The organism is Micromonospora solifontis (assembly GCF_003725545.1).
Lineage (GTDB): Bacteria > Actinomycetota > Actinomycetes > Mycobacteriales > Micromonosporaceae > Micromonospora > Micromonospora solifontis.
The window spans coordinates 1-44,389 of record NZ_RJLN01000044.1 but is presented as its reverse complement, the minus strand read 5'-3'; the positions used below and the strand labels follow the sequence as shown (position 1 = coordinate 44,389).

The 44,389-nt window shown below is 70.3% G+C and carries 29 protein-coding genes and 1 pseudogene; 18 read left to right on the top strand and 12 right to left on the bottom strand.

From position 1 onward, the window contains the following. The 12 genes from EFE23_RS16625 to EFE23_RS16575 form a co-directional block, all read left to right on the top strand. Nucleotides 1–1,320: hydroxymethylglutaryl-CoA lyase-like TIM-barrel protein (locus EFE23_RS16625; protein ID WP_204335578.1), on the top strand; the 1,320-nt coding region annotated here is incomplete at its 5' end. After that, a complete protein-coding gene (locus EFE23_RS16620) occupies nucleotides 1,317–2,132 on the top strand; it encodes a fumarylacetoacetate hydrolase family protein (RefSeq protein ID WP_123241843.1) in 816 nt (271 codons plus the stop codon). The genes EFE23_RS16625 and EFE23_RS16620, both read left to right, overlap by 4 nt. A 16-nt stretch (nucleotides 2,133–2,148) precedes the next feature. Beyond that, entirely contained in the window at nucleotides 2,149–3,867 is a 1,719-nt protein-coding gene (locus EFE23_RS16615) for a non-ribosomal peptide synthetase (RefSeq protein WP_123241842.1), read from the top strand. Further along, nucleotides 3,860–5,641 (top strand): asparagine synthase (glutamine-hydrolyzing), encoded by a 1,782-nt coding sequence (gene asnB, locus EFE23_RS16610; RefSeq protein ID WP_309226206.1) that lies wholly within the window; start codon nucleotides 3,860–3,862, stop codon nucleotides 5,639–5,641. Before EFE23_RS16615 ends, asnB begins: the two co-directional genes overlap by 8 nt. A 20-nt stretch (nucleotides 5,642–5,661) precedes the next feature. Continuing rightward, entirely contained in the window at nucleotides 5,662–6,357 is a 696-nt protein-coding gene (locus EFE23_RS16605; RefSeq protein ID WP_123241840.1) for a thioesterase II family protein, read from the top strand. A gap of 76 nt (nucleotides 6,358–6,433) precedes the next feature. Beyond that, entirely contained in the window at nucleotides 6,434–7,909 is a 1,476-nt protein-coding gene (locus tag EFE23_RS16600) for a PqqD family protein (RefSeq protein WP_123241839.1), read from the top strand. Nucleotides 7,910–7,946: 37 nt separating this feature from the next. After that, nucleotides 7,947–8,720, top strand: a complete 774-nt coding sequence (locus EFE23_RS16595; protein ID WP_123241838.1) for an SDR family oxidoreductase — start codon at nucleotides 7,947–7,949, stop codon at nucleotides 8,718–8,720. Between the two features lie 260 nt (nucleotides 8,721–8,980). Continuing rightward, nucleotides 8,981–10,027: a HesA/MoeB/ThiF family protein gene (locus EFE23_RS16590; RefSeq protein ID WP_123241837.1), complete on the top strand. Its 1,047-nt coding sequence runs from the start codon at nucleotides 8,981–8,983 to the stop codon at nucleotides 10,025–10,027. Next, nucleotides 10,027–11,346: a hypothetical protein gene (locus tag EFE23_RS28200; RefSeq protein ID WP_158675875.1), complete on the top strand. Its 1,320-nt coding sequence runs from the start codon at nucleotides 10,027–10,029 to the stop codon at nucleotides 11,344–11,346. The genes EFE23_RS16590 and EFE23_RS28200 overlap by 1 nt, the downstream gene beginning before the upstream one ends. Continuing rightward, on the top strand, nucleotides 11,339–12,187 hold the full coding sequence (locus EFE23_RS16585) for a carbon-nitrogen hydrolase family protein (protein ID WP_158675874.1): 849 nt from the start codon (nucleotides 11,339–11,341) through the stop codon (nucleotides 12,185–12,187). Before EFE23_RS28200 ends, EFE23_RS16585 begins: the two co-directional genes overlap by 8 nt. A 441-nt stretch (nucleotides 12,188–12,628) precedes the next feature. After that, on the top strand, nucleotides 12,629–15,781 hold the full coding sequence (locus EFE23_RS16580) for an AfsR/SARP family transcriptional regulator (protein ID WP_123241835.1): 3,153 nt from the start codon (nucleotides 12,629–12,631) through the stop codon (nucleotides 15,779–15,781). 196 nt (nucleotides 15,782–15,977) lie between these two features. Further along, a complete protein-coding gene (locus tag EFE23_RS16575) occupies nucleotides 15,978–17,219 on the top strand; it encodes an MFS transporter (protein WP_123241834.1) in 1,242 nt (413 codons plus the stop codon). Here the strand turns inward: EFE23_RS16575 and EFE23_RS16570 are convergent. From EFE23_RS16570 to EFE23_RS29580, 6 genes and pseudogenes are all read right to left on the bottom strand, one after another. After that, nucleotides 17,201–18,442 carry an ATP-grasp domain-containing protein gene (locus tag EFE23_RS16570; protein ID WP_123241833.1) on the bottom strand — a complete coding sequence of 414 codons (1,242 nt, stop codon included), beginning with the start codon at nucleotides 18,440–18,442 and terminating at the stop codon, nucleotides 17,201–17,203. The two genes, EFE23_RS16575 and EFE23_RS16570, sit on opposite strands and share 19 nt — an antisense overlap. Then, nucleotides 18,442–19,455: an ornithine carbamoyltransferase gene (gene argF, locus EFE23_RS16565; protein ID WP_123241832.1), complete on the bottom strand. Its 1,014-nt coding sequence runs from the start codon at nucleotides 19,453–19,455 to the stop codon at nucleotides 18,442–18,444. Before argF ends, EFE23_RS16570 begins: the two co-directional genes overlap by 1 nt. After that, nucleotides 19,452–20,477 (bottom strand): class I SAM-dependent methyltransferase, encoded by a 1,026-nt coding sequence (locus EFE23_RS16560; protein ID WP_158675873.1) that lies wholly within the window; start codon nucleotides 20,475–20,477, stop codon nucleotides 19,452–19,454. The genes argF and EFE23_RS16560 overlap by 4 nt, the downstream gene beginning before the upstream one ends. 609 nt (nucleotides 20,478–21,086) lie before the next feature. After that, nucleotides 21,087–22,166, bottom strand: coding sequence for an aromatic ring-hydroxylating oxygenase subunit alpha (locus EFE23_RS16555; protein ID WP_123241830.1), 1,080 nt, complete (start codon nucleotides 22,164–22,166; stop codon nucleotides 21,087–21,089). Then, the gene (locus tag EFE23_RS16550) at nucleotides 22,163–23,818 is read right to left on the bottom strand and encodes a non-ribosomal peptide synthetase (protein ID WP_233601020.1); all 1,656 of its coding nucleotides are present in this window, start codon (nucleotides 23,816–23,818) and stop codon (nucleotides 22,163–22,165) included. Before EFE23_RS16550 ends, EFE23_RS16555 begins: the two co-directional genes overlap by 4 nt. Before the next feature lie 78 nt (nucleotides 23,819–23,896). Beyond that, nucleotides 23,897–24,052: pseudogene (locus tag EFE23_RS29580) on the bottom strand (MbtH family NRPS accessory protein); the annotation flags it as partial. A gap of 403 nt (nucleotides 24,053–24,455) precedes the next feature. Here EFE23_RS29580 and EFE23_RS16545 point away from each other — a divergent pair. The 4 genes from EFE23_RS16545 (at nucleotide 24,456) to EFE23_RS16510 (ending at nucleotide 39,092) form a co-directional block, all read left to right on the top strand. After that, entirely contained in the window at nucleotides 24,456–25,214 is a 759-nt protein-coding gene (locus EFE23_RS16545; RefSeq protein WP_123241828.1) for a HalD/BesD family halogenase, read from the top strand. Nucleotides 25,215–25,665: 451 nt separating this feature from the next. Then, a complete protein-coding gene (locus EFE23_RS29440; protein WP_305034565.1) occupies nucleotides 25,666–32,163 on the top strand; it encodes an NIDO-like domain-containing protein in 6,498 nt (2,165 codons plus the stop codon). Nucleotides 32,164–32,312: 149 nt separating this feature from the next. Continuing rightward, on the top strand, nucleotides 32,313–38,603 hold the full coding sequence (locus EFE23_RS16515) for an RHS repeat-associated core domain-containing protein (RefSeq protein ID WP_233601019.1): 6,291 nt from the start codon (nucleotides 32,313–32,315) through the stop codon (nucleotides 38,601–38,603). Between the two features lie 183 nt (nucleotides 38,604–38,786). After that, a complete protein-coding gene (locus EFE23_RS16510; protein WP_123241823.1) occupies nucleotides 38,787–39,092 on the top strand; it encodes a hypothetical protein in 306 nt (101 codons plus the stop codon). A gap of 34 nt (nucleotides 39,093–39,126) precedes the next feature. Here the strand turns inward: EFE23_RS16510 and EFE23_RS16505 are convergent, their stop codons facing one another. Then, complete coding sequence (locus tag EFE23_RS16505; RefSeq protein ID WP_148058461.1) at nucleotides 39,127–39,501, bottom strand: Imm10 family immunity protein; 375 nt, start codon at nucleotides 39,499–39,501, stop codon at nucleotides 39,127–39,129. Nucleotides 39,502–41,402: 1,901 nt separating this feature from the next. On the opposite strand from EFE23_RS16505, the gene EFE23_RS16495 reads away from it, so the two are divergent. After that, nucleotides 41,403–41,672 (top strand): hypothetical protein, encoded by a 270-nt coding sequence (locus EFE23_RS16495; RefSeq protein ID WP_233601023.1) that lies wholly within the window; start codon nucleotides 41,403–41,405, stop codon nucleotides 41,670–41,672. A gap of 108 nt (nucleotides 41,673–41,780) precedes the next feature. Then, a complete protein-coding gene (locus tag EFE23_RS16490) occupies nucleotides 41,781–42,512 on the top strand; it encodes a Clp protease N-terminal domain-containing protein (protein WP_123241821.1) in 732 nt (243 codons plus the stop codon). A 54-nt stretch (nucleotides 42,513–42,566) separates the two neighbouring features. Here the strand turns inward: EFE23_RS16490 and EFE23_RS16485 are convergent, their stop codons facing one another. The 5 genes from EFE23_RS16485 to EFE23_RS16465 form a co-directional block, all read right to left on the bottom strand. After that, nucleotides 42,567–43,085, bottom strand: a complete 519-nt coding sequence (locus EFE23_RS16485; RefSeq protein ID WP_123241820.1) for a hypothetical protein — start codon at nucleotides 43,083–43,085, stop codon at nucleotides 42,567–42,569. A 120-nt stretch (nucleotides 43,086–43,205) separates the two neighbouring features. After that, nucleotides 43,206–43,625 (bottom strand): PIN domain nuclease, encoded by a 420-nt coding sequence (locus tag EFE23_RS16480; protein WP_199737108.1) that lies wholly within the window; start codon nucleotides 43,623–43,625, stop codon nucleotides 43,206–43,208. After that, a complete protein-coding gene (locus EFE23_RS16475) occupies nucleotides 43,625–43,879 on the bottom strand; it encodes a type II toxin-antitoxin system VapB family antitoxin (RefSeq protein ID WP_123241818.1) in 255 nt (84 codons plus the stop codon). The genes EFE23_RS16480 and EFE23_RS16475 overlap by 1 nt, the downstream gene beginning before the upstream one ends. Nucleotides 43,880–43,942: 63 nt before the next feature. Then, entirely contained in the window at nucleotides 43,943–44,131 is a 189-nt protein-coding gene (locus tag EFE23_RS16470) for a DNA repair protein (protein ID WP_123241845.1), read from the bottom strand. A 64-nt stretch (nucleotides 44,132–44,195) separates the two neighbouring features. After that, nucleotides 44,196–44,389: ATP-binding protein (locus EFE23_RS16465; RefSeq protein WP_369410326.1), on the bottom strand; the 194-nt coding region annotated here is incomplete at its 5' end.

Here is a 44,389-nt window from a genome sequence, read left to right as displayed (position 1 = left end):
ACTCAAGTCCCGGCTCCGCCAAAAGCCGCCGGGGCTCTTTTCTTTCTCGCCGGCCGGTCGGCCTCGTCCTCGGTGGTAGCCGTTCTCTTCGCGTTCCAGGGGCGCCGAGCCCGCGGGCCCCGGGGAAAGGCCGAGGACCGTCCGAGGACGCGCCTCACTACGTTTGCGGCGCTGGCTGATCCAGGTTTCCGAAACCTTGAAATCAACCGCTCCACTGACAACCAGCACAAGCGAGCAGCTCGGGAGTTGACAATGTCGGCGCCACCCGTCCCGCCCTTCCAGACCCCGGTCATCGAGGTTCTCGACGCCACCCTCCGCGAAGGCTCCTACGCGGTGAACTTCCAGATGGACGAGAAGTTCGTCGCGTCCCTGCTGTGCCGCCTCGACGACACGCCCATCCAAAAGATCGAAATTGGGCACGGTATCGGATACGAAGCCGAGCGGGCTGGATTCACGCCCAGCAACATCAGCCTGGACCGGTGGTGCGAGATCGCCCGGTCCAATCTGACCTCGTCGTCGTGGGGCATGTTCGCCCAACCGGAGTTCAGCCGCCTCTCCACCCTGAGCGACCTGTGCGACCAGGGGATGTCCTTCGTTCGGATCGGCATGGAGGCCAGCCAGGTCCCGGACAACCTGGACTACATCGAGCAGGCGGTCGAGATCTGCGACCAAGTCTACCTCAACCTCATGAAGTCCAGCGCCACCCCCGCCGCGGAGATACCCAAGCTGCTGAGCAAGGTCACGCCGGAAATCGCCGGTCTGTACATCGTGGACTCGTACGGCTCGATGCTGCCCGGCGACGTCAAGGAATACATCAACGTCGTGAAGGATCTGTGCCCGGTGATCGGTTTCCACGGTCACGACAACCTCGGAATGGCGAACGCGAACAGCATGGCCGCGCTGGAGACGGGCGCCGCGATCGTCGACGGCACGCTGGACGGGATCGGCCGGGGCGCCGGCAACGCCGAGACCGAGTCGCTGGCCGGCATCATCAGCATGCTGGGCGAGGACAAATACTCCTACCAGGCCCTGGCGCGCATCGCGGGATTCTGCCGGGCCAACCTCGAACCGCTTCCGGAGAACCGGAACCTGCAGGTCCTCGGCGGCGTCATCGGGGTGCACTCCGGCTACTTCCCGTTCATCGAGAAGATCTGCGCGGAGTACGGCCTCGAGCCGGCGACCCTGATGGAGAAGGCGGCCGAACTCGCCCGGTGCAGCGTGCACCGGAACGACATCCGCGAGGCAGCCGACCGGATGGTCGCCGCCCTCGAGGCCGAGATGAAGTCTCTGGACGCCTCGGTCGCCGGGGGTGCCCGATGAGGCTGGCGCGGTTCGCCGCCGAGGGCGGTTACCAGATCTTCGCCGCCCGGGACGGCGGCTGGGTGCCGCTCTCCGGCGTCCAGGGGATGCTCATGACCGACCTGCTGGAGGAGACCCACCGAACGAAGATCGCGGACCAGATCGGCGCCGCGCGGGCCAGCGGCCGCACGCTCGAGGACGCCGCGACCGTCCTCGACAGCGGCGACATCTGGGGCGCCGGACTGAACTACCGGGGCCACTCCGCGGACCTCAACACCGAGCAGCCGGCGTCCGGGCCCGGCTCCTACCTGCGGCCGCGAGGTTGTCTCATCGGCAATGGTCAGCAGATCTCGCTCCCCTCGCAGAGCAAGCGCGTGACCGCGGAAGCCGAGTTGGGCCTCATCGTCGGCAGAGCCTGCAAGAACGTACGCCGGGACGAGTGGCGTTCGGTCATCGCCGGCGTCACCGCCGTCCTCGACATGACGGCTGAGGACGTGATCCGCGAGAACCCCCGCTACATCCCCTGGGCCAAGGGGTTCGACACCTTCTGCAGCGTGGGGCCGCAGCTGGTGACCCTGGACGAGTTCGATGACGCCGCTCTCCAGGCGATCCGCGTCTCGACGGTACGTAACGGTCAGGTCGTCGCCACCGCCGCCGTCTCCGAGATGAAGTACGACCTGGGCTACCTGGTCGAGTACTTCACCGCCGGCCGCACTCTCGCCGCCGGAACCGTGATCTGCACCGGCACGCCGGGAGCGGCGGTCATCGCCCCGGGCGATGTGATCAAGGCCGTCGTCGACGGCGTGGGCACTCTCTCACACACCGTGGCATGAGGGCGGGGAATCGACCATGACCCAGAGTTCCATCGTATCGGCGATCGAGAACGCCATTCTGAACTTTGCGCCGTACGACGCCCTCGCCACCGACGACGAGGTGATCACCTATCGGCAGTTCGGTGAGTACGTCGACGAGTTCTCCGCCAAACTCCAGACCTCGGCCAAGCCCGGGGAGTTCGTGGGAATCGAGGCCACGCGGACCGCGGCAGCCATCGTCGCCATGACCGGCGCGATGGTCGCCGGCTGCCCGTTCGTCTTCATCGACCCGCGCGACAGCAGGTCACAGAACGCGAGCAAGATCGCCTCGCTCGACATCAAGGTGGTGGCCCGCACGGCGGACCGGTCGCCGGTCCCCGTGATCGCCGCGGCCTCGACGCTGCCGTGGGGCGCCACGGAGGAGCAGCAGCCGCGGCTGGTCGGCGTGGAGCCGGGCGACGACGACCGGATCGCCTACGCGATCCACACGTCGGGCTCGACCGGTGAGCCCAAGTGCGTACTGGTCCGGGTCGACCCGCTGGGGCAGGTGATCCAGGACCACGTGCGGCGGCTGGCGGTGACGACGCGCTCCCGCACGCTCCAGTTCGCCCGGCTGACCTTCGACGGCTGCATCACGGAGATCCTCTGGACGCTGACCGCCGGCGCCTGCCTCGTGGTCCTCCCGGAGCAGCAGCTCCGACCGGGCGGCATGCTCGGCGCCACGCTCGAGGACTTCCGGATCACCCACCTCAAGACGACACCGTTCGCGCTGACGGCGACCGAGCCGACACCCGGGATGAGCCTGCAGCACGTGATCAACGGTGGTGGGGCGTGTCGCCCGGCGGTGGTGCGGAAATGGTCCGAGGTGGCGGCGTTCCACAACGCCTACGGGACCACCGAGACCACGATCTGCAATCTCCTCACCGATCCGCTGACGCCGGACGAGTGCGCCGACGGCGTACCGCTCGGGGATCTGGTGGGCGAGGGCGCCCTCCACCTGGAGCCGGTGCCGACGGGGCCGGAGGAGACCGCCGCCGGCCGCGTGACCCGGGGAGAGTTGGTGATCACCGGCGGGTGTGTGGCGCTCGGATACCTGACGTCAACGGGCGTGCGGCGTTTTCTCGACGGGAGCGGGGCCCGGATCTACCGGACCGGCGACGTGGTCGAGGAACGGGACGGGCGGCTCTACTTCCTGGAACGGGTCGACCGGCAGTTGAAGGTGCGCGGCTACCGCATCGACCCGGGCGAGATCGAGAGCGCCGCCTGCCGGTGCCCGGGAGTCGTCGAGGCCGTGGTCACCGCCGAGTCGCACGACGGCTCCGCTCAGGGCTCCGCCGATGCCCTGGTCTGCTACTACCTCGGTGCCGCCACGGCCCGAGAGGTTCGCGGGCATCTGGAGTCGGTCCTCGACGGCTACAAGGTTCCCTCGGTGATCCAGCAGATCGACGCGCTGCCGTACACCCGCAACGGCAAGGTGGACCGGGATGCCCTGCGGGCCAGCCGCCGCGCCGAGCCGGACAGCGACGCCGCGGTGCCCGCGGCGGAGCAGATCCTCCAGCTCGCGCGCCGCCTCACCGGCACGACCGACGCCGGCCTGGAGGACAACTTCTTCGACATCGGAGGCGACTCGGCGTCGACCGTGATCCTGGTGACCAAGCTCAAGGAACTGGGCTGGATGGACGTCGGCGTGCGGGACGTCCTGCGCGCCGAGAACCTCCGGTCTCTCGTCCTCGAGTTGTCCGAGAGGAGTGCGTGACGCCGTGTGCGGGGTTTGTGGGACCTACTCGCCGACAGCGCGCTTCGATCGGGGTGTCGTCGCTGCCATGCACTCCCGGATCGTCCATCGCGGGCCGGACGAGACCTACTCGCTGAACACCGAGACGGTGTCGGCCAAGCTCGCCCGCCTCGGCATGACCGGTCTGGTGGACGGGTGGCAGCCGGCGGAGGATCGCAGCGGCCGCTATCTCGCGATGACGAACGGCGAGGTGTTCAACCACCGGGCGCTCCGCGAGCGGTGCGGTACCGACCTGGGGCACAACGGCGTCGACGTCGCCGTGATCCCGGAACTCGTGGCCCGCTACGGCATCGACGGGCTCGCCCTGGTGGACGGCCAGTTCGCCACCGTCATCGTCGACCGGGCCGAGAACCGTCTGCTGCTCGCCCGGGACCGCTTCGGGATCTGCCCGCTGTACTACGTGACGGACGGCGCGCGGGTGCATTTCTGCTCGGAGATCAAGCCGCTGGTGCAGTGCCTCGACCGGGCCTGGAAGGTGGACGTCGGCGCGATCGACCAGTACTTCTCGCTGGGAAACATCGTCGCTCCGCGTACGCTCGTGGCCGGTCTGCTCGCCGTACCGCCGGGCTGCGCCGTCCGGTTCGACGCCGACGGGCACGAGACCGTCCGCTACTGGCGCTACGGCGATTTCGAGGAGAGCGGGCCGCCGGTGTCCGGCGAGGAGCTGCGGGACAGCGTGCGGCAGTCGACCTCCGACCGACTGCGCGCCGATGTGGAGATCGGAGCCTATCTGAGCGGTGGCTTCGACTCCACCGCCATCGTGCTGGAGTGCAGCGGCCTCCTCGACCGCCCGGTCCGGACGTTCTCCGTCGTCTTCGACGATCCGGCGCTGGACGAGGGCCGGTTCCAGCGCGAGGTCGCGGAGAAGGTCGGAAGCAAGCACGAGCAGATCCTGTGCGGCCCGCGGGACGTGCTGTCGAAGTTCGAGGAGATGGTCCGCCACTGCTGCTATCCGCAGCGCGAGACCTACAACGTGGCCGCGATGATGCTGGCCGAGGCCGTGCGCGCCAACGGCATCAAGGGCGTGGTGTCCGGCGAGGGCGCCGACGAACTGTTCTTCGGCTACGACTCGTACGCGTTCGACAGCGCGGCCCGGTTCAAGCGCTCCGGGCGGGGTGAGAACGAACAGGCCTGGGGCAACCCGGAGTTCAGCTGGGAGGTCGACTGGCGCCGGCTCGACCAGCGCCGGACGGCGTATCTCTCGCCGGGCGCCCTCGAGGCGATCATCGGGAACGAGTTCTGGCGGTCGAGGCTGATCCCGTTCTCCGACGAGGAGGCCCGCCGCCTGTCGCCGATGCAACTGCGCTCCGTCGCCGACGTCTACGTGCAGCTGTCCGGCCACCTGCTGGGCGACCATGGCGACTCCATGCTCATGAAGACCTCGATCGAGGGCCGGTACCCGTTCCTCGGCAACCCGGTCGTCGCCGCCGCGTCGCGGGTGGGTGACGACGCGAAGGTCGTGAATTTCGAGGGCAAGTCCTGTCTGCGGGCGGCCTACGCGGGCGTCGTTCCGGACTCGGTCATGCGCCGGGGGAAGCACGGCTTCACCGCGCCCGACCTGGCATCGGTCACCGGCCAGACCTGGTCGCGCTGGCGTGAGGTGGTCGCGGCCACCGGCCTGTTCGCGCCGAACTGTCTGGACACGAACCGTGCCGACCGGCCGGACAAGTGGGATTTCCGGCTCAGCGCCATCAGCATCGCGCTGGTGATGGACGAACTGGGCCTCGGTTTCTGACCCCGGAAAGGAGGGCTTTCATGGGCCCGGACGTCGCCGTCCTTCCCGGCGCCGGCTCCTTCGGCGGGGAGTTGCGCCCGCTCATGCGCGCCTTCGAGCCGTCGGCCTGGCTGGTCTGCTATCCAGGCCGGTTCGGCAAGGAGTTCGGCCGGCCCGCCTCGTCCTTCGACCAGGTCGTGCGGTCCTGCGTCGAGCAGGTGCTGGACCGGCGGACCGCCCGGCCGGTGCTCGTCGGGCACAGCTTCGGCGCGTACGTGGCCTTCGCCGCGGCCGCCGAGCTGGAGCAGGTCGCGACCGAGCCGACCGCGGTGGTGGTCGTCGGGGCAATGCCGCCCCACCTGTTCTCGGTGTCCGAATCGGTCACCCGCAGCCGGGCGGACCTGGCCGCGTACCTCGACGAGATGAACCCGGAATTCAACTCCTCGGGCGAATGGCGGGAGGTCATCATCGACACCGCCATGAGCGATCTGGCGCTGCTGAGGGAATTCGACCCCGCTCGGTCCGGTCCGCTGCGGTGCCCGATCCTCGCCGCCCGGGGCGAGACCGATCCGCTCACCACCACGGCCGGTCTCGCCGAGTGGGGCCGGGCGACCCAGGGGGACTTCGCCCACCGGGTCTTTCCCGGCGGTCACACCGACCTGTTGAGCAACGCGGCGTTCCTGGCCTGGCTACGCGACGAGATACCCGCCGGGTGGGACGTCTCCGTTCCCCGATAGCCGGCCGCGTCGCTCGACGGGCCGGGACGAAACAGATTGACCGCTCTCGCGGTGATGGTATTCAGGGAGGCACTCCATGCTGCGCAAGAGGGTCCTGGCGGACCTACGAAAGGCCCTACCGGAGCGGGACGTTCCGGCGGTCGAGGAATGCGCCACGCGCCTGTACGAGTCCCTGCCGTACCAGGACGACCTGGGGCGGAACACCGTCATGGTGGCCTACGGCGGCGGTAAGGACAGTGCCTACGCGGTGGCGTTCGTGCGGGCCGTGCACCTCGCGCTCGCGGAACGGTACGGCGACACCTTCCAGCTGCGCGTGGTGACCATGCGGCACGGCGGCATGCCGTACCAGGTGATGCTGAACATCGATCGGACGTACCAGGCGCTGGGCCTCTACGACGACTCCCGGGTCGAGCTGTTGCTGGTGGAGGGCCAGCAGGTCCGCCCGTTCGAGCGGGACCGCCCGATGCCGCACCGGCTGATCGAGTTCAATCGGACCGACATGCTCATGTCCGGCCACCGCAGCTACGGCGACGGTCGCGCCACCTTCTGCAACGCCTGCAACCTGAACGTGGCCAACTCCTTCGGCGTCGCGGCCCGCCACGGCGACGGCGTCGACCTGATCATCACCGGCGACTCTCCGCAGGAGCAGCGTGACTACGCGCTGTGGATCCGCAAGCTGTCCCGGGAGGCCGGGGTGAAGCCGGCGGACAGCCGGAAGGGTTTCAAGGGCACCCTGGAGACGCTCAACGGGCTCGCCATCGCCTACTTCCGTGAGATCCACGGCGCCGACGACGTCGACCGGATCCAGGAGCGCGGGGTGACCTCGGACGTCCCGGCCACCCTGCAGTTCTTCTCGATCTACGACTACACGAGCTACGCCTCGGGCGCGCACTGGCGTCTGCTCTCGGACTTCCTGAACTTCGTGTTCGACGAGGTCGCCTTCAACTTCACCGAATCCGACTGCGCGAATCCCCTGCTGATGGCCCACCTGCGCGGGCTGCGGACCGAGCGGGTGTACCAGCGCTCCTACCGCGAGGGCGTGGGCCAGTACGTGGACTTCGCGCTGGAGTTGATGCGGCGCAAGAACTTCCCGGAGCACCTGGTCGAGGAGATGCGCCTGCGGTACGAGACCGAGGAGGGCCTCGCGCGGACGCGCAGAACGGCGACCGAGTACGCCGAGGACGCGTTCGGGCTCACCACCACGCAACTGGTCTGCATGGTGTATTCGCCGTTCGCCGGGGGCGCGGTCCACCTGCACGAGTTCCTGGCCAGCGAGCACCCGGACCTGCTGATGGACGAGGACCGGATCCGGGCCCTGCTGGCCGGCTCCGACAACCGCACCCTCGCGGCGCGGCTGGAGCGCATCAGCGGCCTGAGCGTGAACGACCTGCGGGTCCTGCACGACGGAGCGCTGTGGTCGCCCCGTACGGACGTCTCCGATCAGGCACGGGTTCTGCAGCGCGTCATGACCACCGACCCGCATCAGAAGGTGATCACGGTGAAGCGCAACGCCGAGGGCGACGAGATGGTGGACCGGGTCGCCGGCCGCTGACCGGCGGCCCGGGTCGCGGAGTGTTTCAGGAGGATGGATGGACCTCGGTCTTGCCGGACGGACGGCTCTGGTCTGTGCGTCGACCGGCGGTCTCGGCCGGGCGATAGCCGAGCAGTTGGCCGCCGAGGGCGCGCGTACGGTGATCTGCGGTCGCCGGGAGGCACTCGCGAAGCAGATCGCCGCGGCGCTGCCTGGCGCCGTCGGAGTCGGCGTCGATCTCCTCGCCGACGACGGGCCGGCGAAGCTGTTCGAGGCGACGGTGGCGGCGTTCTCGGCGCCGGACATTCTGGTGCTCAACGGGCCGGGTCCCCGGCCGGGCTCGGCGGCGGACGCCGATGTCGCCGCGGTCGACGCGGCGCTCGACGCGCTGGTGCGGCAGCACATCAGGTTGGTGTCGCACGCGCTGCCGGTCATGCGGCAGCGGCGCTGGGGCCGGATCCTCGCCGTGGGCTCCAGCGGGGTCGCGGCGCCGTTGCCGAACCTCGCGCTGTCGAACCTGGGCCGCGCGGCGCTGGCCGGTTACCTCAAGACGCTGGCCGCCGAGGTGGCCGCCGACGGCGTCACGGTGAACATGCTCCTGCCGGGTCGCATCGAGACCGAACGGACGGCGGCGGTCGACGCGGCCAACGCGCACCGGAGCGGACGCACCGTCGCCGAGGTGAGGGACCTCTCCATCGCCACCATCCCGGCCCGCCGGTACGGCCGTCCGGCGGAGTTCGCGGCGGCCGCCGCGTTCCTCTGCGGAGTGCCGGCCTCATACATCACCGGGACCGCGCTGCGGTGCGACGGCGGGCTCGTCCGCAGCCTGTAGGCCGGTCCGGGTGGGGCACACCGAGGGCGGAACGAGGACCGCATCGCGGCCTTGTTCCGGCCGCCACGACGTCGGACTCCCGCCCGGGAGTCTGTCGCTGATGAAGGGAGGTGACCAAATGATCATCGAGCGCGTGTACGAGGAGGGCCTCGTCAAGGAGTGGCACGGGAACCAGATCTGATCGTGCCCGGTGGGGGCCGCAAGGCCCCCACCAACCCAAGGGCGACCACCGACGGCATGCAGCACACGCGGAGGAGACCGTGAGCAATCCACGCCTCAAACCGTTCCTGCGGGTCTACCACCGGCAGGACGAGAAGCACCTCTTCATCGGTGTCGGCCCGGACAAGGTCCGGATCGCCGACCCGACGCCGGAGATGGTCGACTTCGTGGTCGGCCTCGACGGGACCAGCAGCGTAGAGCAGCTGCGGGCGAAGTATCCGGACACCGACGACTGGCTGCGCGGCCTCGCCGGGGTCGGTGTCCTCGACGACGTCGAGGGCACCGCCGGTTTGCCGGCCGACATCGCCGATCGCTGGAGCCGCCAGATCAACTATCTTCGGCTTTTCGACCGGCCGGGGTGGTCCGGCTTCGAGGGCCAGCAGCGCATCCGGGATGCCCGCGTCGTGGTCGTCGGCACCGGCGCCGGTGGCACGACCCTGCTCCGCCTGCTCAACGCCGCCGGCGTGGGCCACCTCGAGGCGGTCGACTTCGACACGTTCGCGGTCGACAACCTGCCCACCCACGCCACCCTGGACGAGGCGGACGTCGGCCTGCACAAGCTGGAGTCGCTGCGCCGCCACCTGCCCCTGCAGAACTCGCTGACCACGTTCACCGCGCACGACCGCACCATCCGCTCCGCGGACGACCTGGCCGAGCTGATCGACGGCGCCGACTTCTTCCTGCACGCCTTCGACCGGCCACGGGAGTTCGCCGCCACCTGGTCGAACCTGGCCAGCCTGCGTACCGGGACGCCGCTGACCTCGATCGGGGCGACCGACAAGGGCGCCCGGGTCGGCCCCACCATGCTGCCCGGCGTGACGCCGTGCTGGGAGTGCGCCGGGATCTACGGCTTCGACATCCTGCGGCACGAGCAGACCGCCGCGCTGACCGGATCGACCGTGGCCATGCTCGCCGGTATCGCGGTCAACGAGGTCCTGCAGCTGCTGTCCGGCGCCAAGCCGACCACCCGCACCAGCGGGCAGAGTCTCTACGTGAACACCGACACGCTCACCTTCACCTTCACCGAGTACCAGTTCCGGCCCGGCTGTGTGTGTGAGCAGTACCGCCGAGACCGACCGGCGGCCTGATGTCGCGCAGCGCATCCACCCTCGGCCAGCTCTGGTGGCAGTGGCTGCCCACCAGCCTCGGCTCCAGCATGCTGGTGCTGGAGATCCCGGTCGTCGCGGCGGCGGTGGCCCGGTCCGGATCGTCGGACCGGGCCATCGCGGCGCTCGGCATCGCGGTCGCCGTCATCGTGGTGGTCAACGGCCCCGCCCTCGCTCTGGCGCCGTTGGTGGTCACCCTCGACGGCCGGTACGCGCGACGCAGCATCCATCGGTACGCGCTGGCCGTCGGCGCCGCGGCGACGGTGGTCGTCGCCGTGCTGGGTCTGTCCCGTCCGGCTCTGGCCGCCCTGTTCAGTCTGGACGCCGCCACCACCCGGGACGCGGGTGCGGCGCTGCTCGCGCTCGCGCCCGCCTCCCTGGTCGTGGCCATCCGCCGCTACCTGCACGGCCGGTTCATCGCACTGGGCGCCACCGGCGGCATCGGCGTGGCGACCGGCGTCCGCCTGATCGCGTCGGCGACGTTCGCCTGGTGCACGGCGCCGTTCGTGGACTCCGGCGCGGCCTGGGGCGCCGGCGCGCTGACCCTGGGCGCCTGCGCCGAGGCGACCACGCTGGCCCTACGGTTACGCCGGGTGGGCGCGGCAGAGGACTCCAGTGGCGACAGTGGCGACGCGCCGCGGGCCGGAGCGGTCGCCATCGGCGTGGCGCACCTGCCGATGGCCGCGGCCCGGATGCTGAACATGGTCCCCCAGCTGATCACCACGATCGGCATCGCGCACGCCGCCGCGTCGCTGGCCTCGCTGGCCGCCTGGCCGATCCTCTACGGACTGCTGTCGCTGTTCACCGGCCCGATGGCGGACTACGAGACGGTCGGCACCGCGGCGCTGCGCCGGGACCCCGCCGATCCCGTGCCGCGCCGGCTCGGCGCCGTCCTGGTCGGCGCGGTCACCGTGGCGTACGGGATCGTGCTGTTCACCCCCCTGCACGACCTGTACCTGCGCCACTTCTCGCAGCTGACCGGCGAGCCGCTGCGGCTGGCGCTGACCTGGTCGGTGTGCACGCTGCTGATCCCGGCCGGGTGGGTGGTGCGCGGCTATCTGCGAGCCCGGGCGATGGGCGGTGGCCGGCCGCGGCTCCTCGCGTACGGCGTGGGCACGCACCTGGCCGGGCTGGTCTCGGTGTTGGCCGGCACGATCGTGGCCGGACTGCCCGGGGTGGCTTGTGCGGCGCTGGCGGTGTTCGGCGGGGTGCTGGCCGAAACCGTCAGCCTGGCGATCTCGGAGCGGCGGCACCGCGTCCGGGAGGTCCGGCCGGAGCGATCGGAGGCGGAGGTTGGTTGATTCGCGAGCGGCCGAGGTGTTGCGGATCGGCGTGGTCCAGCAGCCCGCTCCCGGGCCGGCGACGGCTGCTGAGGAGGCCGAGCGGCACATCCGGGTGGCCGCCGGCTCCGGCGCCGAACTGGTCGTCCTGCCCGAGCTGTGGAACATCGGCTACCGACTGCCGACCCTGGCCGAGGCCGGGTCGTCGGACTTCCGGGCCGGGGCGCGGCGGGCCGCGGAGGAGTTCCTGGCACGGATCGCCGAGATCGCCCGGGAGTTGCGGGTCGCAGTGGTGGCCACGTACCTCGGGGTCGATGGCGACGCGTTGGGCAACTGCGCGGCGCTCGTCGGCGTCGACGGTACGGTCCTGCTGCGCTACACCAAGGTGCATGTGGCCCGGTTCGCCGGCGAGAGTGCCTTCACCGCGGGCAGCCGGCTGGCCGCGGTGCACCTGCCACGGCGCGGCGGCGGGTCGGTGCGGGTCGGCCTGATGATCTGCTACGACCGGGTCTTCCCGGAGGCCGGCCGCGCGCTGGCCCTGGCCGGCGCCGAGGTGGTGCTGGTGCCGAACGCGGGCCCACTGTGCGGCAACCGCGAGGCGCAGGTGCGCACCCGGGCCTTCGAGAACCAGTATGCGATCGCGGTGGCGAACTATCCGAACCCGCCGATGGGGGGAGCGTCGCTCGTCTGCGACGGCATCGCCTTCGACCCGGACGGCGCGTCTCGGGACATGGTGGTGTGGCGTGCCGGCGACGAGCCGACCGTCGGGGTGGTCGATGTCCCGCTCGGTGGGTTGCGGGCCTACCGGTCGGCCCAGCCGTGGGGCCTGGCGGATCGGGTTCCGGCCGCGTACGGACGCTGAGAGCGGACGCGGCCGGGGCCCGGCCTCCGCCACCTGCCGCGCCCGTCCCCTGGCCGGCGTGGCGGCAGCGCCGACCGGACGACGTGCGCAACGGCGCCATTCTGGGCTGGGTCGAGCTACTTATGCTTTTGGTCCCAAAGCTCCCGAGGGCGGCCGAGCAAATCAGAGCCGGCCGCCTGAGGGAATGAGTTTCCCAGCTTTTGAAACGGAACATATATTTGTGCTGGCCGGCTGCCTTGCCGCAACCTGAGTCGAGGTGGCCACCTTGGACGAAAGACTCTGCTGACGTCTTGTGTTTCCCTTGTTTTCCATCGAGGGTTAGGCCAGACTGGGCCTGCCGTGTCCATAGGCCAGCAACTATTCGAAGTCGGTGGTCCGGCCGACTCGACGACACCGGACCCGAGCTCGTACGGGGGGCGGGGCGGGGAGGGTGGTGGCGTGATGGCCGACTGGGATCTTCGCCTGCTCGGCACAGTGGAAGTGCTGGTGGATGGCGTCCCGCTCGTGCTCGGGCCGGTCAAGCAGCGGCTCGTGCTGGCTGTGCTCGTGGCCAATGCGGGGCAGGTCGTCTCGGTCGACAGCCTCGTCGACCGGGTCTGGGAACGTCCGCCCTCCGCCGTGCGCAACACGCTGTACGCGCACATCTCCCGGATTCGTCGACTGTTGACGAAGGCGGACACCTCGAGTCCGGTGTCGATAAACCGAACATCGCAGGGATACATACTCGAGGCCGCGCCGGAAATCATCGACGTCAGCAATTTTCTTTCCCTCAGCAAACGGGCGCGGGACGAACCTGACCAGCGACGGAAGGCGGCCCTGTTCGGCCAGGCTTTATCGTTGTGGCGCGGTGTCGCCATGGCCGACCTCTCCGGCGAGTGGGTGAGCCGTACTCGGGAGACATGGGGACAACAACGGCTGACCGCCGCGGCCGAATGGGCGAAGCTGGAGACGGGCAACGGCCGCCCCGAGGTCGTGATCGACATGCTGACCGCCCTGGCCACGGAGAACCCACTGGCCGAGCCCATCGTCGCGGGGCTGATGCGGGCGCTGCAGGCCACCGGCCGCGGCGCCGAGGCGATCAACTGGTACGCCCGTACCCGCCAGCACCTCCTGGACGCTCTCGGCGTCGAACCCGGCGCCGAGTTGAACGAGCTGCACGTGGCGATGCTGCGGTCCCCGTCCCGGACCCAGGGCACCCACCCACCGGATCTGGGGACCAGCGCGCCGGCAAGGACGGCCACCCCCGCCGTGCCGGCGCAGCTGCCGGTCGACGCGGCGGTCTTCGTCGGACGCGCCGACCGGCTGGCGGAGCTCGACCGCCAGTTGGCGACGCGGGCCGGCCCCGGGGGAGTCCGCGTGGTGATCTCCGGGTCGGCCGGTGTCGGCAAGACCGCACTCGCGACGCACTGGGCCCACCGGGTCCGCCACCACTTCCCGGACGGTCAGCTCTACATCAACATGTACGGGTACGCCAATCGGGCGCCGGTGCGTCCCGCCGAGGCCCTCGCCCAGTTCGTCCGCGCCCTCGGGGCGCCGGCGCACACCATCCCGCTGGACGTCGATGAACTCTCCGCGCTGTACCGCTCACTGCTGGCCGACCGCCGGGTGCTCGTCGTGATCGACAACGTCGCCGCGGTGAGCGACGTCCGTCCGCTGCTGCCGGCGACACCGGGATGCATGGTCCTGGTCACCAGCCGGAACCGGCTGCGCGGGCTGGTGGCCCTGGACGGGGCGTACCGGCTGCAACTCGACGTGCTGACCCCCGACGACGCCACCACCATGTTCACCCACCTGCTGGGCACGCAGGCCAGGAGCACCAGGTCGGAGACCATCGAGGCGCTGGCCGCCGCCTGCGCCTACCTGCCGCTCGCCATGCGCATCGCGGCCGCGACCATCGCGGACCGGCCCGGGCAGTCCGTCGAGCACTACATCGACAAGCTGAACGTCGACGATCGGCTCGACCTGCTGTCGACAGGTGATGACGAGCGGAGCATGGTGGGCGCCGCGTTCGACCTGTCGTACCGCGCGCTGCCGGCCCGGGCGCGGACGATGTTCTGCCTACTCGGTGTCGCGCCCGGACACGACATCTCCGTGCCGGCCGCGGCCGCGCTGCTGGGCGACACCGTTGCCACGGCGGAACTCCTGTTCGAGCAGTTGGTCGGCACCCACCTGCTGGACGAGCGCAGTCCGGGCCGGTTCACCTACCACGACCTGCTCCGCCTGTACGCCAGGCGACAGGCGCAGATCGAGATCACGAGCGAGATGCGGCACGCCGCCCTGCGCCGGCTGCTGGCCCACTACCTGCACACGGCGGACTCCGCCGCCCGTCAGTTGTACCCGCAGATGTTCCGGCTGCGGCTCCCCGATCCACCACCCGGCGTGCCGGTCATCCCGCTCGACGATCACCAAGCGGCGCTGGGCTGGCTCGACAACGAGCGGCCCAACCTCGTGGCGCTCGCCAAGGTGGTCACCGACAGCGAGGTACGCCCGTTGATCTGGCTGCTCGCCGACACGCTGCGCGGATATCTCGCGCTACGCCAGTACATGCACGACTGGTTCACGATCGCCGAGGCGGGCCTGGCCGCGGCGTGCGCCGAGGACAGCGCGATCGGGCAGGCGGCGGCGCATCACAGCCTCGCGCAGGCGTGCCACAGCATCACCCGCTACGCCAAGTCCATCACCCACCTGCGGCAGGCCCTGGCCCTGAGCGAGCAGGCCGGCTGGTCGGAGGGGCACACGGCGGCGCTCTGCAATCTGGGCATCGTCTACAGCGACCTCAGCGAGCTGGACGCGGCTGTCGCGCACTTCACGCAGGCGTTGCACGCCAACGAGGCCAACAACAGCCTCGCCGGCATCGCGGTCAACCTCAACAACCTCGGCGACACGTACCGGCGCATGGGCAAGCTTCCGGAAGCGATCGACTACCTCGCCGCCGCGCTGGTCCGCTATCGCATGTTGAAGTCGCCGACCGGGCAGGCGAGCGTGTTGACCGCGCTGGGCGCGGTCCGCCGGGAGCTGGGCCACCTGGCCACCGCCACCAGCCTGATCAACGATGGCCTGGAGATCCACCGGGGCATCGGCGACCGCTACGGCGAGGCGACCGCCCTGATCGAGCTGAGCCGGGTACGGGTCGAGTGCGGCGAGGGTCAGGCCGCCCTCGACTCCGCAGCCAGGGCACTCGAGCTGAGCAGGGAACTCGACGACCGGCAGATCGCGGCCGACGCCCACAACGCGATGGGGCAGGCGCACGCCCTGCAGGGCGACGAGCGGGCGGCGTTCGCCCACTTCGAGCAGGCGCGGCTCAGCGCTGAGCAGGCCGGGTCGCTGCGCCCGGAAGCGGAGGCCCTGATCGGATCGGCGGTGCTGCTCGTCCGCACCGATCGCCGCGCCGAGGCCGCCGAGCGGGCGAGCCGTGCACTGGAGATGACCCGCCGAGCCGGCTATCGCAGCCTGGAGCGGCGCGCCGCCGCCGCACTGGAGGCCGCCCGGCGGCCCAGGCCCGCGGTGCTGGTGCCCCGTCAGCGACGCGACCGCGCGGCGGGGGCGGGCGTCGGCGGCCGGCCACCGGTCGGCGACCCCGCGGAGCTGCCCTGACCGACCCGCGACGCCGTTGGGTCACCGCCCGCGCGGCACCCGGCCCCGGCAGCTCAAATTCGTACAAGACACCGGGTTCGCGACCGCGCAGGATCGGCTCTTGCCAACTGAGACCCGGCGCCGACCCTCCACTGTCGATCGTGGTCAGCGCCGGCGGCGGGCCCGGCGGCGGGCCGGCCGATCCTGAGGGGGATGCTTGCTCCGGCGGTTGCTGACGGGTGTCGGCTGGTGGGACGCGATCGCCACCGGGGGTCCCACCCGCGCACTAGGGCTCAACGCGCTGATCGACGCGCTCGGCGCCGGCCTGGTCGCCGTCTGCCTGCCGTTCTACGCCATGTTCGCGGCCGGCCTCAGCGCCGCTCAGCTCCCGGCCGTCCTCGCCGTCGCCGGCGCCTGCGAGCTGCTCGCCGCCGTCCCGAACGGCGCGCTTGCCGGGCGGTTCGGCGTGCACCGGTACGTCGTCGTCACCAAGCTGGTCGGGGCGGCCGCGTACGCGGTGGTGGCGTTCGCGCACGGGCTGCTGCCGCTGCTGCTGGCGGTGGGTGTCGCCGGTGCGGCCCGTGCCGGCAGCGGCGGCCTCAACCAGAGCCTGACCGTGGCCGTGCTCGGCGAGGAACGCCGTGCGGCGGTGCTGGGCACGGTGCGGGCGTTGCGGAACATCGGCTATCTGATCGCCGGCGGATCCGGCGCGCTCCTGCTCGCCGCGGGTTCGAACACCGCGCTGCGGGGGGCCGTCATCGCTGAGGCCCTCGCCCTGGTCGCCAGCGCCGGTCTGGTGGCGCGGCTGTCGCCACGGACCCGGCCGCCGCAGCCGGAGCGCCTCGACTGGTCCGTGCTGACCAACGGGCGCTATCTGGGGCTCATCGCGACGGCGACGGTCTTCACCAGCAGCCTCGCCGTGCTCGACGTCGGTCTGCCGCTCTGGGTGGTGAAGCATCCGGACATCCCGAGGTGGACGGTGGCGGTGGTCGTCATGGTCAACACCGTGCTCGTGATCCTCTTCCAGCACGCCATCGCGGCCCGGATCACCGCGGTGCCACGGGCGCTGCGCGCCCTGCGGATCAGCACGGCCGGGTTCGTGGCCATGGCCGGCCTCATAGCGCTGACGGCGTCGACCCCGGCCTGGCTGAGCGTGGCCCTGCTCGTGTTCAGCGCGGTGGCGTTGACGGTCGGCGAGATGTTGGAGTCGCCGTCGTGGTGGACCCTCTCGTACGAGCTGGCGCCGCCGGCGCGCAAGGACGAGTACCTGGCCGCGTTCGACCTGTGCTTCGGGGTGATGGGCATCGTCGGACCCATGGCGATGGCGCTCGTCGTCGCGCACGGTGCGGCCGGCTGGGCGGGCTACGCCGCTGTCCTGGTCGTGGCGCTGTTCGCCGCCGGCCGGCTGGTACCACGCCGGCACGCCGAAGCGGCGATCGTTCAATCGGCGGCCGTGTAGAACGGCTCCTCTTCCCAGGCCCGGATGCGGGCATAGTCGTCGAGCAGCGCCGACGCGTCGGCGGAGGCGAGATAGAGGTAACCGGGCGAGGACGTGAGATCGTTCGTCTCCGCCAGGCGGCTGCCGGGTGTCACGGTGGTCACGAGGTCGGCGACCGTGGGCAGTGCCCGGATCCGATCCGCCCAGGCCAGCGACCGGACCACGCCACCGTGCCGGTTGATCAGCTCCACGTGGCGCAGGTGCTGGCTCCACCTCCCCGAGCGGTCGTCGAATGCGCGGAACGCCGCCGCGTCGGTCAGGGTCGTCACCAGCAGAGCCGTCTGCGACATGCCGCCGATCCGCTCGACCAGGGCGGGATTGGTGCCGCCGCCGAGCCGCGCGCCCGTCTCGATCAGCACGGGCTGCGAGCCGGCCAGGATCAGCTCGGTGTGGGCGGGCCCGTTGACGATGCCGAGCGCGGTCAGCACGTCACCGACGTAGGAGCGAATCGCGGCGGCGGCGGGCGTGGCCTGGTCGACCGGCTCGTCGTAGTCGTAGATCGGCGCGCCGGCCGACCCCATCCGCTTGGTGTATCGCCACATCTCGGCGACGCGGTGCGTGCCGTGCCGCGAGACGGTGTTGACGTAGTACTCGTCGCCGTGCACCCGCTCCTGCACCAGCACGCCGGTGTTCGGCTCCCCGAAGATGTTCCGGGCGCGGAACACCTCGCCGCACGCCGCCCGGACCTCCTCCGCCGTGCCGCAGAACCGCACGTTGTCCGTGCCCCCGCTCTGCACCGGCTTGACGACGGCCGCACCGAGCCGCGACGTGCGGTACCAGTCCACCGCGTCGTCGACGGAGACGAAGGTCCGCCCCCTCGGAACGGCCAGACCCGCGGCACGCACCACGGCGGCCATCGCCGACTTGTCCCGGCGGGCGTGCGTCGTCTCGATCTGGTTTCCCGGCGTGCCCAGCACATTGTTGAGCTGGTCGGTGAGCACGACCCCGGACTCCATCCCGGCGAGCACCTGTGCCACCCCGAAGTCCTTGAGCCGGGCCGCCAGCTCGCCGAGGTCGCCGTCGTACGTCAGGTCGGCCTCGTAGTCGTCCGGCCGGAAACCGCGCACGAAGAACTGCGGCAGATCCGGCACCGACCTGACGTGCACACAGCGCCGGCCCTCCCGGCGCAGCCGCTCCACCAGCAGCCGGCCGGTGGCGTGGCCGTCCACGATCGCGATGACCATCAGTCCGCCGGGCCCGCGAGCGTCGCCACCATGACCGCCTTGATGGTGTGCAGCCGGTTCTCGGCCTGGTCGAACACCAGAGACGCCGCCGACTCGAACACCTCGCTGGTCACCTCGAGCTCGGTGTGGCCGGTCCGCGCCCGTACGGTCTCGCCGAAGCTGGTCTCACCGTCGTGGAACGCCGGCAGGCAATGCATGAAACGGACGTCCGGATTGCCGGTCGCGGCCATCGCGGCGGCGTTCACCTGGTACGGCATGAGCAGGTCGATCCGCTCGGCCCACAGCTCCCACGGGTCTCCCATCGAAGCCCAGACGTCGGTCAGCAGCACGTCGGCGCCCCGGACGCCGGCCGCCACGTCCTCGGTGAGGGTCAGGGTCGCGCCACTGAGCCGGGCCAGTTCGGTGGCCGGCTTGACCACCGCGTTCTCGTCCGGCCACAGGGACCGGGGCCCGACGATGCGCACATCCATGCCGAGCAGCGCGCCGATCACGGCGTACGAGTTGCCGAGGTTGCTGTCGGCCGCCCCGAGGAAGGCGAAGCTGAGCGCGTCGGCCGGCTTTCCGAAGTGCTCGACCATGGTGAGCACGTCGGCGAGCATCTGGGTGGGGTGCCAGTCCCGGGTCAGTCCGTTCCACACCGGGATTCCGGAATGCCGGCTCAGCGTCTCCACCGTCTCGTGTGAATTGCCGCGGAACCCGATGCCGTCGAACATCCGGCCCAGCACCCGCGCGGTGTCCCGGATCGACTCCTTGGAGCCGATGTGGGTGGTGGCCGGCTCCAGATAGGTCACATGTGCGCCCTGGTGGTGCGCGGCGACCTCGAACGAGCACCGCGTCCGGGTCGAGGCGCGTTCGAAGATCAGGGCGATGTTCCGTCCGGTGAGGCGCGGCACCTCGGTGCCCGCCCGGCGCGCCTTCTTCAGCTCAGCCGCCAGGGAGACCAGGTGAAGCAGTTCCTCGCGGGTGTAGTCGAGTTCCTTGAGGAAGCTGCGACCTCGGAGATCGATGCTCAACGCCGTGATCCTTCCGGTGCGTGGGCGAGAAACAGCTGGCCGGCCGGGTAGCCGAGGGGCGCCGTCCGTACCCCGACGAATCCGGCCGCCCTGAGCTTGGCCTGCCACTCCGCCGGCCCGATCAGCCGGCGGCGCATGAACTCCAGGTGCGTGTAGGTGACGATCGCGCTGAACCGCCGGTCGGCCTCGTCGTCGCGGTAGGGCACGACCTCGGCCATGACGAGCAGACCGCCCGGCCGCAGCCGGGCCCGCGCCCGTGCCAGCGACCGGTCGACCACCGCCTCGTCCTCGGGCAGCAGGTCGTGGAAGACGAAGTTGGCGGTGATCACATCGGCGTTGCCGCAGGCGTCGGCCGGCAGCTCACCGAACGGCGCCTCGACCATGGAGATGCGATCCGCGACGCCGGCGGCTGTCGCCTCGCGGGCGCCGGCGGCCAGCAACTCGGCCGACTCCTCGAGGCCGATGCCGACGGCGTCCGGCAGTGCCTGCAGGATCGACACGAGCAGTCCGGGGCAGCCGCCGCCGAGGTCCACGACCCGGCTGGGCCTGGCGTCGACGACCGCCGCGCGCATCGTCGGGTGCGCGGCGAGCGAATCCATCCACCGCGAGCTGGTCAGCACCATCGCCGGATCGCGCCGGTGGCGAGCCCCGGCGGTGTCCGGATCGGTGAGAAACTCGCGGGCGTTCGCGAGGTACTCGTAGTTGGCGAAGACGGCCCAGGCGAGATAGCCGACACGATGACGGATCTCGGCAAGGGCCGGCGTCACCCGGAACCGCCCAGCTCGACCTTCGGCGGGTTCGACCAGGTCCGCCGCTCGGAGCGCCTCGAAGTACCGGCACACGGCCGGAACCGGCAGATCCGTCATCGCGGCCAGCCCGTCGGGTTCGACGTCGCCGCCGGGCACCAGGTGCTCGACGAGACCGAGTCGCTCGCCGATCAGCAACAGCGCGGCGGTGGCGGCGAGGTCCGCGGCGGCCCGGGACAGCCACTCTTGAGGTTCGTGGGTCGGCGATACGGTCATGCTCCAGGGAACTTTCTGGAGAGGGGTGTCCCGCCACGGGGCGGCTCCGTTGTCGCCCCGTCCGGCGAGTGTTTCCGGTGCAGGAGGGCCAGGCACAGCTCCCGGCCCCGTCGGGATGTGGGTGGGTGTCGCGCGGGACCACGGGGAAGCGACCGCCTCGCCGGCTCCCCGTGAATCGCCACGAGCAACGTTCGGTTGTCGACCTTGTTGAATCCTTGTGCCGGTCCCGCGGTTCGTCGAGGCGGGCCGGGGGACGGCCGGCGCTCGATGCCGGCGGATGGACGATTCGAGGCCCCGCCGAGGACCGCCCCCGCGAGCCGCCGTCCACGCCGTCGCCAGGAGGGCGCCCACGCGGTGTCCGAACCGGCATCCGGCGAGCATCGACACACCGGCACCCACCGGTCTCCGCACCGCCTGGGGCACGTCGTCGGCGCTCGCCGACGCGCCGGTGCCGGCCGGGGGATCGACGTGGCCGACCTCGATCCGGGGCGCGAACGCGGGTCGGCCGGAGGGGAAGGAACGAACACCGCCGGCGGACGGCAGCAGCATCAGCAGCGGTACGTCACCGTGCCGAGGATGTCGAGCCGGCCCGGCATGGCCGGGCCCGGTTCAGCCGGCCCCGTGCGGATCGGCGCCGATGTCGAGCCGGGCAGCCAGCCAGCGATGGAACTGTGCCACGCCGCGCTCGAGGTGACTGAGCCTGCCGGGCTGGTAGACGCGGCTCGACATGCCGGCCTGCGTGGCGCGCAGCACCTCGCAGTCCTCGTCGTTGATCGCGGTGATCGACGCCAGCAGTGAATCGAGGGCCTGCGGGGCCAGCGGCGCGTCCGGGTTCTCCAGCACGTAGATCTCCAACTGGTTGTGATCCACGGCGTCGACCTGCAGCCGGAACCACACGGCCGCGAGCTGGTCGATGGAGAACAACAGGAGGGGAGGGGCGCCGCCCACCAGCAGACCGCCGAGCTCGGGTAGGGACGGCCGGTGGTCGATGAAGAACCAGTCGTCGTCGTGGTGCTCCGCCGGGATCGAGTAGCGCGCCGGGAAGATCGGCTCCAGCGTGCCGGGGTGGGTGCCGGCGTGGTGGTACGACTCGGCGTAGTTCTCGACCTGCAGCTTCCAGTTCCACGGAGCGTCGCACGGGAGGCGCGCCACCACCCGGTAGCGGCTCAGGTCGTACGGTGCGAACCGTCCCCGAAGGCCGGCGAGGCGTTCGGTGAAGGGCTCAGCCGTCGGATCGAGGCAGGTGAACACCCACCCCTGCCAGACCTGCACCGGGAAGCTCGGTAGCGACACCGCCCTGCGGTCGAACCCGCTGCCGCCCATGTGCGGCGCCTGCCGGAGCCGGCCGTCGGTGCCGTACGTCCACAGGTGATACCGGCACTGCAGGGCCGAGCAACTGCCCCGACCGGCCATCAGGACCATGCCGCGGTGCCGACACACGTTGCTGAAGGCGCGCAGCAGCCCGTCATCGCCGCGGACGACGACCAGCGGTTCACCGGCGAGGGTGTACGTGACGAAGTCACCGGCGTGCTCCACTTCGTCGACGCGGGCGACCGGAACCCATTCGCGGCCGAACACGCGCTCCCGCTCGAGCCGGAAGATGGCCGGATCGGTGTAGTACCGCGCCGGCAGCCCGTACGCGTCGTCGGGCGGCGTCGTCACCTCGGCGGGGCGGTCGACGGTCGTCATCCTCGTCCTCCGCTGGCACTGATGGCCCGCGCGATGCCGCGGACGGTCGGATCAGCCAGGAAGTCGCGCACCGCGAGCCGCACGCCGTAGCTGGACGAGACCGCGGCCAACAGCTTGACCGCCTGCAGACTGTTCCCGCCGAGCGCGAAGAAGTTCGAGTCCGGGTCGGTCGGCGTACGACCGAGGTGCGGCCGGAAGATGTCGGCCGCGACCCGCTGCTCCAGCGGCGAGAGATCGCCCTCCTCGTGCGGCGGCTCGCGGTGGACCGGGAGCGACGCGGCCAGCGCGGCTCGGTCGATCTTGTCGTTGACGGTCCTGGGCAGCGCGTCGACCACCACGATCTCCTCGGGAACGAACGCCGACGGGAGATGCTCGGCCAGTACGGCGCGGGCCTGGCCGGCGCTCGTCATCGTGCCCGGGACGATGAAGGCGACCAGCCGGTTTCGGCCGTCCTGCCGCACGTGATCGACCACCGCTTGGCGTGCGCCGACGTGCCGGCACAGCGCGGCCTCCACCTCGCCCGGCTCCACCCGGACCCCGCCGATCTTGATCTGACGGTCGCGCCGCCCCATGAAGACGAGTTCGCCGTCGGCGTCGACGCGGGCGAGGTCGCCGGTGCGGTAGAGGCGGCCGTCGCCGGCGGGATCGGGGACGAAGGCGAGCGCCGTCGCCACCGGATCGTCCAGGTAGCCGCGGGCCAGGCCCGGACCGGACAGGTGTATCTCGCCGATGTCACCGGGGAGTACCGGCTTCAGTTCGGCATCGAGCAGTCGCACGCCGGCCCCGGCGATCGGTCCGCCGAGCGGCACCGGGGTGTCCCGGGGCCGGTCGTTCTCGCAGGCCGTGGCCGCGACCGTGCCCTCGGTCGGCCCGTAGAAGACCGTCAGCGTCACCCCGGCGTCGGCCCAGGCGGTCGCCAGGGCGCCGGAGCAGGGCTCGCCGCCGGAGAAGACCCGGCGCAGACCGGGCACGTCCGCCGGGGAGATCAGTTCCAGCACGCTGGGCGGCAGGTCGGCCAGCGTCACGCCCTCCTGCCGCAGGTACGCGGCCAGCGCGTGCGGGTCGGCGCGTTGCTCCTCGCCGGCCACCACCAGCGTGGCGCCGGCCGACAGTGCGGCGAAGGTCTCGAACACCGACGTGTCGAACCCGTACGAGGCGAACTGGAGGAACCGGTCGTCGCCGCGGATGCCGAAGCGACGTACCGCGTCGCGGACGAACGTGACCACGGATCGTCGTTCCACCACGACGCCCTTGGGGCGGCCCGTGCTCCCGGAGGTGAACAGCACGTAGGCCGGGCTGTCGGCCGACCCGGAGGGGTTGTCGGCGGGCCGGTCGGCAACGGGGTTGGCCCCGGTCAGCGTCAGGCTGAGGACGGCACGCTCGGCGATCAGCGCCCGGCGGCCCGGCGGCGCCTCGGGGTCGAGCGGGACGTACGCCGCGCCCGCGTACAGCACGCCGAGGATCTGCGCGACGGTCGTCACCGACCGTTCGGCGACCACGCCGACCAGGTCGCCCCGGCCGACGCCTCGTTCGCCCAGGTCGGCGGCGTATCGTCCGGCGAGGTCGACGAGGTCTGCGTAGCTCAGCCGGAGTCCGGCCGCGTCGATCACGGCGGTGTGGCGGTCGCGGCCCGCCGCTGCCGCCAGGATCATCTCGATCAGGGGGTCCGGACCCGCCGGCCGCGGCGGATCCGAGGTGGGCGCGTCCCGTTCGAGGGTCGCTGACGCGGCGATCGAGGTCAGGCATTCCTGCCGCGGTGCGGGTCGGCCGGTGGCCTGCCAGCCCGCGGGTGGCGGCCGGTCGGCCGGCCATATCGAAATATGTCCGTCGTCGTGTTTGACGATCTTGAATTCTTGTTCGAGATCGTCGAAGATTCCGGGTTTCATTTGTTTGGCAAAGTCCCCGTGAAGGGCCGGCGCGGTGCACCGACGGTGTGGTTTCGGGACTGCGCGGCGGATGGCGAACCGCAGATCCGGTCAGGTGCCAATGGACTATCACGGAAAATTGTGCGAGTCAATGCCTGTACCCGGGATGGTCGCTGTGCCATACTCGCCGTACCGCGCCGGTCCACGATGACCGGCAACGTTTCCGAACGGTATGACGGCGCCTCCCGCTGCTGTTCGGCTTTCGGTGACCGACCCTTGTTGGGACCCTTCCGTCACAGCCTCCGGGAAAGGTTCACGGCTCGGTGCCGTCTCGTCCCATCCGTGCAGGGGCCGGGGCCTGCTCCGCGCGTTCGCGTACGCGCCGGGCGCTTGCCGGCTCTCCATGCCAACCTCGAGGTGAACCATGAGTGATCGGACAACGGTCGACCCCGCCGCCATCGACCTCCGCATCAAGCAGCATCTGGACACGGTCTTCACCGATGACTGGCAGGTGCGCCAGCTGTCCCAGCAGTTCCGCCGCAACGGGTACGTCAAGCTGCGCGAGCTGATCCCCGAGGACCTGAAGGCCGAGGTCAAAGCCGAGGTCTTCCGCCTGCTCGACCTGCACTCGCGGCGCATCGACATCCTCATGAAGGAGACCGGGGAGACCCCGCGGAAGATGAGCACGGTGAGCCAGGTGGCCATCGCCAAGGACAGCACGCTCATCCCGGCCGTCTACGACTCGACCTCGCTCACCGGCTTCCTCTCGGTGCTCGCCCGGGAGCCCGTGGTGCCGTGTCCCTGGGACGAGGAAAAGTATGTGATCATCCGGCAGGAGAAGCGCGGCGACACGCACGGATGGCATTGGGGTGACTTCAGTTTCACGCTGATCTGGATCATCGAAGCCCCGGCCATGGAATTCGGCGGCTCCCTGCAGTGCATTCCGCACACCGACTGGAACAAGGCCGACCCGAAGCTGCACGAGCATCTTGCCAAATACCCGATCAGCACCTATCCGCACGTCTCGGGCGACCTGTATTTCCTGCGCTCCGACACCACCTTGCACCGGACCATCGAATTGACCGAGGACAAGACGAGGATCATCCTCAACACCTGTTGGTCCGACGAGCAGGGAACGCGCAAGGCGGCTACTCACGAAACCATGGAGGCGATGTTCACGTAGGCCGTGCCGGATTGCCTGAACGCCGCCCTACCCCCCACGATCCCGATCGCGTGGCTACGTGCCCGCGCCCGGCCGGACCGGCTCCGAGCCAGGCGATACCGCACGCTGATCGCCGTCGGCGTCGGGGTTCGAGTCCCTGGCGGCGGCCCGTGACAGTGGTTCCGGCCTGGTGGTTCTCCACCAGGCCGGAACCGTTCCGTGGGCCGCTGCGGCGGCCGGTCGGGGCCGTTGCACCGATCGACCGGATGCCGGAACCCTGCGTCACCAAACCGTGGCATGCGGACGACAATGTCCGGTTCGTGCTCGCAGGATGTGACGCCTATTTACATCGGTGCTCGTCCATTTCTATCGTCTGGCGTACTGTCAAACGTGATCACGGGGGTCGCTGGTGGCTGCATGGCCGTTGCCTGCGCGCGTGTCCAGAACGCGCAGAGGTCTTTTCCGAGGTTGGATGACGGGCGCGGTCACCGCGACCGTCGCGGCGAGTCTGCTCGCGGTGCCGGCCAACGCGGCCGCCGCCGCGCCGGCTCCGCCGAAGGGCGCGTGTATCGACGAGCAACCCGACGCGGCGGCGGCCCGCCGCATGCTGGCGGTCTGCAACCGCCGAGTGGAGTTGCTCTCGGCGCGTACGGAGTGGTCGCAGACGTTCCTCAACGTCGACGGCTCCGAGACGCTGGAGCAGACGATCGAACCGACCCGGGTGCGCAAGGGTGACTCCTGGGCTCCGGTCGACACCACGCTGAAGGCGACGTCCGAGGGCATCGTGCCGCGGGCCACCGTCCTGCCGATCGTGTTCTCCGCCAAGGGCGACGGTCCGTTCGTGCGGCTGCGCGACGGCTCCCGGGAGCTGGCGCTGACCTGGCCCGGCACGCTGCCCGCGCCGGTACTGAAGGGCGCCACCGCCACCTACCGTGACGTCGTGCCGGACGTCGACCTCCAGGTCACCGCCCAGCCGCTCGGCTTCTCCCAGGTGCTGATCGTCCGGACCCGTGCCGCGGCCGCCAACCCCAAGCTGGCGTCGCTGAAGTTCGGCGTCAGCACCAAGGGCCTGACCGTGTCGACCGCCGCCGGTGGTGGCCTCGCCGCCCGGGACGCCAAGGGCGGTACCGTCTTCGCCGCCCCGGCACCGCTGATGTGGGACTCCGCCGACGCCGACGGCCCGGCGACCACCGGCCAGGCCAAGGGCAAGGGCAAGACCCAGGCGTCGTCCGCGCCGCGGCGCAAGCCCACCGCCGCCGAGGCCGCCGCCGCGGCGGCCCGGGCCGGTGAGCCGGCTCCCGACAAGAAGGCGGTGCCGGAGAGCGCGCGCCGGGCCGTCATGCCGGTACGCGTCGACGGCGCGACCATGACCCTCGTCCCGGACCGGAAGATGCTGGCCGACGAGGGCACGAAGCTGCCCATCTACATCGACCCGTCGTGGACCGGCGGCATCTCCGGCAACGCCTGGACCTCGGTCTGGAGCAAGTACAAGTCCAGCTCGTTCTGGCAGAACTCGTCGGCGCTGACCAACGGATCGACGAAGGGCTCGGCCGGTTCCGGCCGCACGGAGGACTGCTCCGGATGCGCCGACCACATCATCCGCTCGCTGTTCCGGATGAACACCTCCAACGTCCGGGGCAAGCACATCCTCAGCGCCCAGTTCCGGGTGGAGCAGCGCTGGTCCTGGACCTGCAGCCCCAAGTCGAACGCGAAGCTCTGGATGACCGGGGCGATCTCCTCAAGCACCACCTGGAACAACCAGCCGACCTGGTACAGCACCTACACGTCGCAGACCCTGGGCAACCGCAAGTACGGCGCCATCCACGGCTGCCTCGGCACCGGCACGATCGAGTTCAACGTCACCTCGATGGTCGCCAAGGCGGCGGCGAGCGGCTGGTCCACTCTCACCGTCGGCCTGCGCGCCATCGACGAGGGCACCAAGGACCAGTGGAAGCGGTTCAACCACTCCTCGCCGAAGCTCGCCATCACCTACAACAGCGACCCGAACGCCCCCACCGACCGCAAGTCCGACGGCAAGGTGTGCGCGACCGGCACCTCGCGGCCATACGTGCTGAGCGCCACGCCGATCCTGGCCGCGAAGCAGTCCGACCCGGACACCTCGCAGCAGTCGCTGACCACGTACTTCTACTGGTGGCCGCTGGGCGGCAGCCGGAACGAGACGAACAAGGTCTCGCAGGCAGCCGGCAACCCGTCCGTCGTGTCGAAGGCGATCCCGGCCGACAAGCTCACCGACGGCGCCACCTACGTGTGGCAGGCCCGCACCTGGGACGGCACCCACAACGGGGCCTGGTCGGGCACCTGCGAATTCACCGTGGACACCTCGAACCCGAACCCGCCGGCCGACGTCACCTCGACCAACTACCCGGATGACACCATCCCGCGCGGCGGCGTGGGCCTCTCCGGCACCTTCGACGTGCTCCCGCCGACCAGCAAGGCGAACGAGGTCCGGGAGTACGCGTACAGCCTGGACTCCGGCGTGCTGACCGCAGCGAAGACGGTGCCCGCCCGCACCACCGACTACGGGGCGTCATTCACCATCGCGCCGCTGCACGACGGGGTGAACAACCTCTACGTCTGGTCCAAGGACCACGCGGGCCGCTTCTCAAGCTCGTTCCTCTACACCTTCAGCGTCAAGGCGGGCTCAGGGCCCGCGGCGGAGTGGCGATTCGAGGAGACGGGCACCACCGCCACCGATGATTCGGGCCACGGGAACGCCCTGACGCTCGGCACCGGGGTCACCCGGGTGGCCGGCCGCTCCGGCGTCGGGACAGCCCTGTCGCTGCCCGGCACCGCGGCCGCCACCAGGACCGGCACCCTCAACACCCCGCACCCCGACACCGGCGTCTCCACCCCGGTCCGGACGGACACCAGCTTCACCGTCGCGGCCTGGGTCAAGCTCAGCTCGACGGCGGGCACCGGCGTGCAGACCGTGGTCAGCGCGAGCGGGACGCGGATGTCCGCGTACCACCTCGGCTACGCCGGCAGCAACCAGCGCTGGCGGTTCACCATGGCGGCCGCCGACACCGACAACGCCGGCCTGTACAGCGTGCTGTCCGACGCCGCGCCGACGGCCGGCAAGTGGACCCACCTCGCCGGTGTCTACGACGCCGCGACCAAGAAGATGACCCTCTACGTCAACGGGGTCGCGCAGACCGCCACGGCGACCCTCTCCGGCGGCTTCAACGCCACCTCGGAGTTCGCCGTCGGCCGGCGCAAGTGGAACGGCGGCAACGACAGCTTCTTCACCGGCGCCGTCGACGACCTGCGGTTCTACAACTTCATCGAGACCCAGGCCAACCTGGCGAAGCTCGCCCTGCCGTTGCAGCCGAAGATCACCTTCCCGAACGGCGCCGGTGTCACGGCCGGCGGTCAGCTGACCGTCAAGTTCGACGCGGGCGGCGACACCAACATCACCAAGTTCAAGTACAGCCTCGACGGCACCGGCCTCGGCAGCACCGTCAACGCCACCAGCGCGGGCGGCACGGCCACCGTCACCGTCCCCGTGGGGAACACCACCGGCCAGCGTCCGGTGTACGCGGTCGCGGTGGACGACGGCAACCGGGTCGGCCCGATGGCCCAGAACCAGTTCACCGTGTCGCCGGCGGCCAGCATGTCCGGCACGGTCTGGGACCCGAACTTCATGCCGCAGGCCGGCGCGCTCGTCCAGCTCCAACCCGGCGGCTACCAGGCCACCTCCGCCGCCGACGGCAGCTACTCGCTGGCGAACTTCCCGCCCGGCACGTACACCGTCACCGTCACCTACGGCGGCCGGTGCGGCCTGGTGCTCAGCCAGCAGGTGGAGATCGACGGCCAGGGCTTCGTGTTCGACATCTTCCTGATCGCGGTCGGGGACGACCTGGGCACCACCTGCGCCGAGCAGACCGCGGCCTTCACCGCGGCCAGCACGGCGCTGGCGCTCACCGGTGACGACGCCGTCACCACCGTGCAACTGCCGTTCGCCTTCCCGTTCTACGGCGGGGCGTACCGCAGCGCCTGGGTCGACACCAACGGTCTGCTGTCGTTCACCGACCCGGCCGGCTCGCACCCGTACACCGGCGGTGGTCAGCTGCCCGCGCCGGCGGACCCGAACGCCGTCGTCGCCCCGTTCTGGGACGACCTGGTGGTCGACGGGTCGGCGAGCGTCCGCACCGGCACCACCGGCACCGGCTCCGGCCAGCGGTTCATCGTCGAGTGGCGCAACGTCTACCGGAAGGCCGACGCGACCCAGCGCCTGACCTTCGAGGCGATCCTCGCGCCGGACGGCACCGTGACCACCAACTACGACCAGCTCGACAACGCCGCCGAGAAGGGCGACAACGCGATCGTCGGCATCGAGGCGGCCGCGGGTGAGGACGGCCTGTCCTACTCCGTGGACGAGCCGGTGCTGGCCAGCGGCAAGGCCATCACCTTCGTCCGCCCGGACGTCGCCGGTGGGCTGGAGACGCACAACCTCTCCGGCACGCTGACGGACGCGGCCGGCAACCCGGTCAGCGGCGCCACGGTCTCGCTCGACCCGGGTGGCCTGACCGCCACCACGAGCGGCACCGGTGCGTACAGCTTCACCGGTCTGGTGGCCGACAGCTACGACGTCTCGGCGAAGCTCGCCGGCCGGTGCGGCGTGGTCGCGCGCAGCCAGGTGGAACTCGCCGCGGACACCGTGCGGGACCTGAAGCTCGGCCCGGACTACGGCGGCCTCGGCTACGCCTGCACCACCGGCCCGTCCGGGTTCGTGGCGGCCGCGAACGTGCTCGCCCTGACCGGCGACGACGCGGCCACCACGGTGACCCTGCCGTTCCCGGTGCAGTTCCACGGCCAGTCGTACACGTCCGGCTTCGTGCACACGAACGGCCTGGTCAGCTTCGGCAGCGTCTCCGGCGCGGTCGACGCCTGGGCCAACCCGACGATGCCGACCGCGGAGCCGCCCAACGCCGTGGTGGCCCCGTTCTGGGACGACTTCCAGGTGGACTCGTCGGCCAGTGTCCGGACCCAGACGTTCGGCACCGCGCCGAACCGCTACTTCGTGGTGGAGTGGCGCAACGTCGGGTTCCGCCCGACCAGCGCCGAGCGGCTCACCTTCGAGGTGATCTTCCACGAGGACGGCCGGATCGCGTACCACTACGGCGCGATGTCGACCCCGACCCAGCAGGGCGCCGGCGCGACCGTCGGCTTGGAGAACGGCTCCGGCACGGTGGCGGCGCTCTACTCCTTCCAGGAGGCGGTGCTCACCGGCAACAGCTCCATCACGTACACGCCGGCCCCGGCGGGCACCGTCAAGGGTGTGCTCACCACCGCGGTCACCGGCGAGCCGTACGCCGGGGCGACGGTCACCCTGAACCCCGGCAACCGGAGCACCACCACCGGCGCGGACGGCAGCTACCAGTTCACCGGCGTGCCGGTGGGCGAGTACCAGGTGGCCGCGGCGACCGGGGACAACCGGTGCGTCGGCCAGTCCGCCAAGGAGACCGTCAACTACGCGGGCGGGACCAAGAGCGTGGACCTGTCCGTGATGGTCGACGGCGACGAGTTCGGCTACAAGTGCACCACCGGCGCGCAGACCTTCATCCCCGGTGACGTCACCGAGGGCTGGAGCGGCGACGAGACGGTGTGGCAGAAGAACCCGCCCTTCCCGGTCAAGCTGTACGGCGAGCAGTACACCTCGGCCTGGATCAGCGCCAACGGCCTGATCAGCTTCAAGGACCCGGCGTACTTCGGCTGGATCGGGTCCTGGCCGGGCGCCCTCCCGTCGCCAGCGGCGGAGGGCTCCCCGAACGCGGCGGTCTACGCCCTGTGGGACGACTGGGTGGTCGACTCGCAGGCGCTGATCGCCACGAAGATCAGCGGTACGGCACCGAACCGGCAGTGGGTCGTCGAGTGGCGCAACGTCCACATCTACGGCGACACCAGCACCCGGGCCACCTTCGAGGTGATCTTCAACGAGGGCGGCGACATTACCCTCGCCTACACCGGCATCGACCCGACCAAGCCGATCGAGCGCGGCGGCGAGGGCACCGTGGGCATCGAGAACGCCGACGGCTCGATCGCCTTCCAGTACCTCTTCCGGGAGAAGTGGCTGGCCAGCGGGCAGGGTGTGACCTTCAAGCCCAACCCGCCCGGGCAGGGCAGCGTGGCCGGCACGGTCACCTGCCAGGGCGCCGCGGTGGCGGGGGCGACCGTGACGGTCGCCGACAGGACGGCGACGACGGCCGCGGACGGCACCTACCGGGTCGACGCCGTGCCGGCCGGCACCTGGGCGGCGATCACCACCGTGACCAGCGGCACCTGCAAGGGCTCCGACGTACGGCAGGTCACGGTGGGGACGAACACCCAGGCGGCGGCGGACTACGCCCTCGGTGCCACGGCGGCCGGTGGCGGTTACACGCTGGCCGAGCAGGCGGTGCCGTACACCCCGGCGGACGCCACCGTGTTGTCGCTGTCCGGCGACGACGCCTACACCTCGGTGGCGCTGCCCTTCCCGGTCACCCTGTACGGGCAGACCTACAGCACCGGCTACGTGGACGTCAACGGCGTGCTCAGCTTCGTCGACCCCGGTGAACCCTCGCCGGACGCGTGGCCGATCCCGTCGCCCGACAGTCCCGAGGAGCCGAACGCCGCCCTCTACCCGTTCTGGCACGACTGGGTGGTGGACAGCAACGCCAGTGTCCGTACCGCGGTCCGCGGGACCGCACCCAACCGGCAGTTCGTCATCGAGTGGCGCAACGTGCACTCGTACGAGGACCCGCTGACCCGGGTGACCTTCCAGGTGATCCTCGACGAGGCCGGCGGCTGGAGCTACGCCTACACCGACAACGACGGCACGTTCCTGGAGCGAGGCGGCGGCGCCACCATCGGCGTCGAGAACGCCGACGGCACCTCCGCGATCCAGTACACGTACCGCCAGCCGGTGCTCCGGCCGGGCCTGGGGCTGCGGTTCAACCCGCCCACCCCGTGACGGCTGCTTGACGATGGTGGGAGCCGTGGCGTTGCTGCGGCTTCCACCGTCACCTCTTCGCCTCATCCAGCATTGAAGGACTCCAGGAGTCGCAGGTGAGACAGATCCGACACGATCGAATGCTCTCGGTAACGGAGAGAATGCTCGGTGTGCGAAACCCCTATCGCCGCGGGACGGCGGCGGCCCTGGTCGCCGTACTGGTGGCCGGCCTACTGCAACCCGCCCCGTCGCAGGCGGCACCCGCCGGCTTCCAGCGTCCCGCCGCGAAGCCGGTGCCCAGCATTCCGGTAAAGGCGGTCAAGCCGGCCACCACCAGTGGCCCGAAGCTGCCGCCGCAGGCGTCCGCCAAGCCCGCACCGGTATGGCCCGCGCCGGGTAGGGCGGTGGTCGATCTGGCAACCGCCCGTCTGGCGTCGGGTGCGGTCCGGGCCGGCGCGCTGCCGGTACGGATCTCCCGTTCGTCCGCCGGAGCCGTTCGGTCGCCTGACCAGATCCAGGTCGAGGTGCTCGACCGGGCGGCAACCGCGCGCGCCGGCGTTGACGGTGTGCTGCTGAAAGTGGGCCGCACGGGCCTGGCCGCCCGTACCGGCAGGGTCGCCGTCTCCGTCGACTACGGCTCGTTCGCCACCGCGTACGGCGCGGACTGGTCCAGCCGACTCCGGCTGGTCTCGCTGCCGCAGTGCGCGCTGACCACGCCCGGCAGGAAAGAGTGCGTCCGCACGCCGCTGTCATCGCGTAACGATCTCCGCGGGAAGTCGGTGACCGCGAGCGTGCCGCTCGTCGCCGCGCCGACCCTGCTCGCCGTCGAGGCGGCCCCCTCCGGCCCGGCCGGCGACTACTCGGCCACCTCGCTCCAACCGTCCTCCACCTGGTCGGCCGGGGGCAGCTCTGGCGCCTTCAACTGGTCCTATCCGATGCGGGTGCCCCCCGCCACCGGCGGCCCGGCGCCGGAATTTCAGCTGAGCTACTCCTCCCAGTCGGTCGACGGCCGCCACGCCGCCTCCAACAACCAGCCCTCGTGGATGGGTGAGGGCTTCGACGCATGGCCTGGCGGGTTCGTGGAGCGGCGTTACAAGCCCTGCTCCCGCGACATGGACGGCTCGGCGAACAACGACACCAAGACGGGCGATGAGTGTTGGGAGACCGACAACGCCACCCTCTCCCTGAACGGCACCTCCGGCGAACTGCTCTACAACGCGACCGAGGGCCGCTGGCACCTGCGCAATGACGAGGGCGCCCGGATCGAGCGCCGGACCGGCGCCGGCAACGGGGATGACAACGGCGAGTACTGGGTCGTCACCACCACCGACGGCATCCAGTACTGGTTCGGGCTCAACCACCTGCCCGGCTGGGTGTCCGGCAAGGCCGAGACCAACTCGACCTGGACGGTCCCGGTCTTCGGCAACGACCCGGGCGAGCCGTGTCATGCGGCGTCGTTCGCCGGCTCGGACTGTGTCCAGGCCTGGCGATGGAATCTGGACTACGTCGTGGACCTGCACGGGAACACCGCGTCGTACTGGTACGCGAAGGAGACCAACAGGTACGGGCGCAACCTCGACCCGGACGACGCCGCCAGTTACGTGCGGGGCGGCTGGCTCGACCGGATCGACTACGGCACCCGGCAGGTCAGCGGTGCCGATTCGGTGTTCAGCAGCGCCGCTCCGTTCCGGGTGGAGTTGACCGAGGCCGACCGTTGCCTGAGCAGTTGTGACACCCACGACGAGGCGCACTGGCCGGACACCCCGTGGGACTCCGCATGCACCGGCTCCTCCTGCCCGGGCGACTTCAGCCCCACCTACTGGACCACGAAGCGGCTGGCCTCCGTGACGACGCAGGTCCGTTCCGGCACCGGCTACCGGGACGTCGAACGGTGGACCTTCACCCACTCGTTCCCGGATCCAGGTGACGGCACGCGAGCCGGGCTCTGGCTCGACAAGATTTCCCACGTCGGCCTGGTGGGCGGCAGCGCGACCATGCCGGACGTCGAGTTCACGCCGGTCCAGCTGGCCAACCGGGTCGACACGATCGACTTCGCCGCCGCCATGAACTGGATGCGGATCACCAAGATCCGTAACGAGACCGGCGGCACGATCAGCGTCAACTACTCCGATCCGGACTGCAAGGCCGGCGAGACGATGCCGACCCCCCACACCAACACGCGGCTCTGCTATCCGGTCATCTGGGAGCCGGAGGGCTACTCGAATCCGGTCACCGACTGGTTCCAGAAGTACGTCGTCAAGACGATCTACGAGAACGACAACACGGGCGGGGTGCCGCCCCAGGGCAGCCCGCGCGTTGTCTACAAGTACGACTACTACGGCGGCGCGGCGTGGCACTACGCCGACGACGACGGGCTCATCGAGGCGAAGTACAAAACCTGGTCGAGCTACCGCGGATACGGCCGGGTCAGCGTGACCGTGGGTGACCCGGGCGAGCAGACCTACAGCGAGACCCGGTATTTCCGGGGCATGCACGGCGACAAGGCATCGCCGACGGGCGGCACCCGCAACGTGACCATCGACAGCATCAACGACGAGGACTGGTACGCCGGCACGGTCCGCGAGGAGAAGACGCTCAACGGCCCCGGCGGCCCGGTCGTCTCCCGGCAGACCAATGACCCCTGGCCATCTCCGGCCACGGCAACCCGCACCATCAACGGCGACACCGTCACCGCGCGATTCAACCGGATCGGGACCACCCGCTCCTACACGACCCTCGACGCGGGCCGGGGCGAGCGAGTCACCAAGACGGTCAACACCTTCGACTCGTACGGCATGGCGATCCAGGTTGACGATCTGGGTGAGGAAGCCGTTGCCGGCGACGAGAAGTGCACCAAGAGTGAGTACAACCCGCGCAACATCGGCTCCTGGATCCTGGACCGCGTCCACTCCGCCAAGGTGTTCGCGGTCAAGTGCGCCGACACCGGGACGACGTTGAGCGACGACGACGTCATCACGGAGACCCGCACCTCCTACGATTCGCAGGCGTTCGGCACCGCCCCGAGCCGGGGCATGCCGACCCGGGTGGAAAAGATGGCGTCCTGGAACGCCGGGGCACCGACCTTCGTCACCCAGAACCGGGCGGCGTACGACGCGCAGGGCCGGGTCACGTCCCATTGGGACGGGATGAACTACGAGACCAAGACGGCCTACACCCCCGCCACCGGTGGGCCGGTCACCGCCGTGACGGTCACCAACCCGATGCAGCACGTGGCAGTGACCAACCTGGAACCCGCCTGGGGCGCCACGGCATCCACCGTGGACGCCAACAACAAGCGCACGGATCTGGCGTACGACCCGCTGGGACGGCTCACGGCGGTCTGGCTCCCCGACCGGGACAAGGCCACCGAGACACCCAACCTCAAGTACACCTACCTGTTGCGCGCCGACGCGCCGTCGGTGGTGTCATCGGCCCGGTTGAACGCCGCCGGCAACTACCAGGAGTCCTTCGCCCTCTTCGACGGGCTGTTGCGGGAACGGCAGTCGCAGGTTCCTTCCCCATCGGGCGGCCGGCTGCTCACCGACGCCTTCTACGACACCGCGGGACGCAAGGCGGTCAGCTACGGCACCTACCACGCGACGGGGACTGCGGGCGGCACTCTGAGCACGGCCATCGACCGAGCTCTCGTCCCGAACCAGAGCCGTACCGTCTACGACGGCGCCGGTCGGGTGACGGCAACCATCTTCCAGCCCTACGACGCCGAGCGGTGGCGGACCTCCACCTACTACGGCGGAGACCGCGTCGACGTGACGGCACCGGAGGGGAGCCCGGCGGCCAGTTCGACCCTCACCGATGCCCGTGACCAAACGGTCGAGCTGCGCCAGTATCACGGAAGCACCCCAACCCCCTTCACCGCCGGCAGCTACGACGCCACCCGGTTCACGATCGACCGGCGCGGCAACCTCACGAAGGTCACCGACTCGTCGAACAACCAGTGGACCTACGTCTACGACGGCCTGGGTCGGAAGGTCGAGAGTCAGGACCCGGACCGGGGCAAGACCACCTTCACCTACGACAACAACGACCGGGTGACGACGTCCACCGACGTGCGCAACAAGAAGCTGGCGTACCTGTACGACTCGCTCAACCGCAAACGCGCCATCTACGACAACCAGGTCGGTGGAACGCTGCGTGCCCAGTGGGTCTACGACACCCTGGTCAAGGGTCAGCTCACCCAGACGACGCGCATGGTGGGGTCGGCGCCGTACCAGGTGAAGGTCATCGGGTACACGGAGAACTACGCGCCGACCGGGGCCCAGGTGATCATTCCGGCGAGTGAGGTCGGACTGGCGGGGACCTACAACTTCGAGACCACCTACAACGTCGACGGCAGCGTAGCGTCGAACGGCTTGCCGTCGACCAACGGCGACCTGCCGGCGGAGACGCTGACCTACGGGTACGACGCCTTCGGCGGGCTCAAGACCGTCAACTCGCTGTACGGCAACATCCCGCTGTCGTATGTCGCCGACACGGACTACAACGCCCTGGGTCAGATCGAGCAGATGGAGCTGTACACCGGCTCCGGCGGGCGGGTGTTCCAGTCCTACACCAGGGAGTTGGAGACGGGGCGGCTGCTCGGCATCCGCACCGACCGCGACTCGGTGGCGCCGTACGTCCTCGGGGACGTCCGCTACAGCTACAACCAGGCCGGCAACATCACAAAGATTCAGGATGTCGCTCCGGACCCGGTGGACGACACCCAGTGCTTCACCTACGACCATCTGGGTCGGCTGACCGAGGCGTGGACTCCGGGTGCCGGCGACTGCACGGCGACCCGAACCGCCGGCGGGCTCGGCGGCCCGGCGCCTTACTGGCACTCCTGGCAGTACGACAAGGCCGGCAACCGGACGAAGGAGACGGTGCACGGGGCGACCAGTGACGCTGTCACGAACTACGTCTATCCCACCCCGGGCAGTCCCAAGCCGCACACGCTGTCGTCGACCACCGGTGCCCGCGTCGGGAGCTACACCTACGACGAGATGGGCAACACGCTCACCCGGCCGACGAGCGGAGCCGGCACCCAGACCCTGACCTGGGACGAGGAGGCATATCTCGCGACATCGACGGATTCAACGGGCCAGACCAGCTACGTCTACGACGCGGACGGCAACCGACTCATCCGTCGCGATCCTCAGGGCAAGACGCTCTACCTGCCCGGCCAGGAAATCCGCTACCGCAACAGCAGCCAGTCGACGGCCACCACCCGCTACTACCAGCACAACGGCAGTGTGGTCGCGTCGCGCACGGCAGCGGGTTTGACCTGGCTGGCGGGAGATCACCAGGGCACCGCCTACATCTCCGTCGACCAGGCGAACCAGTCATTCTCCGTCCGGCGGCGCAACCCCTTCGGCGCGGTTCGCGGAGTGGCTCCGGCGTGGCCCAACACGCAGGGATTCGTCGGCGGCACCGATGACAACACCGGTCTGACCCACTTGGGCGCACGAGAGTACGACCAGAGCACCGGCCGCTTCATCAGCTCGGACCCGATCATGGACCTGACGGATCCGCAGCAGATGCACGGGTACACCTACGCGCACGGCAACCCGGTCGCCTACGCCGATCCATCCGGCCTGATCGAGTGCGGCAATGACGACTGTTCAATGAACTCCCGTCCGACCAGCGACGGCGGCGAGATCATCACCATGCCGGACGGCAGCAAGGAGAAGGTTGGTGGCAAGGGGAGCGGCGGCGGTGGGTACAAGCCTCCGCCCACCGCCCTCTGCTCGAAGGACCCGACGGCCTGGAAGGGCTGTGGGCCCAGCACCCCGAACGCCGGAATCATCCTCGGCGGCTCCATCGTCGTCGCGCCCACGGAGGCGGAACTCCAGGCCGCGATCAACGATGAGGTGAAGAAGTGGTGCGACGGCGGCCATGGCTGGGGAGACCGGCTCGTCTTCGGCGCCGGCGTCGATGGTTGTGCTCCAGGAGTCGGTGGATCCGAGATCGTGGAGAACTGGGTCCGGGGTGAGATCTGCGCCGACCACCCGGACTGGTGCGAGTACCAGGACCTGAGCCAGACCATGCTGATCCAGGCAGCGGCCGGGATCGGCTACGGGGCGTTCGGCAAGACCAGTAAGCGGCCGCCCCACACCGCCGTCGTGTCCTACTACGACGCCAACGGGAAGCTGATCTTCACGCGTACGCTCAGAAGTGGAAATGCCACCCCAGCCGAGGCGGCCCTGCCCTTCCCGTTGAACTCCCTGGCCACCCACACCGAGCGACGAGCGGTGGTGTCGCCCTACATCTCGGAAGGTGGCTTCATCGTCATTGAAGGGCAGTACTCGCCGTGCTCCCACTGCCGAGGGGCGATGCGCCAGACGGCGGAGAATCGGAATGTCACCATCGTCTACCGTTGGCAGGGTCGGGTGTGGGTGGCGACCCCCGAGGCGTCCGGTTGGAACTACCGGAGGCTGATCGCCAAGATCACGAAACCGAAGTGACCGGGGCAGGCTGACGCCTGGCCGACGTGGGTGCCCACACGGGGGTGGGCACCCACCGGCCGTCTTCAAGGCGTCCGTCCGGAGGCTGCTGTACTACGCTGTCGCCCGACTGCGGCCGCAGCTGCCATTAAGGGTGGGACGCGAGCCCGGTTCCTGGTGGACCTGTCGGAGGATGGTGCAGAAGTGGCCGAGGTGGCGATCGAGTTCGTCGGGGGCGATCCGGGGATCAACTCCGATCTGGAGAAGCGGTTATCCGCTTCCGGTATCCAGACCATCACGGTGGACGCCGGGGTGGGGGTCAGGGTGGACGGCGTTGCGGATTCTGACCGGATCGGCGCGGTCCTGTCCTCCTTCATCGGCGAGCGGACCGACTCGTTCAAATTGCGGTTGGACGGGCCGGGTGAGGAAGCGCTCATCCACGAGGTGCGGGTCGTCGCCGATCCCGCGACCCTCGCGGCCTTCCTCCGGGCCGCCGCCTACCTCCTGTAGCGGCCAGTTCCGCCACGCCGCCGAGGCATGCGAGCTATACCGCCAGGGTGCCCGGTTGGGCATTGGCGCGACCTGAGGTGAACACCCGGGTCAGGCCCCGCTTGAGCAGGGAAATCCGGTCGCTCGGCAGTTCCAGGGCAAAGGTGAGCTCGGTGGGCAGACCCAGTGTCTCGGCGGCGTCCGAGGTCAACCTCAGATACAGGTGCCTATCGGTCACCCGGCATGCGAGCACGCCCCCGTAGTACGTCGCCTGACCAGGGTCGACGACCAGGCAGTACGTGTCCCACCCCAGGTCGATCTCCTGATCGTCCAGGTCGTCGCCGCACTCCATGAACAGCAGGGACCACGACCCGGGTTCGGTGCTCTCGCGAACTCCGAGCACATAGCCCTCGCTGTCGTCGTCGCCCACGTCGCGCAAGGTGGATGGCACGGACCCGCTCGGAACCAGCTGCACGCCCTCACTCCTCTGGACAGGGTCGGGTGACCGGTGAATCTAGCATCGAACCCGTTTCGCTGAAGGCTCCAGTCGGAGAGCTGCCCCTGCCGCTGGCTCGTGGTCGGGGGCCAGGGTGGCCGGACTGGTGGCAAGCCTGCTCTTCGGCCCGTCGTCAGCGGCCGGCGGTGGGGCGCTGTCCGCCCGCGCCCGAACCGGCGCCGGTGAGCCGGGCCAAGGCCCACCCGACGGCCGGCCGGACCGCCGCACGGAAGTCGGCGAGTGCGACCCGACCGCAGGCTCCGTGTGGATCGACCCATGGTGACCTCCGCCGCCCATGCGTCCTCCTCGTTGTCCCTTTTGTGGTTGCAGCCTGTGATCCCCCCTTCACATGGATGCATCTCCATCTCTAATGTCTGGCGCACCACGTCGGTGATATCACGGGGGTCGCTGGTGGTTGCTAAGCCCTTGCCTGCACGAACGCAGGTCTTTCCATTGCTCGGCCATTTGTGGTCGGCAGCCTCTGCTGCCGGGATTCCATCGGCGGCGGCGCCATCAGCGGCGACGTCGAGGCCACCGGGGACGGGTGCCGCAGGCGTGCCCACAAGCCGGCGAACCAGTTTTCGCGCCGGCGCCAGGCTGCCGATCCGCGTGCTCATCTCCTGACCCTTCGCACAAGTGCCCTGGGGAGATGCCCGGGAGGCTGCTCCAGTCATCCGCTGAGCCATGGTCCTCTCTCCGGCGTCACCCGGCAGTCCCATTCCGATGACGGCTGCCGGTGCGAGGAGCAGGCCCGCCCTTCCTTGCGATCGGCTCATCCGGACCGGTCGCCCTGACCGCACTGCCCCCTCAAGACCTTGGAGGTAACCAGTGACACCCTCCGTTCCCGTTCTCCTACGTGGATCTCCACGGCGACGCACCCTGCGGCTGCTCGTCGCCGCCGTGACGGCGGTAGCCCTCGGCGCGCCACGGCGCAGGTGCCCGCGTCCGCCCGGCCCGAGGCCGAGGGCTTCTCCCCGCCGCGTCCCGTCCCGGTCAAGCAGGTGCCAGTGGAGACGGTCCGGGCGAAGCCGGCGGCAAACCCACAGCGCGCCGTGCCGGCCGCCTCGGCGCCGGCTCCCGACCGGCCAACCGCGGTGCGGCTACCGTCGACCTGGCCGCCAGCGGCAACCTGCGGCGCGTCGGTGCCCTCCCGGTGAGGGTCGGCCAGCCCGCGCGGGCGGACCGCCGGGGCGCCACGGCCCAACGGGTGCGGGTGGAGGTCCTCGACCGCACGACGACCGCGCACGCGGGGGTACGCAGTGTCCTGTTGCGGATCGGCCGGGCGGACGGAGTGACGGCGGCCGGCCAGGCCGGCGTCACGGTCGACTACCGGTCGTTCGCCGGAGCCTACGGGGCGGACTGGGCGAGCCGGCTGCGGCTGGTCTCTCTGCCCGAGTGCGCGTTGACCACCCGACGGCCAGGGAGTGCACCGGGACGCCCCTGCCGTCCCGCAACAACCTGGCGGAGTGGACCGTGTCCGCGACCGCCGCCGGCAGCCTCGTCGCGGTCTCGGCCGCCCCGTCCGGGCCGGCCGGGACGTACGCGGCGACGTCGCTCCAGCCGTCCTCCACCTGGTCGGCGGGGGGCAACTCGGGTGCGTTCATCTGGTCCTACCCGTTGCGGGTTCCACCGGCACCCGGTGGGCCGGCGCCCCAGTTCGCCCTGAACTACTCGTCGCAGACGGTCGACGGTCGGCACGCCGCCTCCAACAACCAGCCCTCCTGGGTTGGTGAGGGTTTCGAGGCCTCGCCGGGCGGCTACATCGAGCGGCGCTACCAGGTCTGCGCCGAGGACATGGGCGGCTCGGCCAACAACACCACGAAGACCGGCGACCTGTGCTGGGAGACCGACAACGCGGTCCTGTCGAGTTCGACGGGGTGCGGCACCGGGAGCGGTTCTCCAGCGAACTTGACGACGGCGAGTTCCGGACCGGGGACGTGCTCGCGGTGCGGGTCGACCGAGCGGACCCGGCCCGGGCTGCCACTCCGGACGGGTACGCGACTGAGGATCTGCTGCTGCAAGCGCCGGTGCTGCTGGAGGGTCTCGGGATCGTGACCATCCTGATCTCGCTGGCCCTGCTCAGGAGAGGCCACCGGCGGGAGTGACCGCGAGGCTGCCGCCCCGGCCCGCTGCGGTCGGGGCGGCAGCCTCGCCGATCCGTCATGCGTCAACCATAGGTTGACGACTACGTGTCGTCAACCTATGGTTGACGCATGACGGATCCCGTGAAGATGACCCACCCCGTACGCCTCGACGACCTGATCGACGGCATCAAGAAGGCGCACACCGACGCGCTCGACCAGCTCGCCGATGCCGTACTGGTCGCCGACCACCTCGGCGACGTGGCGGACCACCTGATCGGCCACTTCGTGGACCAGGCGCGCCGCTCCGGCGCCTCCTGGACGGAGATCGGCCGCAGCATGGGCGTGAGCAAGCAGGCGGCCCAGAAGCGCTCCGCCGCGAAGGCGGAGACGGCCGCCGCGCTGGACCCGAACGCCGGCTTCGGCCGGTTCACGCCCCGGGCCCGCAACGTGGTGGTGACCTCGCAGGAGGAGGCGCGGGCGGCCGGCAACGCCGAGATCGGCCCCGGGCATCTGGCGCTGGGGCTGCTGGTCGATCCGGACGCGCTCGCCCCCAGGCTGATCGAGGCCCGGGGCGTGTCGCTGGAACGGTTCCGGGAGGCGGTCGCCGCGACCCTGCCGGCGCGGGCCGAGCAGGTTCCGGACCTGATTCCGTACGACGCGCGGGGCAAGAAGGTGCTGGAGCTGACCTTCCGGGAGGCGCTGCGCCTGGGCCACAACTACATCGGCACCGAGCACATCCTGCTCGCCCTGCTCGAGGAGGAGGGGGGCGACGGCGTGCTCACCGGGCTCGGGCTGGACAAGGAGGCGACGGAGAGCGCCACCGCCGCCGCGCTCGCCGAGATCGCCCGGAAGCTGGCCTGAACCGACCGGCCGGGCACGCGCCGCGAGGCGCGTGCCCGAGGCCGGACGGGCGGGTCAGCCGACGGTGGGGAAGCCGTACCGGGCGGCGTGCTCCGGGTCGGCCGGGTCGACCTGGCGGAGGCCCGCGTCGGCGAGCCGCTTGTTGACCTCGTCGAGGTGCTCGCGGACCAGCCGGGCCTCCTCGTCGGTGACCTTGCCCCGGTGCGGCTTGCCGGCGTGCTCGATGGTGCCGTAGTCGACCTTCTCGGCGGCGCGCCGCGCCTTCGGCGGCTTCACCCGCTCGGCGGTGCGCAGCAGTTGCGCCATCGGCACGTCGGTGGCCATCGCGTCGAACTCGCTCGCGGTGAGCACCACGCGGCGCGGTTCGCCGCCGCCGTGCTTGTCATGGATCTCCACCACGGCCACGTCCAGCGCCGCGTCGTCGATGTTCTCCACCTCGACCGGGGTGGCGTCCAGCTGCACGGGCCCGGCGACCAGGTCGGGGTGCTCCAGCACGACGACCTTGACCACCTCGTCGTCGGGGCGCAGCACCTGGCCGCTGAAGTCGGAGACGTGGATCGTCTTCTTGCCCATGCGCGGAGCTTCTCCTGTCGTTGGCGGCTTCCCGGACCAGAAGACGCTACCCGACAGGTGTGCGAAGCCCGGCGTGGAGCGGCCCGGGTGTGTCGTCGCCTTCGTCCGAGCCGGGCAGGGTCAGAGGCTGCCTTTCGGCACGACCCACTCCACCGGCTGGCCGGTGACCGCGGCGATCCGGTCGTAGTCCGCGTCGTAGTGCAGCACCGTCGCGCCGTGCTGCTCCGCCGTGGCCGCGATGATGAGATCAGGTAGGCGGAAGTGCCGGTGCTGACTGTCGGACGCCAGCGTGCGGTGGACGGCCAGGGCCCGATCCATCGCGGCCGTCGTCACGTTCATCCACCGATGCCCGTGCAACGCCTGCCACAGGAGTTCGTAACCCTTCGGGTGCGGCGCGTTGTTCAGGTATTCGAGCGAGGTCATCTGACAGGCGGCCAGCCGGCCTTCGGCCAGCAGCGTCTCGAACCGCCGCCGGACCGGCTCGTGCCTGCCCTGGAGCACGTACACCGACGTGTCGGCCAGGTAGACCTGGCCGGCCATCACGCCGCCTCGGCGTCGCGGGCGTCCTCGACCAGCCGGCTCAGGTCCCGCCCGCCGCCGTAGCGCCAGGCCTCGCCGGACTGGCCGAAGTCCATCTCCACCTGGTCGAAAGCCGCCACGATCTCTCTGGCCTGACGGCGCACGGCGAAGGCGTGGAGCGCGGCGTTGATCGTGGCCACCTTGGTGTCGGTGCCCAGCGCTTCGCGGGCGGCCTCGAGCCACTCGTCGTTGACGTCCACGGTGATGCGCGTCATTCCTCCGACGATACATCACGTCCGGATGCTGAAACGCACCAAGAAACGGGTGGAGTTGGTGCGTCAGCGGGTGTTGAGGCCGCGCCGGGCGGCGGCGCCGGCCGGCAGCGCGTTCAGCTCGGCCCAGGAGAGCGGGGTGTCGGTGCGGGCCTCCCGGTACCGGGGCTGCGCGGGGAACCGTCCGGCCCCCTCGACGGCCTGCCAGCTGCGCTCGGTGTCCTGCTGGTACCGGTCATTCGGCTGATTCGGCATGACCATTACCGTCCCAGAGAAACTTGTACATGTATGGAAATAGATATGACGCGGGATCGATGCCTCAGGTTCCCGCCGCCGGCAGCCGGACCACGAACCGGCAGCCATCGGCGATGTTCTGTACGTCTACCCGCCCACCGTGCGCCTCAATCAGCCCGCGCACGATCGCCAGCCCCAACCCGCCCGATCCCTCGACGCCGCCGTTGCCCGGTCGCGGCGTCCGCGCCGGCTCGCCCCGGAACGCCACGTCGAACAGCC

Excerpts from the sequence above, each read along its gene's own strand:
- EFE23_RS16620 (WP_123241843.1), top strand. The coding sequence starts at position 1,317 with ATGAGGCTGGCGCGGTTCGCCGCCGAGGGCGGTTACCAGATCTTCGCC.
- EFE23_RS16615 (WP_123241842.1), top strand. The coding sequence starts at position 2,149 with ATGACCCAGAGTTCCATCGTATCGGCGATCGAGAACGCCATTCTGAAC.
- EFE23_RS16605 (WP_123241840.1), top strand. The coding sequence starts at position 5,662 with ATGGGCCCGGACGTCGCCGTCCTTCCCGGCGCCGGCTCCTTCGGCGGG.
- EFE23_RS16600 (WP_123241839.1), top strand. The coding sequence starts at position 6,434 with ATGCTGCGCAAGAGGGTCCTGGCGGACCTACGAAAGGCCCTACCGGAG.
- EFE23_RS16595 (WP_123241838.1), top strand. The coding sequence starts at position 7,947 with ATGGACCTCGGTCTTGCCGGACGGACGGCTCTGGTCTGTGCGTCGACC.
- EFE23_RS28200 (WP_158675875.1), top strand. The coding sequence starts at position 10,027 with ATGTCGCGCAGCGCATCCACCCTCGGCCAGCTCTGGTGGCAGTGGCTG.
- EFE23_RS16580 (WP_123241835.1), top strand. The coding sequence starts at position 12,629 with ATGGCCGACTGGGATCTTCGCCTGCTCGGCACAGTGGAAGTGCTGGTG.
- EFE23_RS16570 (WP_123241833.1), bottom strand. The coding sequence starts at position 18,442 with ATGGTCATCGCGATCGTGGACGGCCACGCCACCGGCCGGCTGCTGGTG.
- EFE23_RS16560 (WP_158675873.1), bottom strand. The coding sequence starts at position 20,477 with ATGACCGTATCGCCGACCCACGAACCTCAAGAGTGGCTGTCCCGGGCC.
- EFE23_RS16555 (WP_123241830.1), bottom strand. The coding sequence starts at position 22,166 with ATGACGACCGTCGACCGCCCCGCCGAGGTGACGACGCCGCCCGACGAC.
- EFE23_RS16550 (WP_233601020.1), bottom strand. The coding sequence starts at position 23,818 with ATGATCCTGGCGGCAGCGGCGGGCCGCGACCGCCACACCGCCGTGATC.
- EFE23_RS16545 (WP_123241828.1), top strand. The coding sequence starts at position 24,456 with ATGAGTGATCGGACAACGGTCGACCCCGCCGCCATCGACCTCCGCATC.
- EFE23_RS29440 (WP_305034565.1), top strand. The coding sequence starts at position 25,666 with ATGACGGGCGCGGTCACCGCGACCGTCGCGGCGAGTCTGCTCGCGGTG.
- EFE23_RS16490 (WP_123241821.1), top strand. The coding sequence starts at position 41,781 with ATGACGGATCCCGTGAAGATGACCCACCCCGTACGCCTCGACGACCTG.
- EFE23_RS16485 (WP_123241820.1), bottom strand. The coding sequence starts at position 43,085 with ATGGGCAAGAAGACGATCCACGTCTCCGACTTCAGCGGCCAGGTGCTG.
- EFE23_RS16480 (WP_199737108.1), bottom strand. The coding sequence starts at position 43,625 with ATGGCCGGCCAGGTCTACCTGGCCGACACGTCGGTGTACGTGCTCCAG.
- EFE23_RS16475 (WP_123241818.1), bottom strand. The coding sequence starts at position 43,879 with ATGACGCGCATCACCGTGGACGTCAACGACGAGTGGCTCGAGGCCGCC.
- EFE23_RS16470 (WP_123241845.1), bottom strand. The coding sequence starts at position 44,131 with ATGCCGAATCAGCCGAATGACCGGTACCAGCAGGACACCGAGCGCAGC.